Origin of the sequence: Paenibacillus tarimensis, from assembly GCF_021532315.1 — a bacterium.
GTDB lineage: Bacteria > Bacillota > Bacilli > Paenibacillales > Paenibacillaceae > Paenibacillus_I > Paenibacillus_I tarimensis.
This window is the reverse complement of the sequence record NZ_JAKGAO010000013.1, coordinates 230,687-281,504: the sequence shown is the minus strand read 5'-3', so window position 1 is coordinate 281,504 and position 50,818 is coordinate 230,687. Positions and strand designations below refer to the sequence as shown.

Genomic DNA, 50,818 nt, shown 5'->3' with positions numbered 1-50,818 from the left:
AAGGCGGTCTACAAGGGTAAAATCTCCCTGCGGGACATTGCCCGACAAGCGGCAGGATCGGAGCTGCAGCCGTTCAACTACCTGATCCGGAACACGAATCATGTCTGGAAGGGAAAGCCATCTGACAAAGAGGTGAAGCAGTACGGCAAGGAGCTTGGCAACGTGCTGCAGATGGTGGCAGGCAGCGGCGGAGCGCTGAAGATCATGAGCAAGGTCATCCCGGGCCTGCAGAAGCTTGCAGCCAAGCTGCCGAAGAAGAAGGTCCGTCAGGAGCCGAAGAAGACGCCTCGCCAGGAACCGAGGAAGACGCAGAATAAGAATTCCGTTACGTGCAACTGCTTCACAGCCGGGACGAAGGTTCTCGGGCTGATAAATTCGCTCCATCCAAACCGGTGGATATTGTATTTTATCATTAATTTTCAGTATACTTATCTACACACTTGGAACCAGATATAATGGGTACGTAAGGCTAGGACGAACTGCGTTGACGGTATGACTATAGAGGGGGATATTAGTGAAACAAATTAAAATTTTCTCTGGAACTTCGAATCGTATACTGACCAATCAAATCTGCCAGTTTCTTAACATGGAGCCTGGCCAAGTCGATATATCCCGGTTTAAGAGCGGTGAGATTTATGTGAGATATCAGGAGCCGCTTCGCACGTGTGATATTTTTATTGTTCATTCCCTGTCCCATCCGATCAATGAAAATATTGTTGAGCTGCTGGTCATGATTGATGCAGCAAAACGCGCTTCAGCGCAAACCATTAACCTTATTATCCCTTACTTCGGGTATGCGAGACACGCAAGGAAAAAGGCGCCTCGTGAGCCCATTACAGCAAAAATGATAGCGGATATCCTTACAAAAGTAGGGGCTGACCGCGTCATCACGGTCGATCTGAACTCCGATGCGATTCAGGGCTTCTTCAAAATTCCTGTCGACCACCTTACTGTACTTGATCTCATGACACAGAAGCTGAAAAGCCTTAACATTCCAAACCCTGTCGTGGTCTCACCCGATGCAGCACGGGCAAAAATGACCGAAATCCTGGCGAGCCGGTTAGACGTGCCTTTTGCTATTATGATCAACAACAAACGTCAGGGATCAACGAGTCAAGTCCAGGTCATTGGCGAAGTAGAGGGCCGAACGCCAATTATTGTGGATGACATTATTGATACCGGCCGAACTGTTCTTGACGTAGTAGACGAGCTGACTGCAAGAGGCGCAAACAAAGCATATGTTATCGCCTCCCACGGACTGTTATCAGACGACTGTGCAACCAAGCTAACGAACAGTCCCAATATTGAACGCGTCATTATTTCCGATACGATTCAGCACGATTTAGAGGGCTACCCCAAGTTCTCCATACTCGGCATGGCTGAGATTTTCGGTACGGCCGTTCAGATTATTGCCGAGGGAGGATCCATTGACAAGTTAGTGAACCGCAAGAAGTGATGGAACTATCCCTACCTTGATACGGCTTTGGGCGGGTTATAAGGTAGTGCTGCATCAAGATCGGCCGCTACGTGGCTATTGAGTCTAAGACACCCAAGTGTAACGAACCTAAGGAGCACGATGCGGCTAACGAATCTGACCAACTCTAGTTCGTGCAAATTTGCAGCCTTCCCAAGCGTAACGAAAATCAGCCACCTTAAGGGTGAGTTTTCGTTAGAATTAATTGATTTTTGGAAAAATAACGCTGCTCAGATTCGTTACAGGTTGGAAATGGTCATTTTCCGGCTAATAAGGTGTGTCAGATTCATTAAAAATTGCCCGGGCTGCCTAGAGAGTGACCAGAGCTGACTAGAGCAAGACCCTCGTTGCTGTAGGAAGCATGTGGGTACGACTGTGACAGATTCGTTAGCGCATGACCCTGGCTGCTTCTGGGAGCATGTAAGTCCGATACCGCTGCTGGCCGCTCGTGACAACTAGCCGCTGACTGCTGACTAAGCGGCGAAGAATTAGTCTCGTATACTGTTCGGTGAGCCGCAGATGAGCTGCAAGCTCTCCTGGCGTAAAAGGGCGAAGCAGCCGACGGGCCCAGCGCAGCGTTTCAGCCTCAGACCAGTCCAGCCTGGGCGGTATAGCGGAGGAGAGGAATTTTCCAACAAACGATAGCGTAAGCTGCTGGCAGACCCCTGCGTCCTCACGAATGGATAAGTAGGCAATCGGGAGGAAAAGCCAGTCATCCAGGACGAGCAATGATTGCTTCATGCACAAATCCTTGAACCGGCTGGCCTCAATATCCCGGGCATGGCTGCGATAATCTTGAATCTCTATACATCCCTTCACATGGCCTGGCATATATGCTAGATCCAGGTACCGATAACCGTTGTTGAAATCCCGCACCTCGTATTCCGGATACAGATGATCCAGACTGCCGATGGCAGGGTACCAAATCAAGCGCAAGTAATCCATCGTTCCCCGGCTCAGTCCTCTCTGGAGAAACTCCCGTCTTCGCGGGCTGCTCTCCCCGGCTATCTGCAGAGCCATCCAATGTTCATAAACCGTATCAAAGCTGCTCATGCTCATCTGCTTATGCCACACTCCCTTCGATTGAGTAAACACTATAATCCGCTTAGAAAAATAAAAAACCGCTCCGACACGCCGAATGCCCAAGTGGCAGGCTGCGTATCAAAGCGGGTTGTGCTTCAAACCGGTTGATATTAATTTCTTCAATAGTACCTAATTTGAACCCTATCATCAAGCCTATATTAATCTATGCACCCTTGATCTATAGTGATGCGGACAAGCCAACCGCTTCCTCATGCCGCTTACCACCGGTACTGCCCGCATACCTTGCCTTTGGCGGAAGCTTCGGCCTTGAGAGTCAGATCACTCATACTGTCTTTGACAATATCCGGTAAGCTCTTATTGAGATCTTTCCAATCGCCGCCGGCGTTCGAGTTGCCCGGGTCGGTGAGATCGATTGTTACAGGTCCAATTCCTAGTTCTGCGATACCGCCCGCACTCACACAGTCCGTATCGAAGTTGCGTTCTATCTTTCCGCCGATCTTGCCGGACACCGGACCGACTCCGCCTTTGACCGAAGCTTCAACCGAAGCAGAGTTGGGAGCGAGGTCTCCCGCCGGGCTGACCTCCAGCCCGCCTCCCATACCGAAGCCCAGCTCGCCGCATACCGACATGCCTTCTTCCGTAAAGCATGCCTGGGCACCGCCGCCAGCACCCGCGTAAGCACTGCCTCCGACGCAGAACATGCCGCAAGGGTCGCGCAATTGTACCGGGTTGTTATTGACGTAGACGTACAGATTGGCCTGGTTGCTGTCGAAGAGAATCGGGTCGCGAGCCGTCCATCTGCCGGAGGCAGGATCGTAGTCACGGCTGCCGAAGCGGACCAGCTTCGTCGCTTCATCCGTCAAGCCGCCGGCGAATCCAAGTGCCAGCCCAAATGCCGGATTAGAGTCAGACAGCAGTACGCCGAAGCTGTCATAACGCAGCTCCTTCACCGTATCGCCTTCCTTATTAAATATAACCATCGGTGTCCCTACCGCGTCAGTAATGACCACATACCGCTCGCCTCCGCGGTCGAAGGCGGCAAGGAACCCGTCTTCGTTATAGTAGTACACCGTTATCACACCCTGCGGATCAACCGAAGCGGTCAACTGAAGCGCAGCATGCGGGTTGCCGTACAAATACGTGGTCGTTCCCTGACTGTCAATTCGGGATGTCCTTCTGCCGGCTGCGTCATACGTATACTGGATCATATCACCGTCTACTGCCGCTTCAAGCAGCTCCCCATGGATGCCATATTGGAAGCGGTCTGTACCCCTTTGGGTCAAGTATCCGTCTTCGTTATACTGGTAGGCGTCCGACCCTACTTGCATCAACTGATCGTACGGCCCGTAGACGGCCGTTTCCTCAGGCGATCCGCTCACCTGCCGGCTGACCCGGTTGCGGTTCTGATCGTACGTGTACGATTCCGTGAATGTTTCTCCCGACGGGCTTACCCGGATGGCATGGATGAGCTGTCCGTTGGCATCGTATTCGTAGGTATAGGTCTCCGTTCCGTCAGGGGTTTCGACTGTTTTCCCCGTCATCCATCCCCGGAGATCGTACTGGTACTTAACGGAATACAGGTTCGGTATAATTTCGCCGCAGTATTCATCATCCGGGAGGCTGTACACCGTGAATTCTCCGCTCTCCGGATATACGCAGCCGCCTTCCTTGGAATACTGCAGCTCGGAGATTCGGCCCATTTCGTCCTTCGCTAGATTTGCACGGTAATACTCACCTGTACAATCGGCGGTTCCATCCCCGCTTCCACATAACTCGGAGATGTCTAACGTTGAATTCCGGTCGCTTGCCCCATAATAATAGAGCGGTCCAAACCCCGTCATGACACCGTCCACATCCCATGACAACGGGATATTGTAAACGGCATTAGTAACATTACCGTAAACAACGGTTGGTACGGTCATCTTAATATTGCTCAAATTTGAGAGCCAATCATAGCTGTACTGGAATTGTCCGCTTGCTTCACCCGCCCAGCTCATGCTGACAACCTCTGAATCATCGTACTGATATGCAACGGATTGCACTCTTCCGTTCGAGACGCTCTCCATCCCGATGATCCGGTTGGTCTGACCTGCATAACTGAACGCCCGCTGCACATCCGGATCATTCATGCCGGTCATCCGGCCGCCATCATCATATTGGTATTCCAATTGGCGTCCGCTTGGCATGGTCACCTTCGACAGCTCGCCGCCAGGCGTAAACTCCCGCTGAACGACCATATCCGGATTGCCGCCCGGCATGAAGCTTTCCAGCTTGTCGAGGCCGGTATAGCCCATCTGGTAAAGCGTCTCATCCGGCATGGTGATACCCGTCAAGTTGCTGTTCGCATCGTACTGCTTGCCGTAGGTATTGCCTCCCGGCTGACGGACGCTGACCAGGCGATTGGCGTTGTCATACTCGAAATGCTTGCGGTTGCCCGAGGCATCCTCGGCTTCCACCATGCGATTCAGGCTGTCGTACGTGTACCGGACGAACTGGCTTCCCTTCTGCATAGTCAAGAGGCGGCCTTTATCGTCGTACTCATAGGTGGTTGGTGCATAGCCCTGGTTCGTCTCAACGCGGACAACCTCAAATTTCTCATTATAATGCGTTTTTACCTGCCTGCCGGCAAGACTCGTTTCCGTATACATCCTCTGTTCCGCGTCATAATGGACCGAAGTCGTAACTCCGTTAATCTTATTGAGAACGGTGTATTCCTTCAGGCTGAACGGGTCGGATGTATTCTTCAGCAAAGCGCGACGTTCTTCCTGGTAATAATACGGCTTGCCGCTTGGGGAAGTAGTCTTCAGCTCGGCCAATACGGGAACCATCATCCCCCAGCGTGGATCAGGTTTAAGCCGCTTAATTACTTTTGTACCATCCGGGTAGGCGATCTCCTGCCGTCCATCCGGATAAGCGAGTGACACTGTCGAAGCCCCATTCGAATCGACCGTTTCCCGGCGAATGGTACCGTGCATATTCTGGATGCTAAATGTCGTTGCACGGCCGGCAGGGGAGGTCAGTGTGACCTTATATCCATCGGTAATGGGCTGGCGCGACAATGTCTTGAGGCCTCCTTCAGGATCCTCAGCCGTGACCAGCAACCCTGCTTCCTCATAGCCGTACTTGCGCACATTGCCATTCGGGTCTACAAACTGCGTAACCAGTCCGTTCGTATCATATTGCATCTCATAGTCTTCTCCTGCCGGGTTGACTACCTGGATCAATTCACCTTGTCCATCAACCGTCAGCTCCGTGCGCTGACCGCTGGGTGCCACAATAGCAAGAGGGATACCACTGTCATCCCGTTCAATGCTCACCGCGTCACCGTAGCGGTCGGTTATCGACACCAGGCGTCCGGCATCATCATACTGATACGTATAAATAATATGGCCCGTAACAGCATCCAATGTCTGCAGGTGCCGGCCTGTATTAGCCTCAAACTCGAACGCATACCGGCCCTCCTCGTCCACGGCTAAGTTACCGGAAGTAAGCGCCGTTTTTTGCGTAAACCGGCTGTAGCTGTTATTAGGATTATTAAGATCCACGTAATAAATATCGCCGTCAAGGGACACGGCAGCGATACTGGCGTGCATGTAAAAGTTAAGGTAGTTCTCCTTGATGAGCTGAAAATATCCCTGTGGCGTCAGCTTGTACATATCGAATTGGCCGGAGCGGCTCTTAGACGAAACCATATAAAGGTTGCCCTGCAGGTCCACTCTGAACCTTGGCGACATAGTGAACATCATCTCTTCGGAAACATGAGCACCGTTATAGAGTCCCTGGGTCTGCGCTCCATATAGTTCGGATTGAATGATCAACCTGACCATTCCGTCAGGCGTAATCCTCCGTAGGCGGGCGCTGTAATTGCTGTCGTCATCCTGGTCATACAAGTAAATGCTGCCGTCCTGGCCAAGCTGAAAGTAACCAATATACCCGATCCGCTGGGGGGTGGCGGGTCCCTCCACCGGCTGTGATCTGTTTTCTGGGCCAGTCATCACTTCCACATTACCGTCTATGCCAACCCTGAACAGCCGACTGTCCAACAGCAGGTACAGCCTTCCCTCACGGTCGACTTCAAAATTTATCATGCGGTACAGGCGCATCTCAGAGACATGCTGGTCCTGCCGGACATCTTGGGGGTGTGTCGAGCCGCCGCCGGCTACTCTTACCCACTCCGAGCTCCCTTGCGCTCTCCTCCATATCACGTCAGGTACATTCTGCACAGACCTGTCCATACCAGATACATACAAGTCCCCCGCCGGAGAGCTCCTCAGGAATTGTACGCCGCCGGTAGGAAGTTCCGATTCAATCCGTTCTCCGTTCTCGCGGACAGAGACAAGCCGGTTTCGGGATCCGGCAGGCGTTTTCTCTTCGAGCACCATATGGACCGTTCCGTCTGGTGTGATGGTGATATGTTCATGCTTGCTCTGAATAACCTCATCGAGCGGCTGTACCACTTCCGAACGATACTGGCTTCCGAGGCTCAGCTGCCCACCGCTGCCCAGATACACGCGAGAACCGTCAGACATATGATGATTATTAAGACTCCAGCCGGCTAGTCCAGACTCCTCGAACGGATTCAGGGTACTGCGCAGCTGGCCTTTCCATTCCCTGTCCACACTGACTGTTGCGCTGGTTCTGTTCCCGATTACCCTCCCGTTCTGTCCGCTCAGCCTGCCGAAGCTGCGGACAAAATCCGTCGATGAAGAGTAGTAGGCGAGAGGGTACTCATACAAAATTTTGACACGATAAGACGTCTGCCCAAACATCTTGCGTCCGTACGCATCTTTACCATCCCACTCGTACGTATAGGTGAGGTTCGGAGAAGGGGTGAACGTCTTCACGATGCGTTGCCCGGCCACCAGCAGCTCCATCCGGATTTCCTTCAGAGAGGAGGGGACGTCGTCTCCCACTAACTGGATATCGAGCACATTTGATTTATAGCCCTCCGTCCGTTTGCTGCTGTATACCAGGCTCATACCCGTTCCCGTAACCGGGATAATTTCCTGCAGGCTCTGGTCCTGGCAGCCGATAACCGATCCTGACGTCTGGCATGGATCTTCCTCATCGGGTTTGTCGTCATTCGGCGCCTCATCAGGAGGCGGCACTGCATCCTCCGGAGGGCCGTACGGCCAGTTGCAATCCCACGGTGTAAAATGCTCAATTGGCGAGCGCCACAGCGTATGCCCCGGCTTGTACAAGGCGGCGAGCTGGCGGCGTTCGTCGATGGTCATGCCGATTGCATTAAGCTTCGTCTCGTCGTCAGGCAGTCCGTCTCCGTCCGAATCGATTGCTGCGACACGGCCGTCCGTGTTCAGCACCTGGATTACCTTACCGTTGTCTGACGGAACCCAGGCGCCTAATTGGCGGTCATAGTAACCGATCGGCACAATCTCGCCAACCGGGAATTCAAGAAAGTTATCTACGTACAGATACAGCGGCTGGTTGAAGCGGACCTCAGAGGCTCCGGCTTCTACCGCTTCATCCGCGGACAGCTCCACGGCATACGTGTAGCCGACATACGCAGGCAGATTTCCCGGCATGGAGGCAGGTCCGTCTTCGCCGACCGTGTATTCCGTTGCCCGCACATGAAGGGTATCCAGCGACTGCTTCGTGCCGTCGGGCATGATGAGCTCGGCGGTGGTATTCTTGGGGACGATCATTGTAGCCTGCCGTGTGCCGTCCTCATCGGTTACGGGGCTGCCTTGCGCAACCTGGACAGTGTCCTTGTCGTTCAACCGGATTTCCGTTACACGGCTGTCATATGACAATAGTACGACATCCGGAAGGGAGGCAAAATCGTTAGCCGGAACCGTTAGTTTGCGCTGAACTGGCATGTAACCGTCTTTGCTGTAGTCCACGATCAGTGTGCTGCCGCCATTCACGGCAAGATCAAACATGCCGTCGGTGCGGGTATGCGTATGCCCGTATTCCGGATGATCCAGGATGGACACGGCCACGCCTTCCAGAGGCAATCCCGACGCATCGAGGACTTTGCCCCGAAGGACCGTAACGCGGTCTTCTTGTATCGTTCCTGGCTGCAGACCCTTCTGAATCGGGTTATCACCGGTGTAGAGGAACGACGTCGAGTCCACGAATCGCGTGTTTCCCGTCACCTGCAGCGCGGGAGCGACAATGGCCGGATCGGAAGGCACATTCGGATCGACCGGAGCAGCTGGTGCCGCTGGTACGGATGCCGACTTGGCGGATTCGTTGCCGCTGCGGTCATAGGCGGTGACGGCGAACCGGTATGCTGTACCGTTGCTAAGGCCCGAGATGGTATATGACGTTTCCGTCTTCACGTCAAGGGCTTCATTCCATGTCGTCCCATCGTCAGCGGATACATAGACTTTATATCCACCCAGGTCGCTGTCATGGACGGCCAACCAGCTGAGTTTGACCATGCCGCTGCCGGCGAGTGCCGTCAGCCCGGCAGGCACAGCCGGGGGTGTGCGGTCTTCGGCGGGTGGAGGATTGGTCCCGCCGCCCGGATTGCCTGGTGTTTCTCCTGGCGTGCCGCCGGGATTGCCACCTGGCGTGCCACCTGGCGTACCGCCTGGCGTACCACCTGGGCTGCCGCCCGGGCTTCCTGCGCCTGAATCAACGGACTTGCCGGGTTGTGGCGCAGATGCTTCCGTATCACCGACTTCAGGGTCCGCCGGCTTTTCTTCAGGACGGCTTCCGGCTTCGCTGAGCTTTGTCTGGGCGCGGTACAGCAGGACAGCGGTTTCCGCACGAGTCAGCTTGCGTTCTCCTCCGAACGTGCCGTCCGGATAGCCTTGCAGCAGGTTAACATGAGTCAAAGCAGTTACGGCCGGGACTGCCCAAGAGGGAATGCGGTCACTATCGGTAAAGCTAATCATTCCCGGCTGCTCGATATGTAGAACCCGGTTCAGCATAACGGCCGCTTCCAGGCGATTCACTGCTTCATCCGGGCGGAAGGTTCCATCCGGGTAGCCCTTCGCAATGCCTCTTCGAACGGCTTGCCGGACTTCTGCGGCGTACCATTGGTCCGTGACATCACTGAACGTAAGGGTAGGGGCTGCATCGTTTAACTCTGTGGCTCCCTCCGGGCTCAGCCGGTTTAGGAAAGCCGCCATTTCGGCTCTGGTGACTGGCTTTCCGGGCTTAAAGCTGCCATCCGAATAGCCTTGGATAATACCTGCATCTCTCAGAGAGGTAATCTCTCGTTCCGCCCACGGGGGCAGCGCTTCAGATGATGCTGCCGCCCCTGCCCGGGTCATGGAGACTCCAGGAGGCAGCAAGCTGCTGCTAATCATGGAAAATAGTAAAACTGCAATTAAGATTCGGTAACAAGCTGGATGAAACCTCATTTATTCCCCGCCCTCCAATTTTTTGACACTTGCATATTATTCGTCACATTACGACCATATCCTTCCATTCCTTTTGGCGCCGTTGTTTAAAGATGGTAAAGGTTTGAGGACATGACTGCCTCATGGTGTCCTGCTGCTTGCGTTCGAGCTGCAAAAATGAGATTCTATCTAACTGAAGCGAGCTGTAATTTGCAGCAATATTTCTCGCTGGGAGGCTGTAAGCTTATGGAACGGTTGAAGCAGATCCTTGAGCGTCTTAACGGTAAAAGCTATAAAGCATACAAGGATATTCAAGGCACATATGAAATAGAAGGAATGAAGCTGCACATCGATTATGTCCAGGGCGATCCCTTCGCCTCGCCTTCCCGTATACGGGCGGAGTTCCCGGCCAAGCGGGTTGGCGTGCAGGAGGACTGGCTGAAGCCGGCCTGGCGGCGCACGGCTGCTGAGGACTATTTGGCACGCTGCGTCGCGGGGGCGATCGGGAAGCAGGAGAGCTGGAGCAGAGGTACCGGCAAGAGCGGCCTGATAGCGATCGACAGACCGGGGCAGGAGGTGCTGCCGCGGACGGCTGTACGGGTGGACCGGGACAAGGTGGAGGTCCGGCTGTCCGTCGGGCTGCCTGCGGCGGGGCGCAGCATTCTCGCACGGGAGGCGGTTCATCTGCTGTGCGAGTTGGTGCCAGCGGCGGCCCGCGAAGGACTGCTAAATGCGGATCGAAGCAAGCTGCAGCAGCATCTTCAGCTCGCGGACCAGCAGTCGGCGATAAGGGCTTTCCTGAAGGAGCACGGGTACATCGCGTTCGTCGCGAACGGGTCCATTCTGCCGCGGGAGAGCGGAGTCAGCAGCCGCCCGCTGAAGGGAAGCGGCGTGGTGCCCTTCGAATCCCCTCCTTCACTGGAAGTGGAGATTGAGCTGCCGCATCGTGGTCCTGTACGCGGCATGGCGCTGCGGAAGGGTGTCTCGCTGATTGTGGGCGGGGGCTACCACGGCAAGAGCACACTGCTTAAGGCAATCGAGAGCGGCGTTTATAACCATGTCGCAGGTGACGGCCGGGAGTATGTCATCACGGATGAGACGGCGTTCAAGATCCGGGCGGAGGACGGCCGGCGGGTCGAGAAGGTCAATATATCCCCATTCATCTCCAACCTGCCATTCGGCAAGGATACCGCCCGTTTCTCAACCGAGGATGCAAGCGGCAGCACCTCCCAGGCAGCCAATATAATGGAGGCGCTGGAGATTGGCTCGAAGGTGCTGCTCATGGATGAGGACACCAGTGCGACCAACTTCATGATCCGGGACGCCCGGATGCAGCGGCTTGTCGCCAAGAGCAAGGAGCCGATCACGCCGTTCGTCGACAAGGTACGGCAGCTGTACAATGAGCATGGCGTATCGACGATTCTGGTGCTTGGCGGCTCGGGGGATTATTTTCAGGCGGCTGATACGGTCATTATGATGGATGAATACCGGGCGCTTGAGGTCACAGAAGAAGCCAGGCGGATTGCAGGAGAGTCTGATAACGGCAGGAGATCTGAGGGCGGGGACCGGTTCGGTGCCATTACAGCGCGAATTGTGAAGCCGGAAAGCCTGGATGCATCCCGCGGCCATAAGGATAAGGCCGATGCCAAGGGGCTGTCGCATATCCTGTACGGCCCGCATACCATCGACCTGTCGCTGGTCGAGCAGCTGGTTGACCCCAGCCAGACGCGTGCGATTGTCCGCTTGATGCAGGCCTATGCGAAGGAAAAACAGTCTGCGTCTGTCTCTCTATCCGGGATGCTGGACAAGCTGTATGCGAGGATCGAGGAGCAGGGGCTGGAATGCATCTCGCCATACACAGGCAAGCATCCCGGCGACCTTGCGCTGCCGCGCAAGCTGGAGACGGCGGCTGCCATTAACCGGCTGAGAGGCTTGCGCGTTCAAAGTTAAGCTGGGCAGGTAAAGCAGTAGTATAGAATGGAATGGTGACAAGACTGCGGCTTTGCCCCTTCGTCTGAGGGGGGCAAAGCCGCTGCTGCCTGCCGGTTGACTCCTGACCAGGATATGCGCTATTATCATACGGAAAACAAGTAAAACATAATGTTTTCCTTATCTTTATTCGCCACTTATCAAGAAGGGGAGTCTGATGTCAATGCCAAAATCACTCAAAGGGCTTATGATCGCTACGGATGTGGGCTTTCTGATCTACTGGACGATAACGTTCCTGCACCTGATCCCGCCTGAGTACTTGTATCAGGATTATCACAACGAGCTGCTGGTGGCGTGGAACCTGTCGTTTGTCCCGCTGGATTTGTTCATTTCGATAACCGGGCTGTGGAGCATCAGCTGCTATAACAGGGGACATGCCTTATGGAAGCCGCTTGCCATCGTCTCGCTTGTGATGACGTCCTGCTCCGGGCTGCAGGCGATTGCCTTCTGGAGCTTCCGTCTGGATCTGGACCCTATGTGGTGGACGCCAAACCTGTTCCTGCTGATTTATCCGCTGTTCTATCTGCCGCGTCTGATTAAGGCCGGCCAGCAGAAGAGGATCGGCGCTCTGACCGGTTCATCCGAAGTCTCGGATGAGGTGTAAGGCATGAAGGAGCGGATTATGCAGGCAGCCGTTCAGGAGATGAATTACCGCGGGCTCCGGTTCTCCATCCGGGATGTGGCCGGGAGGCTGGGAATCAGCACGAAGACGCTGTACCAGCATTTTGGTTCGAAGGAGGAGATCATTGCGGCTGTCGTCGAACGTGCGGTGACCGAGATGACCGAGGCGGAGGAGAAACTTATGGAGGAGCCTTCCCTTACACTCATGGATAAGCTGCATCAAGCCCTGATTGTGCTGCCAAGGGGAGTAGCCTTCCACGATATTCAGATCTTAAGCGAGCTTAAGATGCGGTATCCGGACCAGTGGGAGGTTGTGCAGACCCATATCGACAAGGGATGGGACAACATCCGGGTGCTGTTTCGTGAAGGCGTGGACAGCGGCCTGCTGCGTGACTTCGATGTGGAGCTGTTCATCCAGATATACGTTGGTGCCTGGTATCGGCTGATGGACCCCGAGCTTGCGGGGCAGAGCGGGCAGCCGGCCAAGCCCATGGAGCAAGCGCTGACCGGTATGGTCGATATCCTGCTGACAGGCATCCGCCGCATCTGATAAAGAAGACAGCCCCGGCGTGGACCATAAGTCCATGCTGAGGCTGTCTATTCTTCTTAACACTGCTAAATCACGACGGCTGTCAGCCGCGGGTCAAATATTTTTCCGTCAGGGTGGTCAGCAGCTCAACGCCGACTTCGTTATGACCGCCTTCGGGTATAATGAGGTTCGCATATTTCTTGGAAGGCTCGATGAACGCTTCGTGCATCGGCTTGACCGTGCCCAGATACTGATCATGAATGGACTGGATCGACCGGCCGCGCTCCTCAATGTCGCGAAGCACCCTCCGCAGAATGCGCACATCCGGGTCTGTATCGACGAACACCTTGATGTCCAGCAGCGCGCGCAGCTTCTCGTCGGAGAGCACGTGCAGCCCTTCGATGATGACAATTTTGTTCGGGCGAAGCTCAACGCTCTCGGTTGTGGAACGCGCATGAATGGTAAAATCATACACAGGCGCCTGCGCGGCTTGTCCCGCCTTCAGCAGACTGAGATGCTGGATAAGCAGCTCGTTATCGAAGGCAAACGGATGGTCATAGTTGTTGAGTTCCCGTTCAGCCAGGCTGAGATGCGGGTGATCCTTGTAATAGTTATCCTGCGAAATGAACGTGACTTTGTCCGGTCCGAGACGATGGATAACAGAGCGGGCGACGGTTGTTTTGCCGGAGCCTGTGCCGCCCGCGATGCCGATAATTAACATGGTGAATCATAAACCTCCCTCGCATGGTACCAAGAAGCAATTTCAGTATTGTAGCACAACTTGGGTGCAGGAGGAAACTGGCGCTGCTGCGGCAGCTTCAAGACCTGCGGGGGAGGTGGGGGGGATCAGGCAATATCAGCGGCCAGCGTGTCCAGCGGTCCCTGTTCAGCAGCGATCGGCAGCAGGACATAGACGGATATGGGGAACATCGGGAAGCCTGCGGCGTAAGGTGTGATTTCGTACAGCGGAAAATAAATAACCAGTGCTTTATCCGCCAAGTAATAATCCTGATCCGGACGGATGGATGTGAACTCTTGGAGCACCGGGATGTCCCGCTGCTTAATCTGGGCAGCGACCTCAGCCGATAGGACGCGCACATAATCGGACTCCGGCTTGAACAAGTCCTGCAGCGTATACAGCCGGCCGGTCTGCGTGTCAAAGGTCAGGGACCTGGCAATCGTATAGCCGTGAGCCGCCGGGGGAGAGAAGGTGTAGTTGGTCAGCATCAGGCTAAGTATTCCCCGCTCATTGGTTTTGATTTCAAAGTGGCCGGTTACCTCTGTTCCCATGCCGTGGCCCGGCTGATTGACTGCCTGCTCCTGTTGGATAAGGGCGAGCGTATGCAGAATCGTGCGGTTGATTTGCTGCTCCGCATAGCGGTTAGTCAGACCGTATACATGCGGATAATAGATGGTAACGCCTGGCGCAGACCAGAGCTGCGGATGAATGCCTGCCGGAAGCTGGAAGGTTGCCATTTGAGGGTTCTCCTTTTTGCATGAAGTTTACTACAGGGTATGAATGCCTAAGCCTATTGTTACCGAATGCCGGGCTTCTGTGTTTAATGCGGCGTATGGTTAGCTGGGTTAACGATAATGCGGATTAATGAGACAGGGGGGGCTTGAGCCTATGCAGGTTGGAAATACGAACGAGGGGCATTGGTGCGGGACGGAAAATAAGGCCGCTCTTACGCTTGGCATGGGCTGCTTCTGGGGACCGGAAGCGCTCTTTGGCAGCCTGCCGGGTGTGCTGCGGACGAGCACTGGCTATGCCGGAGGCTCAGCGCCTGCACCGACTTATAAGCAGATGGGTGATCATTCCGAGATGGTCGAGGTGGAATATGACCCGGCTGTCATTGCGCTCGATGAGCTGCTGAATGTCTTCTGGTCGCATCATAAGCCGGTGAATATTAACGGGTATAAGGGGCTGCAGTACCGCTCGCTCCTGCTGTACCGGGATGAGGAGCAGCGGAGGGCGATGCTGAAGATCAAGGCGCTGAGAGAGCGCGAGATCGGGGAGCTAGCGACGGATATTCAGCCGTATGAGCATTTCTACAGGGCTGAAGATAAACATCAGAAATATTATCTGAAGCGCTACCCGGATGCGGTCGCAAAGCTTGAGCAGCTGTATCCTTCACCTGGTAAAATGATAGATTCCACCCTGGCTGCCAGGCTGAACGGGATCGCTAAGGGGTACAGCGGTATGGAGCGGCTCCGCAGTGAAATTTCAGGATGGCCGCTTGAACCGGCTGTGCGCAATATGGTCCTGCGGCAGCTTGGACAGATTCGCTGGTAGCGGCAGGAACATCGCCTCCGTCCGTGATTTCCCGCTGGTTAGATAACCTGGCTGTCCGTGCCTTCTTCCTGTCACCCTCTTATTCCCTGAATTAGAAATCGTATAGTGAACTGGGATATAATAGAGATGCTTTTAGGATGAGGAGGGATAGGATGAGTGAGCAGAATCAGCGTCAGACACAGCGGGCCTTCATTACGCCCCGGGCATTGTCGGAAGCGGCTTCACCTTTTGAATGGTATGCAGAGATGCGGTCGCGCGGCGGGATTCACTATGATGAGGAGCGGGGAGCCTGGGACTTATTCAGCTATGAGCTTGTCCATGGCGTGCTGAGTGATTATAAGCGTTTTTCATCTCAGACATCTGGGGATGGCGAAGCGTTCAGCTTAATCGGGATGGATCCTCCAAGGCATAAGCAGTATCGCGGTCTGGTGAGTCAGGCCTTCACCCAGAAGTCAATTGATATGCAGGCCGACCGGATAGAAGCGATCGCGGATGAGCTGCTGGACGCAGTTGACGGCCAAGGCAGCATGGACATTATCCGGGATTTCTCTTATCCGCTCCCAGTCATTGTAATTGCCGAGATGCTAGGCGTGCCAGCGCAGGACCGCGGGCTGTTTAAGGATTGGTCCGACCGTCTGGTCGCATCCGCTGATCCTGCTTCAGGGCAGACCGCTGAAGAGCTGACAATGGCCAAGCATCAGGCGGCAGGCGAGCTGTACCGGTATTTCGGAGAAGTAATTGAGAAGCGGCGGAGAAATCCTGGCGATGATCTGGTCTCCGAGCTGCTGCGGGCGAAGATTGGCGATGAGCATCTGGACATGCCGTCACTGCTCAGCTTCTGTCTGCTGCTGCTGGTTGCCGGGAATGAGACGACGACGAATCTAATCGGCAACGCGGCTGTGACCTTCCTGGAAAATCCCGAAGCATTGGCGCGGCTGTATGCAGAGCCCGAGCTGATCCCTGCGGCGCTGGAGGAATCGCTGCGCTACCGCTCCCCGATCCAGAGCCTCAGCAGGCGGGCCATTGAGGATGTGGAGCTGGGCGGCAAGCTGATCCGGGCCAATGAAGAGATCGTTGTCTGGATGGGCTCCGCCAACCGGGATGAGTCCAAGTTTCCGCAAGCGGACCGCTTCATACCGGACCGGAAGCCGAATCAGCATCTGGCCTTCGGACAGGGCATTCACTTCTGCCTTGGCGCGCCGCTGGCCCGGCTGGAGGCAAGGATTGCCGCGACGGCCCTGCTGAAGCGCTGCCGGAATCTGCAGCTGGCAGATGGTGCAAGGCTGGAGCGTACGCCGGGCTCCTTCGTGTTCGGTTACGAGTCGATTCCGGTTACGTTTACATAAGAATAAGGAAAATGCCAGGTTACACGGCAAAGGCCGCTGGAGGCGAGGTCTAATCGCTCCTGCGGCCTTTGCTTCGTTATTCCATCGCCATATAGCTTGCAGGTGTGACGCCGACAGCCGCCTTGAAGTCCCGGATAAAGTGCGGCTGATCATGGTAGCCGAGCTCATGCGCCAGCTGCAGCAGGTCGAGACTGCCGCCTTGGTCCATCACTTCGGCGGCATGCTGGAGGCGGCACAGCTTGATCACCCACTTAGGAGTGAGGCCGACATATTGGCTGAAGAGCCGCTGCAGGGTCCGCTTGTTTACGTCAAACTTAATACAGATATCTTCGACGCGCGTTAATGACTTGTCAGCTTGAATATGGTCTATCACTTGATTCAGCCAGGCTACTGTTCCGTCCTCTTCCGGCAGCATGGGCCGGATCAGCTTGTCTGCCTCGGCTGCCATGTCTTCCAAGTTGTTGTGGCCGAGAATGAGGGCTTCGGCCGCTGCCCCGCCTGTTCCAAGCACGGCTCCCACCTCCAGCGGACGGCCGTAGAGGGCGGTAACAGGCTGCCTGATGAAGGGATACAGGCCGCCTGGCCGGAATTTAATGCCGAATACGCTCCCGCTGCCCTGGAGCCGCTTCTCATACACATGCTTGGCCGCTCCGTAGATGAATGAACCGCCCTTCTCAACGACCAGGTTGGCGCAAGGATTCGGGATCACGGACTGTGAATAAGGCTCCTCTCCGGTCAAATCCCAGCTGACAATCCAATAATGTTTAACGAAGAAGCCAATATCCGCAGCGGGCTGAATACGGGACAGATGGAATTTGGGCTCCCGCCGGTTTAGATGCATCACGCCCATGCTGGGACGCTTGTGTTCGGTCACAGCCATCACTCCAGTTCGCTGTAAGGGTGGGGTTGGCGCAGGTGTCGCGTTTTTACAATACAGGCAGCGGACAGGATGCTATGATAATCTTACGTGAGCAGGCAGCTAAACTTTTCCTAGAAAATATCACAACTCGGGAGTGTGGACAATGGAGCTGAAGTACGAGTTTTACATTGGGGCTAATCCGGACAAGGTATGGGAAATCCTCACCTCGAAGGAAGGGACGCGCAGCATCTTCTACGGCTGTGAACTGCGCTCGACCTTACGGGAGGGCGATCCGTTCGAATACAGGGGTCCGGGCAGTGACGGGGATGAGACGGTTCATGTGTACGGAACCATTCTGGCCTGCGAGCCAGGCAAGCGGCTCAGCCTAACAGAGCATCCGGGTCCTTCGTATTATCCGAATCATGCGGAGCTGGAATCGCGGATGACCTATACGCTGGAGAAGATCGGGGAGTGCACGAAGCTGACGCTGATTAACGATCAGTGGACGGAGAACCATCCCGGGGTGGAGAATGCGCGGGCGAGCTGGTGGATGATTCTGAGCAATATCAAGACGCTGGCAGAGACGGGACATACGCTTCAGCTGGGAGAATAATATCGGTAGGGCGGCTGCAGCGGATGCAGGCCGTCCTTTCTTTTGCCGCCGGACAGACGGTATGCATGCCATACTGAATATCACAGCGGACTGGTCAGGGACCGGATATGGTGGTAAAGAATAAAGACAGATAGCGGGATGAACGGCTTGCCACGGCCGTGCCGTCCCGGACCTATAGAAACAACAGACGGGGTGACGACGAGGATGGAACATTTCAGGGCGTTGGTGATCGAACGGACAGAGGGCGGAGTGACCGCAGGCATCAAGAATATGCGGGAGGAGCAGCTTCCGGAGGGCGGCGTGCTAGTACGTGTCATGTATTCCAGCGTGAATTACAAGGATGCGCTTGCCTGCTCGCCAGGCGGCAGGATCGTCAAGGAGTATCCGTTCATACCGGGTATTGATGCGGCGGGTATAGTCGTGGAGAGTGCATCACCCAAGTTTCAGCCGGGGGATGAAGTGTTCGCGACCGGCTATGAGCTTGGCGTCAGCCATTATGGCGGCTACAGCGAATATGCGCGGATGCCAGCGGAATGGCTGCTTCATCGGCTTGAGGGACTGACACTTCAGGAGACCATGCTGCTTGGGACAGCCGGATTCACGGCGGCCATGTCCGTGGCAGCGCTGCAGGACAGCGGCATACAACCGGACAGCGGCCCTGTGCTTGTCACGGGTGCGTCAGGAGGCGTTGGCAGCATAGCGGTCGCCATTCTGGCAAAGCTGGGCTATGAAGTGACAGCTGCGACAGGCAAGGCGGATATGCATGAGCTGCTGAGCCAGCTTGGTGCGGCGCGAATTGCTTCGCGGGAGGAGCTGCTCGAAGGCGCCGGAAAACCGCTGAATCGGCAGGTATGGGCGGGCGCTGTCGACTGCGTCGGCGGTCCGGTGCTGGCGAATGTGCTCAGCCGCATGCAGTATGGCGGAGCGGTGGCAGCCAGCGGCCTGACGGCAGGCACCGAGCTTCCGGCAACCGTGCTGCCATTCATCCTGCGCGGTGTCCGGCTGCTCGGCATTGATTCGGTTTATGCCCCGGCTGAGCTGCGTGAGCGGCTGTGGACTTGGCTCGGCAGCACTTACAAGCCGGACGGCCTAGCGCTGATGAGCAGCCGTATTAAGCTGGAGCAGATACCGGACATTACAGCCGCCATGCTGCGAGGGGAGTCCAGGGGACGGGTCGTGGTTGAGATCGGCGGCAGCGGGCAATAAGAAGAATGCACAGGAGCAGGGGGTCACCCCTGCTCCTGTTATTTTTCCACCAGCTTCGCGAGCGGATAGATGATCACGCTCTGCAGAATTAGAGATAGAAGGACGACGCCGAAGGATATGGACAGAATGAAATTCAGATTCTCCGGCATCTGCTTCGATACCAGCGTCAGCAGCAGCACAACAGACATCGTGCCCCGGACGTCGGCCGCAGTCAGAATGATGAATCCCCTCCAGCCAAGCTCCTGTCGCCAAGGCTTCACCGGACCGGCAAGCGCCAGCAGCATGACATATCGGACCACCAGTGAAATCAGGAAGATCACAATCATCAGCGGCCAGTGCTCCCATGTAATATGCTTCACGGATACAATGCCGATGATCAGGAAGATTATCGACGAAATGCTGGGCTCCACTACGCCCCAGAAGCCCTCCAGGCTATCCCGGAAATGCTCTTCCTTCTGTGATTTCTGAAACTCGTAAGACATCATAAGGCCGGACATGACAGCAGCGAGCACCCCGGACACATGAATATGCTCGGCGATATGGAAGCTCCCATAACAGACTACAATACTGAGCATGACCTGATATTCCTTATGGTGGGTAAAATAAATGCTCTTCGCAAGCAGCCAGCCGACCACGAGTCCGATTGCTGCTCCCCCCAGAGATACCGTCAGGAATTCCTGCAGAAAGTTCACCATGGAAAAGGGGTGCTTAGACAGCAGTATATTGGACGCAATAGTGAAGGCTACGATACTTGTGCCGTCATTAATCATGGATTCCCCTTCTATTACCGATACAAGCATCGGCTTGACATCCGATTCCTTCAGAACGGAAACAACCGACACCGGGTCGGTTGGCGTCAGAACCGTAGCAATGACAAGTGCTGCTATGAAGCTCATCGACAGCATCAGCGGACCGACAAGCCAAATCAGACTTCCGAGCAGAAGGGCGGTTAGCAGCAGCCCCACTGTACTCAGCAGGGTCATCATCAGGCCATGCTTGCGGAAGGAGGAGTAGGAGAAACGGTATGCCGAGATGAACAGAAGCGGAGGCAGCAGCAGCTCGTACAGCATTTTACGCGTAATCTCCACGGAGGAGAAATAAGGGATCAAGGATAACCCCATCCCAATCAGGACGAGCAGCAGGGGCACCGGGATACTTTTTCTCTTCTTATCGAGCGCGAACAATGTGTATCCGATTGCAAGCAGAATCAAGAGATGAGTGACGGTCATAGGCGTCTCCTTTTCGTTGTGACCCTTGAGAAGGTGTTGTTAATAGGAAATTATCCCCCGCGACGGGGATTCAAACCAAACGGCTGCTGTTTTTTTTGGGAGAGAGGGTGTACCATTTGCCCGAAGATTGGGTAAGTTACGGTAGGACTTGTTATCCCAGCTGGAGAGGGAGGTGAAATCAGATGCAGGAGATGGTGAAGGAAGGAAATGGGTTTGTTATCCGACAGGATGGGGAGGTAGTCGCGGAAGTTACCTATGTCCCTAGCGGCACCAATGCGCTGATTATTGACCATACCTATGTGACAGAGTCTATGCGGGGCCAGAAGCTTGCCGAGAATCTGGTGAAGAAGGTAGTGGAATATGCGCGCGAGAATGACCGTAAGGTCGTGCCGGCATGCTCCTATGCCTATGCCCAGTTCAGAAGGCACAAGGAGTACCAGGATGTCTGGCAGCAATAAATTTGGGTGACTAAACCGGCGCAAGTCCTGGTCCATGAGCATATGACAGGTATACAGAGCATCCGGCAGGATGTTTTCGAACCGGTATGGCCAGCAGTGGCTGAGCACTTGTTAGCCGTTCTGACAGGTGCTCAGCAAGTAAGCAGAAGTTTTCCAAACCTCACATAATGCGTTACACTTTAATGGTACCAATGAACAAAACAAAATCTGGAGGATTGCTAACATGAGCTATGAAGAAATGTTGGACCGTCGAAGCGAGATTTTGAAGCGCAACATTGGCACGATGATTCTAAAGGAAAACCAGCAGGGCCTAAGCGGCCAGGAAAGCCACCTGTATCAGAACATGATCAAGGAGCTACATCAGACGGAGAATGAACTGAACACCAAGCGCAACGAATCCTAAAGCTGCATATATGAGCTCAATATTGCCGGGAATGATATTAGGGAATCATAATTTATTGAAGAAGGAGCAGGCCGGACGATGTGTCGGAGACTGCTCCTTTTTTTTGTGCCTTCAGACTCACCAGCAGCCCCGGCCCAAGCGGCCGGGGCTTCTTGCGCTGCGGCAGCTCGCCTGTCGGACAGCAGAAGGGCTTATCTCGTGCTGCATCGGGTTAAATATTTCTAACGATCCAGACGGGAGGCGAAGCGGCTGTGAGTACATACAAGTTTGAACATAACTGGCTGATCGGCCGGAAGGTCGGCGAGATATGGGACTTCATCAGCCACTTCCATTATGACGGCTGGTGGCCGGGCGTCTGCTTTAACACGGTTCGGGAAGCAGAAGAAAATGGGGTAGGGGCTGAATACGAAACAGAGTTCAGGACCAAGCTACCCTATAAGCTCCGTTTCCGGGTAAAAGTGGTCAGCAGCTCGCCGCCTCATTCCCTGGTTATGCGCGTAACGGGCCAGCTCGAGGGACAAGCGGTATGGACACTGATTGCCCTTGGAGACCGTACGCATGTGCGCTGCAGATGGGAAGTCCGGACGGCTGTCAGATGGATGTCGGCACTGGGCCCGCTGCTGAAGCCCCTGTTTGTCTGGAATCATAACCGGGTTGTCGCGGAGGGAGTAGAGGGACTATCCCGCCACTTGGGAACCCGGGTTCATCCATGCAGTGACCGGTGCTTATGGAACGCCCCGGCACCCGCTGCAAGCTTTCGACATAATTAATACAGTTGTTAACAAATTCACAATAATACTATTGACATTTACTTGTTATTTATATGATGATGGTAGCAGACGACTAGGGGGGTTACAGATGAAGAAACTAGCAATAACAGCTGTAGCGCTAAGCCTTTTGTTAAGCGCTTGCAGCAGTAACAACAGCAGCGAGGTTCCACCGACGATAACGCAGGAGCCGTCCTATACGAATGTATCGGTTCACGATCCGTCCGTCATTAAGGTGGACGATACGTTTTATGTCTTTGGCTCTCACTTAGCATCTGCTAAGAGTGAAGATTTAATCGAATGGACGCAGGTATCGGATATCGTTCGGACAGGCAATCCGCTGATTCCGAATGTGCACGACGAGCTGAGCGAGGCTCTGTCTTGGGCAGAGACCCAGACGCTCTGGGCGGCTGATGTCATTCAGCTTGCTGACGGCAGATACTATATGTATTACAATGCCTGCCGCGGCGACGCGCCTCTGTCTGCGATGGGTGTGGCCATTGCCGACAATATTGAAGGGCCGTACAAGGATGCCGGTATCTTCCTCAAGTCAGGCATGACCGAAGAGATGAGCCATGACGGTACGCCATACGACGCAACGAAGCATCCGAATGCAGTAGACCCCGACACCTTCTTTGATAAGGACGGCAAGCTGTGGATGGTATACGGTTCTTATTCCGGCGGCATATTTATCCTGGAGATGGATCCGGAAACCGGCTTCCCGCTCCCGGATCAGGGATACGGCAAGAAGCTTGTTGGAGGCAATCACAGCCGGATTGAAGCGCCTTACATGCAGTACAGTCCGGAGACAGGATACTATTACCTGTTCCTCTCTTATGGAGGTCTGGACAGCTTCGGCGGTTACAACATCCGCGTAGCGCGCTCCAAGACGCCGGATGGTCCGTTCCTGGATCCGCAAGGCCAGGATATGCTTGATTCCAAAGGTGCGGAAGGCAGCGTCTTTGATGACTTGTCCATCGAGCCGTACGGCGCGAAGCTGATGGGCGGCTATCAGTTTGAAGCAAGCGACGGAACCACGGCAGGGTATGTTGCACCGGGTCACAACTCCACCTACTATGATGAAGAGGACGGAGAGTACTTCATATTCTTCCATACCCGGTTCCCGGATGGCGGCGAGTTCCATGAAGTACGGGTGCATCAGTTCTTCATGAATGCGGATGGCTGGCCGGTTGTTGCTCCTTACCGCTATTCCGGAGAGAAGCTGGGAAGCTATAAGGAGAACCAGGTGAGAGGCGAGTACCAGCTCATTAATCACGGCAAGGATATCACGGCCGATGTGAAAGAGCCAGACACCATCACGCTTGCCAAGAACGGCAAGATTACAGGTGATGTGGAAGGCACGTGGAAGCTGGATGGCGAGAACAACGCAGAGCTGACAATCGATGGTGTTACCTACAAGGGCAAGTTCGTTCAGGGCTGGAGCGAGGCTGAGGAGAAAGAACTCACGACCTTTACAGCGCTGTCGGATGAGGGCGTCAGCATCTGGGGCAGCCGGATTGTAACAGCGTCGGAATAATAAAAATAGAACTGGCAAACAGGCAGATTCCATTTTTGGAACTGCCTGTTTGTTTTTTATTGATATAGCACGGGTAACCGGTGAAAGAGCTTGGAATCTGGTGAAATGATTGCCTCGAAACCTATGCGGGATCAACTTGTACCTCATACAATATAGCATTTGGAGGAGAGGGGATACGCTGGTGCAGAGGAGCAAATCAATCTTTTGGCATGCGGGCAAAGTGACAAGGGCGGACCGCAGCCGGCTGAATGGGCATGGCAGCTGTGCGCTTTGGTTCACCGGCTTGTCCGGTTCTGGCAAGTCTACGCTCGCTGTTGAGGTGGAGCGCAGGCTCCACAGCCGCAGGGTGCACACGTATATCCTGGATGGGGATAACCTGCGGCACGGGCTCAGCCGGGGACTTGGATTTACGCCGGAGGACCGTAAGGAAAATATGCGGCGGACCGGAGAAGCTGCGAAGCTGTTTGTGGATGCAGGCATTATGACGCTGGTGACGCTGATATCCCCCTACCGGAGTGAACGGGAGATGGTCCGCTCGCTGGTGGGAACAGACAGCTTTGTTGAGATCTATGTCCGGTGCCCGCTTGAGGAGTGCGAGAGACGGGACCCCAAGGGACTGTATAAACGGGCACGGAGCAACGAGATCAGCGAATTTACCGGTATCTCGGCGCCCTATGAGGAGCCGGAGAAGCCGGAGCTTGAGATCGACACCAGCAGGCTGGACCTGCGGCAATCAGCTGACCGGGTGCTGGACTATCTGGCGGGAAAGGGCTGGCTTGGGGTATAATTTATCGGGTGGATAAAGCGGTTGGAATCAGGGAATGCCAGCCGCTTCTGCCAGCTTTAACACGCTAAACAGAAAAGTTGAAATAATGGTTTGCATTTTCTAAAAGGATGTGTTAGTATTAGGTATATCGAAATTTTGACCTGAATTCACATATTGTAGAGGGTTATTATTTTTGAGTGAAATAACCTTGTCCAATATGTGAATTTTTTATTTTTAGCGAAATAAAAGGTCATGTAAAATAACTTTTTGGAGGAATTCCACATGCAACAAGGTACAGTGAAATGGTTTAACGCAGAGAAAGGCTTTGGTTTCATCGAGGTTGAAGGCGGCAACGATGTATTCGTTCACTTCAGCGCAATCGTAGGCGACGGCTTCAAGTCCCTGGACGAAGGCCAGCGCGTAGAATTCAACGTGGTTCAAGGCAACCGCGGACCACAAGCTGAGAACGTTGTAAAGCTGTAAGCTTTAAACAACTTCTTACTCGGGTTTAACTGCTTGTACGACCTGCAAGCAGGGGAGAGAGGCTGACCGCATCGAGCGGGCAGCCTCTTTTTTTGTGCCTGGCCTCCGCTTACCTGGCGGATGAATTCGTTGTTCTCAGCTTCCAAGCGGGGATCAGCGAGTGAAACCGGAAGGAATAGCTCATAAGAATATGGATGATTGTATAAATCAGCAAGGTCGTGAGATAAGCACTGAACCACATGATTAGAGTCGTATTTAGGAAATAGTACAGCAGCAGCATCCCCACGGGGAACGGCACCAGAATGATCAGCCAGATCGGTGCGTTCAGACCTTCAGTAATGGCCCCAAGTGAGACGACGGAGATTCCGATTAACAAGGCTTCCCACCAGTCGATTCCACCGCTGACAAGCAGGGTACCCATATAATAAGATGCAGCTGTCAGCGTGAAAGCCAAAATAAAATCTCTTATGTATGACATGTCTTTCACCTCCCTCAGATGTTATCCTCAAGAGGATTTAATAATCCTAATTTTACCACAACAAAATGGTGAACACATCATTATGCTTTCATTAGCAAAATCTTAAAATTCCCATAACATGTGAAATGTGCGATTGACTCACCGGGCCAAAGACCGATATACTTCCCTTATTCAAGTGAATTATGGTTTACGAAGGGAAGTATCCAATTATGGCAACAGAAGCACAGCCCGTCAAGAAGGACAAGATCCCCGAGCTGCAGCTCGTCCGGGCGATGGCGATTATCGGGGTGCTGTCGGTACACTCGACATCTTATGCAACTCTGTATATGAAAGAGTCTGCGTATTACTTTTTGTACAACTTCGCGAATATCTTTATGAAGTTCGGTACGCCAACCTTTATTCTGCTCAGCAGTTTTGTTCTATTCTACAACTATTACAGCCGGCCGCTTAATAAATCACTGCTCGTATCTTTTTACTCTAGGCGGCTGCTCTATATCATTATTCCGTACGTGCTGTTTTCATTATTTTATTTCGCTATATTACATGTTACACATTATCCGAATCGCCCCTTAGGGGAGACGCTGGAATCGTTCTTTAATAAGCTGATTACGGGTAAAGCATATACGCATCTTTATTTCGTATTCATCAGCATCCAGTTCTATATCTTATTTCCACTGGTCTTGTGGCTGTTCAAGCGTTCCGAAGCGCTGGCTAAGTGGGCAATACCAATCGGATTAGCGATTCAATGGGGCTTTGTCCTGCTGAACAAATATGTTATTCCGGCTCCAGGTGTCCCGAATAAAGGCAGCTGGGCGTTCTCTTACATGGCATATTTTATGCTCGGTGCATTCCTTGGGATATTTTATCCCAAGATTAAGAAGTGGGTTATCATGAGCCGGGAGAATGCGAGCGCGGGGAGAATTGCATTCTGGATTGGCCTCTGGGCTTTCTGGCTGGCGGCTGGAATCGGACATGTGCTGGTTTATTATTATAACCGTCTGCATGGTGATAATTTCAATACATTGCTCTATGAATTTTTCTGGAATGCACACACGTATGCATGCGCGCTTGTGCTGCTGCAAATCGCTCACCTCTTGTACAAGAACAGCTCCAGGCTGTTGGTGCGGCCCATGGAACGGCTGGGTGAGATTTCATTCGGGGTGTATCTGATCCATCCGTTCTTCCTGCTTGTATACCGGGAGAAGCTGGTCTACACGGGCGGCTCCTCTATGCTGCTGCACGCTTGGTACGCAGGAGGCTTCCTGCTGGCTCTGATCGGTTCATGGATCGTCGTGTCATTAGTTACTCGTTACCTGCCGTTCTCGTGGCTGATCTTCGGACAGGTGCCGAAGCCGAAACGGGACCGCCAGGCGCCGGCACAACCGGTGGTTCCGGGCGGAGTTGGCCGATAATTATGTGCGTTCCCAGACTAAAACTAAACTTAAATATCTGTATAGGATAAAGATACCCATACGCTAAACACTTAGTTAAAGTGTTCAGTGTATGGGTATTTGTTTGTTCTCTAAGATTAGCTCAATACAGATAAGACGCCATTCTTTCGTCAATCAGCATAATGCTTTCGGCATTTTCTTCGTCATCAAACATGATGGAAACCATATAAATATTGATTAATTCGTCTGTTTCTATACCCTTTGGTATGTCGGATAGAAAAGCTTTCTCTTTCACATCATAAGCGTAAGTAAGGCTTTTGGGGGTATCGAACTGCGCGTTATCTGAGCCATATACTTCCTTAATATCGCTTCTGGCCATGCCCACTTTAATAGCTTTGGTTGTTTGAAAGACATCCGCAGAGTTCCGGCCCAAGTTGATTCCCGCAACTTTATCGTCCCGATAGAACACCGCTACATCAGAGCCATAAGAAATACTCGCCGGCGAGATTTGTTCGCCTGTCCCTAAAATCTTTTCGACATCAGAGCGATTCATCCCGTACTCAATTTGTGCCTTACTGTCATCGATTTTGCTGATTGAAAGATCCTCTTTTGTCAGGCCTGATGACGAAGAACCGCACCCTCCAAGCACCGATACGACAACCAGCAGAAGTACAAGTAAACCTGTTAATCTCATATCTCTCTATTTCTCTCCTCTCTTCCAGCGACCTAAATATTAACAAAAAACCAGCTTGAAATCTATAACCATAATCTATTGTGGCACCAACCGGTTCTACATAGTAGAGCGGAAAATAGGTCGGTGAATGAAGAGAGCATGCAGATTAGACCCGGTCCGCGTGGGAACCGGGCTATAAGGTATGGATTCAACTCTACTGCAGCTGCGAAGAATACGGAAACTGTGTCGCATATTTCAGGAACTGGTCGTACGTCTGATCCAGCTTGGCCTGCTGCTCGCCCTCCAGCTTATAGTGCCCCTTCTTAAACATCATTTCGTACATATCGTACTGGCAGCGGTGGGTTTCCATCAGAACCGTCAGAATGTCCTCATGCAGGGCAGGGTGGCTCGCTTCACGTGCCGATACATTAAAGCTGTCGGTTAAGTACTTTTCCATCGCCAGTATATCATTGACACGGTCACGGTCATTAAGCTCCGGGCCTTTCTCTTTCGGTTCATAGGATGGCTTCGGATTCTTGATAGTCTGGGAATTCGGATTGCCGCTCATGGAATATCCTCCTCTCTTATTGCAGCTGTTGTACTCGCTTCATCTCAGCATTATTGTCATTCTTCAGGTGCTTCAGCAGCAGCTCGTAATGGCGAAGATGCATCTGGCCGACGCGGTCGATGGCTGCGGCGATCTCGGGGTCGGAGCATTCCTTGGCAAAATGGCTGCATTTCTTCATCGCGAGCAGCTCCCAAGACAGCTGATCCTTTAAATACAGATAATCTTTGGTTGTAATAACCTTCGGACCGTGCGTCATGACTGGCTCGTGCTGGTCGATGGTCTGTCCGTTTGGCATGTGCTTGTCCTCCTTCCGGTCTTTGTTTCTAAAGTTAGACTGTCTACCCGGTGGAGTTTTTATCCCTTCTCGCAAAAACAGAAAAAAACGCGTTCCGGCGGTCTTCATAACACCGTGGACGCGTGATGGGTAGCCTGTTTATCCATTTGTACGATTTTTGTCTATACATGCCCATCTGAACAGTCAGGGAATGCTGCTGGCCTGCATCGTTTTCCGAACGTTCCTTATGCCGGACACGAAGAGGTCTGCGAAGCAATTAAATCCAGCCCCGTTCCTTAGCCTTCTGAACAGCATGATGCCGGGTCTCCACCTCAAGCTTCTGTATGGCAGAAGACAAATAATTACGGACGGTTCCGGTCGTCAGATGCAGGCTGCCGGCAATTTGTCGTGTAGTGGCTCCGCCGGCGGCCATGCGCAGCACATCCTGTTCGCGCTCAGTCAGAGGGTTTGCTTCACGGGTGAACAGTGAGGCGGCCAGATAAGGGCTTACGACACGGCCGCCCTGCATCACCTTGCGGATAGCCTCAATGAGAAATTCAATCGGCTCATCCTTCAGCAGATAGGCGTCGACGGAAGCGTCCATAGCCTGCTGCAGATATCCGGGTCTCGCGAAGGTTGTGACAATCGTGATCTTGCAGGGAAGTCCGCTGCGTCTGACGGCGGCTGCGACCTCCAGACCTGTGAGGCCGGGCATTTCGATATCAAGCAGACAGAGGTCGGGATTGCAGGCTTCAATCATGCGCAAGGCCTCCCCGCCATCTGACACCTGAGCAATTATATCAATATCGTCCTCCAGCTGCAGCAGGGAGGCAAAGGCTCCTCGCAGCATATGCTGGTCTTCGGCGATGACAATACGAATCAAGTTGGCAGCCCTCCTAATAAACTTCTTTTTGAGCCGTCGGCTATTAAACGTGCTTCAGCGGCCGAGCTGGCGTTACAGGGACGGTGAGCGCTACTTCTGTACCTCCCTCCGGGGCCTGTGCTATGCGGGCTTGCCCCTGAATCTGCCGCATTCTCTCTTGGATCGAAGGAAGACCAAAGCCCTCCCTGCCCATACCGGAGGTTAATCCTTTGCCGTTATCGCGGATCGTCATACGATAGACGGCCTCATCGGCATAATTCGTAATCCAGCAGCGGGAAGCGCCGCTGTGCCGGACGACATTCGTGACAGCCTCTCGCAGCGCAAGAGCAAGCATCGTCTGGACCGTATCGGGAAGTGAGGAGTGAAGTTCGTCCTGTAAGGTTATGTCTGCCGTAATGCCTGCAGAATCAAGCACCTTCTGCACGTGATCAAGCTCGTCATTCAGCGGAATATGCCGCATGGAGGCCACCAGCTCACGCACCTGCTGCAGCGCATGGCGGGCGCTGTGCTTGATCTCGTCGATCTCGCTGCGGGCCCGGGCGGAGTCCCGGTCCACAAGCCGTGCGGCAAGCTCGCTCTTCATCTTGATCATGGTTAGTGTCTGGCCGAGTGTGTCATGCAGATCGCGCGCGATCCGGTTTCGCTCCTCTTCCTGGATATACCGCTCCAGCTTGCGGTTAGCGGCATTCAGCTTGGTTGAGAGTCTGCGTGCCTTGTCGATCGTGCGGATGACATAGGGCATGAGCAGCTGAAGAATAAGGAAGGGCAGCATTGGGGTCCAGAAGAAGGACTGAAGCTCCCCGTACAGCACGGCGTAGGAGGTGAAGAACATGCCTGCTATGCCTGCCATCCCCGCGTACATCAGCTTGAGTGTGCGGGCTCGGCTGAGCAGATCGGCATACATGAAGCCATACAGCAGCAGCCACTCCTGATAGAAGACCGCATAGACAGCAATGACGGCAAGCCCGGTCCACGAGGCGATGACAAGCAGCCAGCCGCGCTGCCATAACCCAGTGTAGAAGCATATCGCAGTAATGAGATACAGTGCTATAGAAATGCCAATACCGAGTGGCTGGTACTGCCATATGGTGATATATCCAAGGAATACGAAGCCAATAATATCAATGGCCAAATAGCTTTCAATCTGATCAGCCGGATATAGTTTGCGAAGCATGTTTCCTCTCTCTGGCGGACAACCGCCGTGTCATAGTTTTGCGAGCGGCCTCCAGTGGTCCCTGCTTGAACAGACGGAGCCAGATTCCGGAGAAGAGTACCAGCGTCAAGCAGATGAGCAGCCAGATCACAGCCGTCATTAAGGAGCTGGTCTCGCCGCCTAGACCCAGTCCCCAACCATAGAATATGACGGAGGCGAGCGCATTCTGCAGCACGTAGCAGCTGAGCGCCATCTTTCCGGTGCGCTCCAGCATTGGCCAGATAGGCCAGCGGCTGAACCGTTCTGTCAAGAGCGCAAGCAGCGCGATATACCCCACTGCCATAACGGGAGCGAACAGGTAGCGCAGCGGAAAATCAAACACCCCTCCCGGCACAAACAGCAGCAGGTTCAGCGGAATGCCCGCGCCAAGCCCCAGCTTCAGCATCCGGCGGCGGATTTCCCTGCCCCTCTCATCAGGGTGAAAGGCGCCAGCCCGCATCAAGCGGACTCCCGTGAGGAACAGGAAGATGTTAAGCGGCAGTACGAAGACTGCCTCCGTGCGGAAAAATCCGAAGTTGGCAAGCCTGAACGCCATCTGTTCCAGCCATGTACCGCTGCCGTACAGAGCTTCGGTACCCAGGGCGTGATTCATGGGCATGCTCTCCCCGGACAGATAGAGTCCGAGACTGGAAGCAAACAGCAGCAGGATGAGCATACCATGAAAAATACCAGTGATCCACATCGTTCGCTTCACCGCGCGATCGCCCCGTTTTACCACCCAGGCCACTATAACCGCAGTCAACGCATAGCTCATTAGAATGTCATATTCAAGAACCAGGGTGTAATGCAACAGCCCCTCCAGCAGGAGGAACAGGGCAGTCAGCAGATAGGGGCCGGGCCATCTCTTCTTCCTGGCCAGCGACCGGCTGTACTGCAGCTCAAGGCCGGCTCCGAACAGGATGGTCAGCAGGCCGAGGAGCTTGCCGTTGACCAGGAACAATACCAAATAACGGATGAACACATCGGCGGACGCCCACCAGTGATTGTGCGCGTAGGTGAAGAGATAGTCCACATTCCCCAGGTGGGCAAACAGCCAGATGTTGGTCCCGAGTGTACCCATTATCGCAAATCCTCTGAGGATATCGAGTAGACGGATGCGCTCGTTTGATGCTTCTTTCATCATGATTTCAGCCTCCATAACGCTGGCCTTGGCAAAGGCCTGTGTAGTAAATACAGCATACAACCGGTCGCTATCCGGCGGTAGGCACTGCCGTCATGATGAACGGTATGACAGGTGTCATAAGAAATGTTTTCATCTATCCCGGTTTCTTGCCGATTAAGCACCGTTTGACGCAGCCTTCATAAAATATATAGGGGGTGATCGCATGCCGATCAAGAACGGAGAGGAATATGTGAGGCGGATTAACGCCCAGCAGGCGAATGTACAAATTAACGGTGCTCCCGTAAAAGGGCCGGTAGCGGAGCACCCCGCTTTCAAGGGTGTGGTGCGGACTCAAGCTGCACTGTACGATTATCAGTGCCACCCGGATAACAAGGAGCGCATGACCTTCCGCTCTCCAGCTGGTGAGCCGGTAGGAATGTCGTTCCTCACGCCGCGGACGAAGGGTGACCTGGTGAAGCGCCGGACGATGTTTCAGGAGTGGGCCTCCATTCATCACGGGTTTATGGGCAGGTCCCCTGACTATATGAATACTGTTGTGATGGTCATGAACGCAGCTGCAGACCGGTTGGGAGAATCCAAGCCGCTGTATGCGGAGAACATCAGGCGTTATTACACATACTGCATGGACCGCGATATCACGCTTACCCATACCTTTATAAGACCCCAGACAAATAGGGCGAGCTCCTCTGCGGAATCGGCGGAGTTTGGGGATCTGGCCCGGATTGTACGCTGGACGGAGGAAGGTATTGTCGTGAGCGGAGGTATGATTGTCGCCACGCAGGGAGGGATAACGGATGAAATTCTGGTCTTCCCGGGGCCATGCCCGAAGCATACATCTCCGGACCGCAATCCCTATGCTTTCGCTTTCGCTATACCGGCTGACACGAAGGGCCTGTCATTCCACTGCCGGGAATCATATGTCAAGGACAGGATGACTGCCGCTGATTATCCGCTTACGACACAGTTTGAGGAGCCTGATGCCATCGCCGTCATGGAAGAGGTGCTGGTTCCCTGGGAGAGGGTTTTCCTGGCTGGTGATACCAGTCTCGCGAACTCCTTCTTCTATGAGAGTAACTTTTACACGCACCTCGGCCATCAGGTTGTCACTAGGCAGCTCATAAAAACCGAATTTATTCTCGGCACCATTCAGCTCCTGGTTGATACGCTTAATATAGGAGAATATCTGCACATTCAGGATAAGCTGTCCGAGGTGATTGTGGCAGCGGAGGTCATGAACGCGCTGCTTACGGCAGCCGAGGAGCGGGCGGAGCTGGATGAATGGGGCACGATGATGCCGGATCAGACGGCCATCCATACGGCTATGACTTATTTTCCGAGAGTCTATCCTCGATTCGCGGAGATTATCCAGCTAATTGGTGCGAGCGGGCTTGTCATGATGCCAACTGAAAAGGATTTGGCGGGGCCTTCCCGCGGCCAACTGGATGCTTATCTCGGTACGGACCTTCATGGGGGTATGGAGCGGGTGAAGCTGTTCCGGTTGGCATGGGATATGTCGATGAGCAGCTTTGGCACGCGGCAGGTCTTATATGAACGGTTTTTCTTCGGGGATCCGGCTCGGGCGGGCAAGCGTCTCTCAGCTGATTATGACAGGCTTCATGCCATATCAACAGTGAACAGGTTTCTGGAGCGGATTCCGGGTCAAGGCTCGCCTTAATGAAGGGCGGGTCTTTCTTTGGTTACTAGGAAGACAGTCGCCTAAATGGACAAATTGTGCCATAAAAGTTGATAGGAAGCTGCAAAACAAAGAGGATTCAGGTGGAATATGTGGAATTGGTGAGAAGGATTAAATATAAGTGATCGAGGTTTCTATGACGAGCAGAGCAAGGTCAATATCGCTAACGGATCATATGGATGTGTCGGAAGGGGCGCATATCTTATACTTCTATAGTTCGGATGAGGGTTATATGGATAACGCGCTTGCGTTTGTCCGCTCCGGGTTGGAGCAGAATCAGCAGATTTTACTTTTTGACAGCCAACAGAATTACGAGCAAATCTGCCGCGTGCTTGCTGGTGACGGCTTGGAGCAGGCGATTAGCGAGGTTCACTTCATTGATCATGGATGGTTCTACGGGGCTGACAGCCTGGAAGAAGGATTCTACAAGGATGAGCTTGGCAAGCTGGCGCAGGCTATGAAGTCCGGCGGAACGTCGGTCCGGTCGTGGGGGCATGTTTGTTGGAGGGAGGAGAGCGAAGCCTTCTTTCCTGTACTGCAGGAATATGAGCGCTATTGCGACGAGCTGTTCGGCGGTACCGGACTATTCGGCGTGTGTGTTTACGATGCCCGCAAGGTACCCGCTGCTGTGCAGAACGAGCTGCTGAAGTCACATGAGTACTTCATGACAGATACATCGCTTATGCCTTCCATGCTGTACGAGAAGAAGGACCGCAGTGTGCTGTTTCCATCACTGGCCGTGCAGGCACAGATGCAGTCCGAGGTGAATCTGTACAAGCAGAAGCTGGACTTCGTGCATGTAGTTTCCCATGAGGTGCGCAATCCGCTAACTGTAATCAAGGCCTATGCGAGGATGCTGATGGAGCAGGAGAAGGACGGGGCCAGCCGGCATAAGCTGCAGTCGATTACAGATTATGCAGACGTTATAGATAACGAAATGGCTCATATCATCAATACGGAGCAGATGCTGTCTACGGAATCGCTGTGGGAAAAAACATGGATCAAGGTCCTTCCGGTGCTGGAGGAAGTAAATGCGATAATGGAGACAAAAGCGCGGACGCAGGCGATAGGCTTCGACAGCTGTCTTCAGCTGATGGGAGAGCAGATTTACGGCAACGTGATCGGGCTTAAGCTGATTGTCTCCAACCTGCTGAGCAATGCAATTAAATACAGCCATGAGGGCGGACGCATCCGAATCGAGGCGTTTGCAGAAGATGGCGAATTGGTAGTAGCGATCCGCGACGAGGGGATCGGGATGAGTGATGAGCAGATCAGGAAGCTGTTTCGCAAATACGAAAAGATGAATGTTGAGCGCAGCGGACAAGGGATCGGCCTGTTCATGGTCAAGAAGCTGGTCGATCATTTCGGCGGCCGGATTGAGGTTAACAGCAGATTACATACAGGCACGCTGATGAAGGTATCCCTGCCTTTGTCTGGGAGAGCCCTTACTTAGTATAGCGGCGCACGCACTGCGGTTTGCCCTTAGGAAGCTGGAGGTTGAATATCCCTAATGTAAGCAGCCACCCCGGATCAGGACCCCGGGGTGGCTGCTGTGCGTCCGGCATCCGCTGCCGGCAGTGCGTGTATTAACGTCCATTCAGACCGAAGATGCTGCTGATAATGATCTCGGGCAGCTCAGCTTTCTGAGCTTGGTATTCCTCTAATGTGAGGCTTCCGGAAGCAAGGCGCTCATCCAGTTGAGCTGTGAGCTCAGCGATTTGCAGGCGGATCAGCTCCTTAATGTCAGAATTATTAGTCTCCGCCAGTTCAGCGAGCGACATGCCGCTGTACAGCGCCTGGTATACTTCCTCCTCATCCTCTGCACCAAGTGCCCGGAGGAAGATGTCGTCGGTATCCTGACTCATACTCTGCGGGGCAACGGCCGATTGGGCGTTTGCGTTGTCCGTGCCGATCATGGAGCTAATGGTGATGGCAAATGCTAACGTACCGACGACAATAATGCGTTTGGGATTCATATGTTGAACTCCTCTTTTCCTAAATCAATTTAAAAAACCTGCAGTATCGGAAGCTCGCGTATGTACTTCTGTCTGTGCTTCTCGTGGAGCAGGAACTGGGATTGGTTATGCCTGCGTTCATACGGTTGTTTGGCAGGTGCTGTCAGACAAAGTGCTGCACCGCGATATTCACTACTACGTTTATTTAGATACCCCGTTCCGGAATCTTTGTAACGGCAGTTATTCGGGAAAGTCTGATCCGGATGTCACCGTCTTATGTATTATCGCATGGGAACATTAAGAAAGCCTTAAAAGATTCCAAGGGTTTCCTGAAGGGGCTGGTTCGGTTCAAACAAATCGCATATTTATACAATGGCGAATGCGCGAAGTGATGAGGGATTCCACTATAGATCATGCGGCTTGTCTAGAAAAATGCAGGAATTCTGACGATTGGTAAAAAACAGTGTCATAAAAATGCTGCTAATATATATGCATATTATACAGTGCAGTGTTATAATGATATAGCATCTTTGAGTAAGGAAGTTTGTGTCATATATATGTCAGGTTTGGTGATAAAAACACCTATTTTCATGCCAAAAGACTACCATGCCTGAACAGATTTTTGGCTGATGCCGCCAGCATTCTTGCTGTTCCCGACAAATGATGTTATAATACGTGACATACATAAAATATGTGATGTCATGTATATTGTATACAAATTTTGGGAATGGTTCGAAATCAGGGTGCCGGAAACCTCCTGCATCAAAGAAATTAACATTAAAGTCTTGGGAGAGATGACAGATGAAGAAATTTTTACTGCTGGTTACGATGGTGACAACGCTGGCGCTGACGGCCTGCGGACAAGGAAGTAAAGGTACTAACGAGCCTGCGCCGGCTAACAACAGCCAGGCAGGAGGAAGCACGGAGCCGACAGAGCAGCAGACGAAGCTGGTTCTTGGCACAAGTGCTGATTACGCTCCATACGAGTTTCATAAGACGATTGACGGTAAAGATACCATCGTTGGTTTCGATATTGAAATTGCCAAGGAAATTGCCAAGGACATGAACGCTGAGCTGGTCATTCAGGACATGGATTTTGACGGCCTTCTGATGGCGCTGAATGCTGGCAAGGTAGACCTCGTTATCTCGGGGATGACGCCAACGGAAGATCGCAAGAAGAATGTAGACTTCTCGAAAATATACTATTTTGCCGAGCAGAGCATCCTGGTGAAGAAGGACCGCCTGGGCGAGTTCCCGACGCTTGAATCGCTGTCAGGCAAGAAGGTTGGTGTCCAGAAGGGTTCTATCCAGGAAGGCATCGCCCAGGAGATCGAAGGTGCACAGCTGACATCTCTTGGCAAAATTCCTGAGCTGATCATGGAGCTGCAGACAGGCCGTGTTGATGCGCTGATTCTGGAGAAGCCGGTGGCAGACCAGTATGTGCTGAAGCAGGATGACATAGCTATTTCAGATGCTAAGATTGAACAGTCGGAAGAAGAAGCTGGTTCGGCAATTGCTGTGAAGAAGGGGAATGCGGAGCTGCTGGAGAAGGTTAACAGCACGCTTGACAGGCTGATGGCAGCAGGCGATATTGACCGCTTCGTGGTAGAAGCAAACGAACTGGTTGGCGAATAGTCTTAAGTAAGAGATAGATCAGCCAAGGCGAATACAAACGGACGGAGTAGTTAGCGATGAATCTGGATTTTTCGTTTCTGGCGGACCACTGGCAGAGCTATGCCAGTGCCGCCTGGATTACCCTGAAGCTGTCGTTCTTCGGGGTGCTCCTGGGAACCCTTCTCGGTATTGGATTCGCACTCATGCGCCTCTCCGGCGTATGGGTGGTCAGGTTCCTCTCGACAGCTTACATCGAGCTGGTCAGAGGAACGCCGATGCTGGTGCAAATCTTTATTATTCACTACGGATTAACCCAGTTTGGGGTGGACTTTGCGCCCTTCCAATCGGGGATAATCGCCCTCACAATCAACAGTGCCGCGTATATGGCCGAGGTGTTCCGTGCCGGGATTATGGCAATTGACAAGGGACAGACTGAGGCGGCGCGTTCACTGGGGTTATCCAAGGGCATGGCCATGCGGTATATTGTGCTGCCGCAGGCATTCCGCAACATGCTGCCTGCAATTGGTAACGAGTTCATTATCATCATAAAGGACTCCTCGCTGGTTTCGGTAATAGGCATAGCGGAGATTATGAACACGGCGAGAACGCTGCAGGGCAATCTGTTCCTGCCGCTTGAGCCGCTGCTCGTTGCAGCAGGTGTCTACTTCGTTCTAACATTTACGCTGTCGAAGCTGCTCGGCGCCTTGGAAAGGAAGTTGAGAAACCAATGATTAAAGTCCAGGGACTGCGTAAATCGTTTGGTAAGCTGGATATTCTGAAGGGAATCGATACGGAAATTCGTCAAGGCGAGGTTGTCGTGGTCATCGGACCAAGCGGCTCCGGCAAGAGCACGTTTCTGCGCTGTCTCAATTTTCTGGAGGTGCCGACAGCCGGTGAGATCATTTTCGCGGGCCAGAAGATTGTGAACAAACAGTCAGAGCTTAATGCGATCCGCCAGAAGATGGGGATGGTATTCCAGCATTTCAATCTGTTCCCTCATATGAGTGTGATGGAGAACCTGACGCTGGGACCCCGGAAGTTGAAGAACATGAGCAAGGAAAAGGCGGAAGCTATCGCCCTCGATCTGCTTCGTTCTGTAGGGCTTGAGGATAAGCGGGATGCTTATCCCGACTCGCTGTCCGGCGGGCAGAAGCAGCGGATAGCTATTGCCCGCGCGCTCGCGATGCAGCCGGATGTCATGCTGTTCGACGAGCCGACATCTGCGCTTGATCCTGAGATGGTCGGCGAGGTGCTGGACGTGATGAAGAAGCTTGCGCAAAATGGCATGACAATGGTAATCGTCACGCATGAGATGGGCTTTGCCCGTGAGGTTGGCGACCGGTTGCTCTTCATGGACGGGGGCAGCATCGTGGAAGAGGGAGTGCCGCGTGAGGTGCTCCAGAATCCGCAGCATCCGCGTACGCAAGATTTCTTATCCAAGGTTTTGTAGGGCTAATTTTGTGGAATTCGTCTTGCTTGCCTGGGAGGCTTGACCGCCTCCCGGGATTTCTTAACAAGTCATATGTATATTGTGCATTGTATATTGTATACAAAATACAAGTTATGTTTTTTAATCTTAATGGAACAGGTGGGCTGATTCATGAAATCAACAACGTTTATGGAGCTTTCGAATACATACAGTGCGCACAACTACCATCCGCTGCCGATTGTCATCTCCAAGGCGGAGGGCATTTGGGTCGAAGACCCGGAGGGCAACCGCTACATGGATATGCTCAGTGCTTATTCAGCACTCAACCAGGGGCATCGGCATCCGAAGATTATTCAAGCATTGAAGGATCAGGCGGATATGGTCACGCTGACATCCAGGGCTTTTCACAGCAGCACGGCGGGACTCTTTTATCATAAATTGTCGAAATATACTGGCAAGTCAAAAATCTTAGCCATGAATACAGGTGCCGAGGCGGTGGAAACAGCGGTCAAGGCAGTCCGCAGATGGGCTTACCGGGTGAAGGGCGTGCCTGAAAATCAGGCAGAAATTATTGTCTGTGACGGCAATTTCCATGGCCGGACGATTACGGTCACCTCGTTCTCCTCGTCACCGGAGTACAAGAAGGACTTTGGCCCATTCACACCGGGCTTCAAAATCATTCCTTACGGCGACCTGGAGGCGCTGGAGCAGGCGATTACACCGCACACAGCGGCCTTCCTCGTCGAGCCGATTCAAGGGGAATCCGGCATTATTATTCCGCCCAAGGGCTTCCTGAAGGCAGCTGAGGCCCTCTGCCGCAAGCATCATGTGCTGCTCGTCGCTGACGAGATTCAGACCGGGTTTGGCCGGACGGGACGGCGTTTTGCAAGCGACTGGGATGATGTGACACCGGATGTGTATGTGATGGGCAAAGCTCTTGGCGGCGGCGTCATGCCGATCTCGGCGATCGCCGCGAATGATGAGATTCTGGATGTATTCGAGCCCGGATCTCACGGCTCTACCTTCGGGGGCAATCCGCTTGCCTGCGCTGTGGCGATCGCAGCTCTAGAGGTGCTGGAGGAGGAAGGGCTTGCGGAACGTTCAGACCGGCTGGGTACGTATTTTGCGGAGAAGCTATCGGCGATCAGAAGTCCGCTGGTGAAGGAAGTTCGTGCGCGCGGCCTGTTCATTGGGGTGGAATTGAGCACGGCGGCAAGGCCGTACTGTGAGCAGCTGATGGCAGAGGGTCTCCTGTGCAAGGAAACGCATGAGACCACGATCCGTTTTGCTCCGCCGCTCATTATTGAGGAAGCTGACATCGATTGGGCGTTGAAGCGCATTGAGGCCGTGCTAACGAGTGTTTAGAGTGAATAGCCGAATCGGGGACAGTGGAGAGGAACCGAACGAATGGAGGCAAGGACGATGAGTATGATGGAACCGGAAACGAAGACGGTTGTAGGAAAGAAGACGAAGAGGCTGCAGCTGATCCATGTGCCGTTCGGGCTGGGTGCGGGACGTGCAGGAACAGAGCTTGGGCCCGGGGATATCCTGCATGCCGGGCTTGTGCGGCAAATCCGCAGTCTGGGACATGAATTAGCGGATGATGTGTGGGTCAGCTGTGCGGATAAGCCTGCGGCAGCGCCGGCCCCTGGCGAGAAGCTGAAGCATTTTGCCGAGGTAGTGGAGATGAGCCGCAATGTATGTACAGAAGTATCTGCAGCCGTAGAAGCGGGTGCTTTCCCGCTGGTCTTGGGCGGGGATCACAGCATTGCAATCGGAACATTGGCAGGACTGACCGCTCATTATCCCAGCCTCGGAGTCATCTGGATTGATGCCCATACAGACATGAACACGGAGGCCACAACCCATTCAGGCAACATGCACGGTATGTCGCTGGCGATTGCACTCGGGAAACTGCGCAGCGTCTCCTTTGCTGATATTCTGGGGGCCGGACCATCTATTAAGAAGGAGAACATCGTCATTGTTGCCGCACGGGATATCGATCCAGGGGAACGTGAGCTGATCCGCAAGGAAGGTATCGCCTGCTTCACCATGCATGACATCGACCGGCTGGGCATTCATGCTGTCATGGAAAAGGCGCTGGCGATTGCGGGCAGCGGCACGGACGGTGTTCATCTAAGCTTCGATATCGATTCGGTTGATCCTATTGAGGCTCCGGGCGTAGGCACTCCGGTGAGAGGCGGTCTGAGCTACCGGGAAGCGCATTTTGCCCTGGAGCTGCTGGCTGAATCCGGCCTGGTTACCTCTATGGAAGTTGTGGAAGTCAATTCACTGCTTGATCAGAGCGGCCGGACAGCAAGGCTCGCAGTCGAACTGATTGCTTCCATGCTTGGCAAGCGAATTATATAAATAAGAACCGGCATAAGCTTTAAGTACTGATAGATTTATTTTATAAAGAAGGCAGGGATTAACGATGACAGAGCAGCTATTTCCACCGTTTGCGAATGAACCATTCACGGATTTCAGCAAGGAAGATAATAAGAAAGCGATGAAGTCGGCACTAGCGGCAGTGCGAGCTTCACTCGGCCAGCACTACCCGCTGCGTATTGACGGGAAGGCGGTTGAAACAGCCGGCAGCATTACGTCAATTAATCCCGCGAGGATAGATGAAGTTATTGGCACGGTCGGAAAGGCAAGCCGGGAGCTTGCAGAGGAGGCCATGCAGTCGGCATTAGCCGCCTTCGAGCTGTGGAAGAAAGTGCCGGCAGAGGAGCGGGCGGGCTATCTTGTGAAGGCTGCAGAGCTGATGCGCGGCCGCAAGCATGAGTTCTCGGCCTGGATGGTGCTGGAGGCGGGCAAGAACTGGGGGGAAGCGGATGCAGATACGGCGGAAGCGATCGATTTTCTGGAGTATTACGCCAGAGAGATGATCAAGCTGTCCGAGACAAATGAACGCCAGCCGCTCGTGAAGCTTGCAGGAGAAGACAATAAACTGACCTACATACCGCTGGGCGTTGGTGTTGTGATTCCGCCGTGGAATTTTCCGCTGGCGATCTGTGCCGGCATGACCTCGGCCGCGCTCGTATCCGGCAACACCGTTGTTCTGAAGCCGGCTTCAACGACGCCGGTCATCGCCTATAAGTTCTACGAACTGATGGTGGAAGCCGGCGTCCCGGCTAATGTGATCCAGTATCTGCCGGGCAGCGGAAGTGAGATTGGCGACTACCTGACAGGGCATCCGAAGACGAGATTCATCAGCTTCACGGGCTCGAAGGAGGTTGGTTTGCATATCAACAAGCTTGCTGCCGAGCAGGCGGAGGGCCAAATCTGGATGAAGCGGGTCATAGCAGAGATGGGCGGCAAGGACGGGATTGTTGTCGATGAGACCGCTGATCTTGAGGCAGCAGCAGATGCCATCGTCGCTTCGGCATTCGGATTTCAGGGGCAGAAGTGCTCCGCCGGCTCCCGCGCGGTAATCGTGGAGTCTGTATATGACAAGGTGGTCTCGATGGTCGAGGAGCGGACGAAGAAGCTGGTCATGGGCTTACCGGAGGATAATGCGCCTGTAGGACCTGTAATTGACGAGACGTCCTACAACCGCATATTAGGTTATATCGAGAAGGGGCGTAAGGAAGGACGGCTGCTCGCCGGCGGCGGCAAAGGCCTTGATGGAGGTTATTTTATTGAGCCGACGGTGTTCGCCGATGCAGCTCCAGATGCGGTTATCATGCAGGAGGAGATCTTCGGCCCGGTGCTTGCGCTTGCCAAGGCAGCGGATTGGCAGGAAGCGATCGCCATTTATAATAATACGGAGTTTGGTCTAACGGGCGCCTTCTTCTCCGGGAATGAGCAGCGGATTCAGACGGCGCTTGAAACGATGCATTGCGGGAATCTCTACATCAACCGCAAATGCACCGGAGCACTCGTAGGCGTGCATCCGTTCGGCGGTTTTAATATGTCGGGTACGGATTCCAAGGCGGGCGGCCATGACTACCTGCTGCTGTTTACCCAAGCCAAGCTGACCTCGCGAAGAATCGGGTAGGCAGCTGGTGAGGGAAGGTTTGTGCCCACACGAAGCAAGCCTTCCTCGAATAAAGAATTCATACATTAACCGGCGGAGACCTCCGCCGGTTAATTGCGTTTTCCTTTGGCGAATGGAGGTCGGGGGAAGGGGGTAAAGTAGGGTAAGGCAAAACATGACAATGGAACAGCCGAATGGAGGAGGAGAAGGATGAAGGATCTGGTACAGCACATCAGTGCGGATGCAGTCCGGATCAGCGGTCCGGATGATCTGAATGAGCTTGTGGAACAGGCAGGCGATGCTTCGGTCGTGCTGCTCGGGGAGGCTTCACACGGCACTTCCGAGTTCTATACGATGAGGGCAGAGCTTACCAAGAGGCTGATTGAGCGTAAGGGCTTCCGGATAGTCGCAGTGGAAGGCGACTGGCCTGCCTGTTATGAGGTCAACCGCTATATTAAGGGATACGGGCAGGCGGCAGAGAGTGCTGAACAGGCGCTGCGCGCCTTTACCCGCTGGCCGACCTGGATGTGGGCAAACCGGGAGATTGCTGAACTTACCCGGTGGCTGCATTCCTTTAATGAGAGCCGGGCCGGCATGGATAAGGCCGGGTTTTACGGTCTTGATGTCTACAGTCTGTGGGAGTCGCTGGATGAAATCCTGGGCTATCTGAAACGGACCGGCTCACCGGACCTGGAACAGGCACGGCGTGCTTTCGACTGTTTTGAGCCGTATCGCCGGGATGAACAGACCTATGGGGTCTCGGCATCATTCTTTCGTGAGGACAGCTGCGAGCAGGAGGTAGTGGACCTGCTTAACCGAATGCGGGCAGAGCGCCATCAGCAGGAGGAGCAGGGTGACGAGCAGGCTCTAAGTGCGGAAATTAACGCGCTTGTGGCTGTGAATGCGGAGCAGTATTACAAGGCTATGGTAAAGGGCGGCCCGGAATCGTGGAATATACGCGACCAGCATATGACAGAGACGCTGGATATTCTGCTCCGTCAATATGGCGGCGGGGCCAAGGCGATTGTGTGGGAGCATAACACGCATATCGGGGATGCCCGGGCTACGGATATGGCGGCGGAGGGAATGGTTAATGTCGGCCAGCTCGCACGCGAGGCATACGGAATGGATGACGTGTTTGCGATCGGCTTCGGCACCTATGAAGGCACGGTTATCGCTGGCAAGCAGTGGGGAAGCCCGATGGAGCGTGTTACGGTTCCTGCAGCGTTGAAGGGCAGCTGGGAGGAAGCCATGCATAACGCTGGCGCTTTTGACAAGTGGCTGATGCTGCGCGGACGGGATGATGTGTATGGGACGGTTATCCCGCATCGTGCGATCGGCGTTGTTTATGATCCTCGCTATGAGCGTTACGGCAATTACGTACCGTCCGTCATGTCGGAGCGCTACGATGCCTTCATCCATGTGGAACGCTCCAAGGCGCTCGAGCCTCTTGCCGGCATACCGGTTGAGGCGTACTGAAGTATCGAGAAAACTGAATAGGGCAGCACACAAAAAGACAACCTGGCATCCTAAGCGTGCCGGGTTGTCTGCGCTGTACCTATTTATAAGAACAGTTTGCGTAATATGAAGTAACCGACGGTACAAGGACAGCCGCAACAAGCTACTTAAAAGCATAAGCAAGCCCTTGTAGCACCTGGCTTACAACGTCATTGTTCTGGTCGGTATGCTGCAGGAACAAGCCTCCTTCAATTGTGGCAATAATCATGGCTGCGGCTTCTTTGACCGGCAGCTGGGGATCCAACTCGTTATTGTTCACTCCTTCTTGCAACAGGTTCTCGACTAAAGTCATCTGGGAATGAAAAAACTCTCCGATCTTCTCACGGATCATAACCGCTTCTTGCGCAGCCTGTGTGTATAAAGTCACAAACGGGCTTCCTCCAAGTCCGGTTACAGACTGATCCACCAAGCCCTTGACCAGCTTGATTAGCCGTTCAGTTGCGGGCAGATCACTTCTGCCTGCCGTATCGGCCATGGCTTGATTGTACTTGGCAATCAGATCGTCCACGATAGCAGCGAGCAAATCCTCCTTACCTTTAAAATGATAGTAGATATTCGTCTTGGACACTTTACTGGCGGCGACAATATCATCCATGCTCGTTAAGTGATAGCCCCGCTCCAGAAACAGGGAGGCGGCTATGCGGAGCACGGTTTCCCGGTTAGTGGTTTTTTTGTTTTTGATCATGAAAGTACTTTACAGGACACGGCTTGTTTTGTCAAAAGATCCCTGTAAAACTTTAGGATTATTATCTTGTTTTGCTGGGGAGCCCCAAGGCGGTTTATGCTCCGGCATAAACATAAGGGAAGCCAGATATATTCAAGTAGACAATATCAAACAATTTTCGCATTACAGGCTGCGGATAGATCGGTTTTTTGGGCAAAGAAGACGGCAATTTGAATAGTGAAGACAGCAGGCAATCCGTATGATTGGAAAAAGAAAGCACTTACATGGCTGGACACCGCTGTTCCATTACCTTGAGTAAAGGAGGGGTGCTGCAGTCAAAACAGCCGGGAGTAAGGATAAAGGCAGGGTTGGCCTAATACCCGGACGACGGGCGCTAGGACACCGTGTGCCGTGCATTGAGCTCCGGGTCGCTTCACCAATCACAGATCAGGGAAGTGAGGGATTATGGTTTTGAATCGTACCTGTAAAAAGGGATGGACGCTGCTGCTTGCAATTGTCATGCTGGTCTCTACTGTTGCACCAGGACTCGGAAGGGGGATGCTAACCGCTCACGCGGAGCAGAACGTATGGAAATTTGACTTTGGCACGAAGACAAGTCCGGTGCTTGAAGGCTACATCGGCGTTCATGAGGAGCAGCTGTTTTCAGAGGATGCGGGTTATGGGCTGTCAGCGGCAGTCGCCTCAAGGCACAGGGGCGGAACAGATACGGACGATATGGCCGCTGACTTCGTTCTTGGAAGCGCATTCTCCTTTATCGTTAATATTCCGGACGGGAATTATCATGTAACCGTCTATTCCGGCGACCTGCTGCCGGGAACGTCGACGACGAATACCCGTACAACGATTGGCGGAGAGCTGATGGGGACGATCAGTACCCGGCAGGCGGTATCGCAAGCGACCTACCCGGCGACTGTCACGGGCGGAAAGCTGGAGCTGGCGTTCAGCGGGAACGGGGTTGGCGCTTATGTGAACGGGGTGGTGATCGAGAGGGCGCAGGCTGAACCTCCGGCAGCTCCCGCCACTCCAACAGGGCTCACGGTCCTGGGATCGAGTGTTGCAGGGGTAGGCCTGAAGTGGATAGAATCTCCTGCTGCTTCAGGATACAGCGTGTACCGTTCGGTTTACGAAGGGGATAGCTATCAGAAGCTCGGGAGCACGGATACTCCAAGCTATACGGATACGGGGGTCGAAGCGGGCATGAGCTATATGTACCGGGTGACGGCAATCGGCCTGGATGGCCAGGAATCAGAACCAAGCCTGCCGGTTACCGCAGAAGTCAGCGGGGAACTGAATCCGCCGCAACCGCTCCCGGAAGCGCTGCCGTACCAGTTTGACTTTGGGCCTGGTGAGCAGGCGGAGGGTTATCTGAAGGTGGAATCCTCGGCTGCTTATGCCGCGGAGTGGAAGTATGGCTTTGCCGATCCACAGAAGGTAGGGGCGGGAAGCCTCGATACAGGCGATGCGCTGAAATCGGATTTCAGTGTGCCGGCGGGTACGGCCTTTCTGCTGGATCTGCCTAATGGTGACTACAGCGTGACGGTAATCGCTGGCGATTCTGCGGAAGCGTCCGAGATAGCAGTCAAAGCGGAGTTAATCGAGAAAATCCAGCTCACGTCTGTAGCGGCAGGTGAGCATATGGAGCGTACCTTCGAGATTGCTCTGACAGATGGTCAGCTGAATCTGGAATTCAGCGGCTCGGCACCGAAGCTGAATGGACTGATCGTGAATAAGCTCCCGGAGCGGGAGGCTGGCAGTCTGCCGGAGGTCTATATCGCTGGCGACTCCACCGTTCAGACCTATGATGAATATTGGAAGCCGGAGGCAGGCTGGGGCCAGATGATCGGCCGGTTCTTCGACGATTCCATCGTCTTCCACAACCATGCCATCGGAGGACGCAGTACGAAGTCGTTCCTTGAGCAGGGAAGACTGGACGCTATTTTCCGTGTCATCAAGCCAAATGACTATTTCCTCATCCAGTTTGGTCATAACGATGCGACGATCAGCAGGCCGGAGCGTTATGCATCCGTGCCGGATTACAAGAATTATCTCAAAACCTACGTGAACGGTGCGCGTCAGCGGGGAGCCATTCCTATTCTGGTGACACCCGTAGGACGCAGAGACTTCAATCCGGAGACCGGCAAGTTCAATGTCAGCTTTCCGGAATACGTAAAGGGCATGAAGGAGGTTGCGGCGGAGCTGGAGGTGCCGCTCGTCGATCTCAGCGCTCTGAGTGTGGCTTATTATGATTCCATTGGTCCTGCAGCTACGCTGTCGGTGTTCCTCCATGTGGAGCCGGGCATCTATCCGGCATTTATGAATGGTGTGCAGGACAACACCCACTTCCAGGAGTACGGAGCCATTCAGCTTGCGCGGCTGGTTTCCGGGGCGATCAAGGAGATTAACCTCCCGCTGTCCGATTATGTGACGGGGATCGAGCCGCCGGATGCTCTGCCCGAGAAGCCGCAGGGCCTTAAGGCCGGCAGCATCAGCAATGCTACGGCGACCCTGAGCTGGAACGCTTCCGAAGGAGCAGATATTTACCGGGTCTACAGGAAGCTGAAGGATGGCACGGATTATACGCTGATCGGAACGGCAGCCGTCCCGCAAATCACGATTGGGGGCATGGAGGATGGCAAGGAATATCAGGTGCGTGTGTCAGCCGTCAATGGGCTGGGTGAGTCGGAGCTTTCAGACGTACTGACCATTCGCATGAAGAAGGCGCAGTTCAAGTATGATTTCGGTCTGACAACCAGCCCGGTTGCAGAAGGCTATGCGGCTGTCACGCCACAGACGCAGTATACAGAGGAGCGCGGCTATGGCCTTCTGACCACGGAGGGAATGGCTGGCCGGGACCGCGGGGCTGGCGACGACCTGCAGCGGGATTTCATTATGCGCGGCGGCGGTTTCGAGTTCCAGGTGGATCTCCCTAACGGAATTTATTCCGTTAAAGTTCTGATCGGGGATATGCTGGCAGGCGCGTCCGCGCGTACCAGCGTCACGATAGAAGGCAAGAATCTGGGTACTTACTCATCCGGCAAGGCCAGCACAACTGAGCAGGTCTTCAACAATATTGAAGTGAAGGACGGCAGGATGAACTTCTTGTTTGCCGACCAAAGCTCTATTGTCAACGCCGTTGAGATTACACCGGTTATTCAGGCGCCGGGTGATCTTAAGGCAGACTCCAAATCGCTGGACCCGGATAGTCCTTCTGTGACTCTGTCTTGGACGGCGGTTGAAGGCGCAGCCGGTTATGGGGTTTACCGTAAGGACGTAGAAGCTTCGGCTCCGGTACTGCTGGCGAAGGTTGCAGAGGCTGCCTATACGGATCATGAAGCGGTCATCGGCTCCGAATACGAGTATACAGTAACAACGCTGGAGTCGATGGAAGGCTCCGGGCTGGAATCAGTTCCGTCCGATCCGGTCCTGGTCTCCATGACCGATCCCGATGCGGCCAAGCCGCCGGCACCAGTGAACCTGTCGGTGGTGTCCATTGCGAAGAATGAAATTACAATCGCATGGCGTGAGGTGCCGGAAGCATTGTCTTATCAGGTCTTCCGTGCCGATAAGAACGGCAGCTATGTGCTGATCGGCAAGACAGCAGAGCTGACATTTAAGGATACCGGTGTGCTGACCACGATTCCTTATTCTTATAAGGTAGCGGCCGTTAACGCGGGAGGCGTATCCCCGCTGTCAGAAGCTCTGGTGACAGAAGTGGGGACTGTTCTCAGCAGGCAGATGGAGTATTTAACAAGGGCGCTTGTTGCCGTGAAGACGGATGAGGGCGTCTACGTCGGCTGGCGGATGCTGGGCACGGACCCTGAGAATATTGCCTTCAATCTGTACAGCAATGGCAAGAAGCTTACCAGCAAGCCGCTGACAGACAGCACGAACTATCTCGACCGCAAAGGCAGGACGGATGCTGTGTACGAGGTAAGAGCCGTTGTAGACGGTAAGGAAGAGCCAGTGGGGGAGACGGCACAGGTCTGGGGAGGAAGCAGCCTGGACATTCCGCTGAATAAGCCGGAAGACGGCGTAACGCCGCTTGGTGATCCCTATACCTACCGGGCTAACGATGCCAGTGTAGGTGATCTGGACGGTGACGGGGAGTATGAGTTTATCGTAAAGTGGGACCCGAGCAATTCCCAGGACAACTCGAAAGCGGGTTATACCGGAAATGTGTACATGGACGCCTATAAGCTCGATGGTACGCAGCTGTGGCGGATTGACCTCGGCCGCAACATTAGGGCAGGAGCGCACTATACCCAGTTCATGGTCTATGACCTGGATGGTGACGGCAGGGCAGAGGTGGCCATGAAAACTGCGGATGGAACCGTAGATGGGGAAGGCAATGCGCTGGGAGACCCGTCTAAGGACTTCCGCAACTCCTCCGGTTATGTGCTGAGCGGGCCGGAGTATCTGACAATCTTTGACGGCCTTACAGGCAAGGCGCTGGCTACTACCGATTATGAGCCGCCGCGCGGAACAGTTGATTCGTGGGGAGACGGCTATGGCAACCGGGTCGACCGCCTGATGGCTGCTGTTGCTTACCTGGACGGTGAGCGTCCTAGTCTTGTTATAACCAGGGGCATCTACACCAGATCGGTTCTGGCAGCTTATAACTGGCGGGACGGGGAACTGACGAAGCTATGGACCTTCGATACGAAGAATGACGGCTATGGCTCCTTTGCGGGGCAGGGCTACCACAGCCTGAGTGTTGCGGATGTGGATCGCGACGGCAAGGATGAGATTGTCTACGGCAACATGGTGGTGGACGACGACGGAACAGGCGTTTACTCCACCGGACTTGGGCATGGCGATGCGCTGCATGTCAGCGACCTTAATCCGGCAAGACCTGGACTTGAGGTATTCTCCACACAGGAAAACAAGGGATCGCCATACGGCTATTCGATGCGCGACGTAGCGACCGGCGAGGTTCTCTGGGGCGTGCATACCGGTGAAGATACCGGCCGGGGCGCAGCTGCAGATATTGATCCCCGGCATATTGGCGCAGAGGCTTGGGCGGTTTCCGGTGCCTGGAACAGCCGCACAGGCGGACTGTATTCTGCACAGGGAGAGCGGATTTCCGACTCCATTCCATCTGCTAACTTTGCGATCTGGTGGGATGGCGATCTTCTGAGAGAGCTGTTGGATCATAACTTCGATGCAGAGGCAGGCGTTGGCGTCGGTACGATTGATAAATGGGACTACGAGCAGAGCAAGCTTGTTAACCTGCTCACAGCATCAGGGACGTTCTCGAACAATCACACGAAGGGCACACCGGCCCTTCAGGCCGACCTGTTCGGCGACTGGCGTGAAGAGGCGGTGTGGCGGACTGAGGACAGCAGTGCGCTTCGCATTTACACCACCACTGACGAGACCGACCACCGGATTTTTACACTGATGCATGATTCCCAGTATCGTCTGTCCATTGCGTGGCAGAATGTTGGTTACAATCAGCCGCCGCACACCAGCTTCTTCCTCGGCCATGGCATGGAGAAACCTGCTATGCCGTCTATCTACACGGCGGGAGCGGGAGCGCCGGTTAATGGTATAGCCGTAGAGCCGGGAAAAGCGCATATCAAGGTGGGTGAACAGCTTCAACTGAAGGCAGTGATCTCTCCGGCAGGTGCGTCTAACATACACGTATCCTGGATATCTGCAGATCGCAGCATTGCAGAAGTCAGCGAGGATGGGGTAGTGACAGGCGTGAAGAAGGGACAGACCACAATTACTGCGGTAACAAGAGACGGCGGCTTAACGGCGGAAGCACGCATTATCGTCCAGCCAAATAACAAAAGCTCTCAGCCTTCCCTGAACGGGCCGGAGCGCAGCGCTACTGGCCAGCCGTTTGATTTGATTTACGGACTTCATGAAGGGAAGGAAGAGGCAGCTGCTCAGGATATTACGATAAACTATGATGCCGAACGGCTCCGGTTCGTCTCCGTAATGCCTGTCGATGACAGCCAATTCGTCGTAGCCGATTATGATGCTGAGCAGCCGGGGGTTGTTCGTATCTTGGGGGCTTATATCGGCGAAGAGCCGGTAAATGCGGCAGACGGGCTGCTGAAGCTTGCTTTCCAGGTGAAGCCGGAAGCAAGCAGCGGCGCTGCCGGCATTTCGGTTGCCAAGCTTATTGCGGCCAGCGGGACGGGCAAGGAAAGAGAACTCGAGGGAACCACGCATATCCTTCAAGTTAATCACCCTGGCAGGTCTGATCTGGCAGAGCTGATTAAGCAAGCCCAGAAGCTGTATGATGAGGCGGTAGAAGGAAAACAATCAGGCCAATACCCTGCAGGGGCCAGGGCCGCTCTGCTGGCTGCTGTTGATGCCGCGGCTGCAGCTGCTGCCAAGGAAGATGCGTCGCAGCAGGAAATCGAGAAAGCTCTTAAGGCGCTCAGTGAGGCCATGG

Annotated in this window: 41 protein-coding genes (1 of these 41 only partly in view); 26 read left to right on the top strand and 15 right to left on the bottom strand. The window is 53.8% G+C overall.

The window, feature by feature from the left end; genetic code table 11:
* A partial coding sequence (locus tag L1N82_RS16070; protein WP_235288463.1) for a hypothetical protein occupies positions 1-456 on the top strand: 456 nt, incomplete at its 5' end.
* 58 nt (positions 457-514) lie between these two features.
* A complete protein-coding gene (locus L1N82_RS16065; RefSeq protein ID WP_328284491.1) occupies positions 515-1,456 on the top strand; it encodes a ribose-phosphate diphosphokinase in 942 nt (313 codons plus the stop codon).
* A gap of 405 nt (positions 1,457-1,861) precedes the next feature.
* Here the strand turns inward: L1N82_RS16065 and L1N82_RS16060 are convergent, their stop codons facing one another.
* Complete coding sequence (locus tag L1N82_RS16060; RefSeq protein ID WP_235288462.1) at positions 1,862-2,527, bottom strand: transcriptional regulator; 666 nt, start codon at positions 2,525-2,527, stop codon at positions 1,862-1,864.
* 248 nt (positions 2,528-2,775) lie between these two features.
* Positions 2,776-9,798: an S-layer homology domain-containing protein gene (locus L1N82_RS16055; protein WP_235288461.1), complete on the bottom strand. Its 7,023-nt coding sequence runs from the start codon at positions 9,796-9,798 to the stop codon at positions 2,776-2,778.
* Positions 9,799-10,077: 279 nt separating this feature from the next.
* On the opposite strand from L1N82_RS16055, the gene L1N82_RS16050 reads away from it, so the two are divergent.
* The 3 genes from L1N82_RS16050 to L1N82_RS16040 all read left to right on the top strand — a co-directional run bounded on the left by L1N82_RS16050 (position 10,078) and on the right by L1N82_RS16040 (position 12,991).
* Entirely contained in the window at positions 10,078-11,781 is a 1,704-nt protein-coding gene (locus tag L1N82_RS16050; protein ID WP_235288460.1) for an ABC-ATPase domain-containing protein, read from the top strand.
* A gap of 202 nt (positions 11,782-11,983) precedes the next feature.
* Positions 11,984-12,424 (top strand): YvaD family protein, encoded by a 441-nt coding sequence (locus L1N82_RS16045; protein WP_235288459.1) that lies wholly within the window; start codon positions 11,984-11,986, stop codon positions 12,422-12,424.
* A 3-nt stretch (positions 12,425-12,427) separates the two neighbouring features.
* Entirely contained in the window at positions 12,428-12,991 is a 564-nt protein-coding gene (locus L1N82_RS16040; protein ID WP_235288458.1) for a TetR/AcrR family transcriptional regulator, read from the top strand.
* Positions 12,992-13,073: 82 nt separating this feature from the next.
* On the opposite strand, the gene udk is transcribed toward L1N82_RS16040, so the two are convergent.
* Together udk and L1N82_RS16030 are read right to left on the bottom strand one after the other, a co-directional pair.
* Positions 13,074-13,691 carry a uridine kinase gene (udk, locus tag L1N82_RS16035; RefSeq protein ID WP_235288457.1) on the bottom strand — a complete coding sequence of 206 codons (618 nt, stop codon included), beginning with the start codon at positions 13,689-13,691 and terminating at the stop codon, positions 13,074-13,076.
* Between the two features lie 125 nt (positions 13,692-13,816).
* On the bottom strand, positions 13,817-14,446 hold the full coding sequence (locus L1N82_RS16030; protein WP_235288456.1) for a DUF3298 and DUF4163 domain-containing protein: 630 nt from the start codon (positions 14,444-14,446) through the stop codon (positions 13,817-13,819).
* 151 nt (positions 14,447-14,597) lie between these two features.
* On the opposite strand from L1N82_RS16030, the gene msrA reads away from it, so the two are divergent.
* Positions 14,598-15,263 (top strand): peptide-methionine (S)-S-oxide reductase MsrA, encoded by a 666-nt coding sequence (gene msrA / locus L1N82_RS16025; RefSeq protein WP_235288455.1) that lies wholly within the window; start codon positions 14,598-14,600, stop codon positions 15,261-15,263.
* Positions 15,264-15,415: 152 nt separating this feature from the next.
* A complete protein-coding gene (locus L1N82_RS16020) occupies positions 15,416-16,609 on the top strand; it encodes a cytochrome P450 (protein WP_235288454.1) in 1,194 nt (397 codons plus the stop codon).
* A 76-nt stretch (positions 16,610-16,685) separates the two neighbouring features.
* On the opposite strand, the gene L1N82_RS23500 is transcribed toward L1N82_RS16020, so the two are convergent.
* Positions 16,686-17,483, bottom strand: a complete 798-nt coding sequence (locus L1N82_RS23500; protein ID WP_235288453.1) for an AraC family transcriptional regulator — start codon at positions 17,481-17,483, stop codon at positions 16,686-16,688.
* A 148-nt stretch (positions 17,484-17,631) separates the two neighbouring features.
* Between L1N82_RS23500 and L1N82_RS16010 the strand changes: the two genes are divergently transcribed.
* Together L1N82_RS16010 and L1N82_RS16005 are read left to right on the top strand one after the other, a co-directional pair.
* A complete protein-coding gene (locus L1N82_RS16010) occupies positions 17,632-18,081 on the top strand; it encodes an SRPBCC family protein (protein ID WP_235288452.1) in 450 nt (149 codons plus the stop codon).
* A gap of 204 nt (positions 18,082-18,285) precedes the next feature.
* Complete coding sequence (locus L1N82_RS16005) at positions 18,286-19,287, top strand: oxidoreductase (RefSeq protein WP_235288451.1); 1,002 nt, start codon at positions 18,286-18,288, stop codon at positions 19,285-19,287.
* Between the two features lie 38 nt (positions 19,288-19,325).
* Here L1N82_RS16005 and L1N82_RS16000 read toward each other — a convergent pair whose 3' ends face one another.
* Positions 19,326-20,516 (bottom strand): cation:proton antiporter, encoded by a 1,191-nt coding sequence (locus L1N82_RS16000; protein WP_235288450.1) that lies wholly within the window; start codon positions 20,514-20,516, stop codon positions 19,326-19,328.
* 182 nt (positions 20,517-20,698) lie between these two features.
* Between L1N82_RS16000 and L1N82_RS15995 the strand changes: the two genes are divergently transcribed.
* From L1N82_RS15995 to L1N82_RS15970, 6 genes are all read left to right on the top strand, one after another.
* A complete protein-coding gene (locus tag L1N82_RS15995) occupies positions 20,699-20,974 on the top strand; it encodes a GNAT family N-acetyltransferase (protein WP_235288449.1) in 276 nt (91 codons plus the stop codon).
* Positions 20,975-21,197: 223 nt separating this feature from the next.
* A complete protein-coding gene (locus L1N82_RS15990) occupies positions 21,198-21,377 on the top strand; it encodes a hypothetical protein (RefSeq protein WP_235288448.1) in 180 nt (59 codons plus the stop codon).
* 251 nt (positions 21,378-21,628) lie between these two features.
* Complete coding sequence (locus L1N82_RS15985; RefSeq protein ID WP_235288447.1) at positions 21,629-22,147, top strand: SRPBCC family protein; 519 nt, start codon at positions 21,629-21,631, stop codon at positions 22,145-22,147.
* A gap of 88 nt (positions 22,148-22,235) precedes the next feature.
* Positions 22,236-23,681: a glycoside hydrolase family 43 protein gene (locus L1N82_RS15980; RefSeq protein ID WP_235288446.1), complete on the top strand. Its 1,446-nt coding sequence runs from the start codon at positions 22,236-22,238 to the stop codon at positions 23,679-23,681.
* A gap of 181 nt (positions 23,682-23,862) precedes the next feature.
* Positions 23,863-24,468, top strand: a complete 606-nt coding sequence (gene cysC, locus L1N82_RS15975; RefSeq protein ID WP_235288445.1) for an adenylyl-sulfate kinase — start codon at positions 23,863-23,865, stop codon at positions 24,466-24,468.
* A gap of 261 nt (positions 24,469-24,729) precedes the next feature.
* On the top strand, positions 24,730-24,930 hold the full coding sequence (locus L1N82_RS15970) for a cold-shock protein (protein WP_111146997.1): 201 nt from the start codon (positions 24,730-24,732) through the stop codon (positions 24,928-24,930).
* A gap of 109 nt (positions 24,931-25,039) precedes the next feature.
* Here L1N82_RS15970 and L1N82_RS15965 read toward each other — a convergent pair whose 3' ends face one another.
* Positions 25,040-25,408, bottom strand: coding sequence for a hypothetical protein (locus tag L1N82_RS15965; protein ID WP_235288444.1), 369 nt, complete (start codon positions 25,406-25,408; stop codon positions 25,040-25,042).
* A gap of 209 nt (positions 25,409-25,617) precedes the next feature.
* Between L1N82_RS15965 and L1N82_RS15960 the strand changes: the two genes are divergently transcribed.
* A complete protein-coding gene (locus L1N82_RS15960) occupies positions 25,618-26,820 on the top strand; it encodes an acyltransferase (protein ID WP_235288443.1) in 1,203 nt (400 codons plus the stop codon).
* Between the two features lie 121 nt (positions 26,821-26,941).
* Here the strand turns inward: L1N82_RS15960 and L1N82_RS15955 are convergent, their stop codons facing one another.
* The 6 genes from L1N82_RS15955 to L1N82_RS15930 form a co-directional block, all read right to left on the bottom strand.
* A complete protein-coding gene (locus L1N82_RS15955) occupies positions 26,942-27,493 on the bottom strand; it encodes a hypothetical protein (RefSeq protein ID WP_235288442.1) in 552 nt (183 codons plus the stop codon).
* Between the two features lie 193 nt (positions 27,494-27,686).
* Positions 27,687-28,040, bottom strand: coding sequence for a spore coat protein (locus L1N82_RS15950; RefSeq protein WP_235288441.1), 354 nt, complete (start codon positions 28,038-28,040; stop codon positions 27,687-27,689).
* Between the two features lie 16 nt (positions 28,041-28,056).
* Complete coding sequence (locus L1N82_RS15945) at positions 28,057-28,335, bottom strand: ferritin family protein (protein WP_235288440.1); 279 nt, start codon at positions 28,333-28,335, stop codon at positions 28,057-28,059.
* A 256-nt stretch (positions 28,336-28,591) separates the two neighbouring features.
* Positions 28,592-29,197, bottom strand: coding sequence for a response regulator transcription factor (locus L1N82_RS15940; RefSeq protein WP_235288439.1), 606 nt, complete (start codon positions 29,195-29,197; stop codon positions 28,592-28,594).
* A gap of 43 nt (positions 29,198-29,240) precedes the next feature.
* The gene (locus L1N82_RS15935) at positions 29,241-30,371 is read right to left on the bottom strand and encodes a sensor histidine kinase (protein WP_235288438.1); all 1,131 of its coding nucleotides are present in this window, start codon (positions 30,369-30,371) and stop codon (positions 29,241-29,243) included.
* The gene (locus tag L1N82_RS15930) at positions 30,346-31,533 is read right to left on the bottom strand and encodes a DUF418 domain-containing protein (protein WP_235288437.1); all 1,188 of its coding nucleotides are present in this window, start codon (positions 31,531-31,533) and stop codon (positions 30,346-30,348) included. The genes L1N82_RS15935 and L1N82_RS15930 overlap by 26 nt, the downstream gene beginning before the upstream one ends.
* A 202-nt stretch (positions 31,534-31,735) precedes the next feature.
* On the opposite strand from L1N82_RS15930, the gene hpaB reads away from it, so the two are divergent.
* Both hpaB and L1N82_RS15920 read left to right on the top strand, forming a co-directional pair.
* Positions 31,736-33,208: a 4-hydroxyphenylacetate 3-monooxygenase, oxygenase component gene (gene hpaB / locus L1N82_RS15925; RefSeq protein WP_235288436.1), complete on the top strand. Its 1,473-nt coding sequence runs from the start codon at positions 31,736-31,738 to the stop codon at positions 33,206-33,208.
* Positions 33,209-33,362: 154 nt separating this feature from the next.
* Complete coding sequence (locus L1N82_RS15920; RefSeq protein WP_235288435.1) at positions 33,363-34,679, top strand: MEDS domain-containing protein; 1,317 nt, start codon at positions 33,363-33,365, stop codon at positions 34,677-34,679.
* Positions 34,680-34,812: 133 nt separating this feature from the next.
* On the opposite strand, the gene L1N82_RS15915 is transcribed toward L1N82_RS15920, so the two are convergent.
* Complete coding sequence (locus L1N82_RS15915; RefSeq protein WP_235288434.1) at positions 34,813-35,202, bottom strand: hypothetical protein; 390 nt, start codon at positions 35,200-35,202, stop codon at positions 34,813-34,815.
* A gap of 780 nt (positions 35,203-35,982) precedes the next feature.
* Here L1N82_RS15915 and L1N82_RS15910 point away from each other — a divergent pair.
* From L1N82_RS15910 to L1N82_RS15880, 7 genes are all read left to right on the top strand, one after another.
* Entirely contained in the window at positions 35,983-36,816 is an 834-nt protein-coding gene (locus L1N82_RS15910; protein WP_235288433.1) for an ABC transporter substrate-binding protein, read from the top strand.
* A 56-nt stretch (positions 36,817-36,872) separates the two neighbouring features.
* On the top strand, positions 36,873-37,526 hold the full coding sequence (locus tag L1N82_RS15905; protein WP_235288432.1) for an amino acid ABC transporter permease: 654 nt from the start codon (positions 36,873-36,875) through the stop codon (positions 37,524-37,526).
* Positions 37,523-38,245 (top strand): amino acid ABC transporter ATP-binding protein, encoded by a 723-nt coding sequence (locus L1N82_RS15900; protein WP_235288431.1) that lies wholly within the window; start codon positions 37,523-37,525, stop codon positions 38,243-38,245. The genes L1N82_RS15905 and L1N82_RS15900 overlap by 4 nt, the downstream gene beginning before the upstream one ends.
* Positions 38,246-38,395: 150 nt before the next feature.
* Entirely contained in the window at positions 38,396-39,589 is a 1,194-nt protein-coding gene (locus L1N82_RS15895) for an ornithine--oxo-acid transaminase (protein WP_235288430.1), read from the top strand.
* Positions 39,590-39,646: 57 nt separating this feature from the next.
* Positions 39,647-40,594: an arginase gene (gene rocF / locus L1N82_RS15890; RefSeq protein ID WP_235288429.1), complete on the top strand. Its 948-nt coding sequence runs from the start codon at positions 39,647-39,649 to the stop codon at positions 40,592-40,594.
* A 64-nt stretch (positions 40,595-40,658) separates the two neighbouring features.
* On the top strand, positions 40,659-42,227 hold the full coding sequence (gene pruA / locus L1N82_RS15885) for an L-glutamate gamma-semialdehyde dehydrogenase (protein WP_235288428.1): 1,569 nt from the start codon (positions 40,659-40,661) through the stop codon (positions 42,225-42,227).
* A gap of 189 nt (positions 42,228-42,416) precedes the next feature.
* Entirely contained in the window at positions 42,417-43,685 is a 1,269-nt protein-coding gene (locus L1N82_RS15880; RefSeq protein ID WP_235288427.1) for an erythromycin esterase family protein, read from the top strand.
* 142 nt (positions 43,686-43,827) lie between these two features.
* Here L1N82_RS15880 and L1N82_RS15875 read toward each other — a convergent pair whose 3' ends face one another.
* Complete coding sequence (locus L1N82_RS15875) at positions 43,828-44,409, bottom strand: TetR/AcrR family transcriptional regulator (RefSeq protein WP_235288426.1); 582 nt, start codon at positions 44,407-44,409, stop codon at positions 43,828-43,830.
* A 444-nt stretch (positions 44,410-44,853) separates the two neighbouring features.
* Between L1N82_RS15875 and L1N82_RS23495 the strand changes: the two genes are divergently transcribed.
* Positions 44,854-50,818: the 5' portion of a rhamnogalacturonan lyase family protein gene (locus L1N82_RS23495; protein WP_328284490.1), read on the top strand. It continues 212 nt past the right edge of the window; 5,965 of the gene's 6,177 nt are visible here — the first part of the coding sequence; its start codon is at positions 44,854-44,856; the stop codon falls past the right edge of the window.

Coding starts and splice junctions, on each gene's coding strand:
- L1N82_RS16005 (WP_235288451.1), top strand. CDS start 18,286: ATGGAACATTTCAGGGCGTTGGTGATCGAACGGACAGAGGGCGGAGTG.
- msrA (WP_235288455.1), top strand. CDS start 14,598: ATGCAGGTTGGAAATACGAACGAGGGGCATTGGTGCGGGACGGAAAAT.
- L1N82_RS15905 (WP_235288432.1), top strand. CDS start 36,873: ATGAATCTGGATTTTTCGTTTCTGGCGGACCACTGGCAGAGCTATGCC.
- L1N82_RS15995 (WP_235288449.1), top strand. CDS start 20,699: ATGCAGGAGATGGTGAAGGAAGGAAATGGGTTTGTTATCCGACAGGAT.
- L1N82_RS15960 (WP_235288443.1), top strand. CDS start 25,618: ATGGCAACAGAAGCACAGCCCGTCAAGAAGGACAAGATCCCCGAGCTG.
- L1N82_RS15900 (WP_235288431.1), top strand. CDS start 37,523: ATGATTAAAGTCCAGGGACTGCGTAAATCGTTTGGTAAGCTGGATATT.
- L1N82_RS15930 (WP_235288437.1), bottom strand. CDS start 31,533: ATGATGAAAGAAGCATCAAACGAGCGCATCCGTCTACTCGATATCCTC.
- L1N82_RS16010 (WP_235288452.1), top strand. CDS start 17,632: ATGGAGCTGAAGTACGAGTTTTACATTGGGGCTAATCCGGACAAGGTA.
- pruA (WP_235288428.1), top strand. CDS start 40,659: ATGACAGAGCAGCTATTTCCACCGTTTGCGAATGAACCATTCACGGAT.
- L1N82_RS15945 (WP_235288440.1), bottom strand. CDS start 28,335: ATGCCAAACGGACAGACCATCGACCAGCACGAGCCAGTCATGACGCAC.
- L1N82_RS15935 (WP_235288438.1), bottom strand. CDS start 30,371: ATGCTTCGCAAACTATATCCGGCTGATCAGATTGAAAGCTATTTGGCC.
- L1N82_RS16050 (WP_235288460.1), top strand. CDS start 10,078: ATGGAACGGTTGAAGCAGATCCTTGAGCGTCTTAACGGTAAAAGCTAT.
- L1N82_RS16060 (WP_235288462.1), bottom strand. CDS start 2,527: ATGAGCAGCTTTGATACGGTTTATGAACATTGGATGGCTCTGCAGATA.
- L1N82_RS16040 (WP_235288458.1), top strand. CDS start 12,428: ATGAAGGAGCGGATTATGCAGGCAGCCGTTCAGGAGATGAATTACCGC.
- L1N82_RS15880 (WP_235288427.1), top strand. CDS start 42,417: ATGAAGGATCTGGTACAGCACATCAGTGCGGATGCAGTCCGGATCAGC.
- L1N82_RS16000 (WP_235288450.1), bottom strand. CDS start 20,516: ATGACCGTCACTCATCTCTTGATTCTGCTTGCAATCGGATACACATTG.
- L1N82_RS15965 (WP_235288444.1), bottom strand. CDS start 25,408: ATGTCATACATAAGAGATTTTATTTTGGCTTTCACGCTGACAGCTGCA.
- L1N82_RS15875 (WP_235288426.1), bottom strand. CDS start 44,409: ATGATCAAAAACAAAAAAACCACTAACCGGGAAACCGTGCTCCGCATA.
- rocF (WP_235288429.1), top strand. CDS start 39,647: ATGAGTATGATGGAACCGGAAACGAAGACGGTTGTAGGAAAGAAGACG.
- L1N82_RS16045 (WP_235288459.1), top strand. CDS start 11,984: ATGCCAAAATCACTCAAAGGGCTTATGATCGCTACGGATGTGGGCTTT.
- L1N82_RS15915 (WP_235288434.1), bottom strand. CDS start 35,202: ATGAATCCCAAACGCATTATTGTCGTCGGTACGTTAGCATTTGCCATC.
- L1N82_RS15910 (WP_235288433.1), top strand. CDS start 35,983: ATGAAGAAATTTTTACTGCTGGTTACGATGGTGACAACGCTGGCGCTG.
- udk (WP_235288457.1), bottom strand. CDS start 13,691: ATGTTAATTATCGGCATCGCGGGCGGCACAGGCTCCGGCAAAACAACC.
- L1N82_RS16020 (WP_235288454.1), top strand. CDS start 15,416: ATGAGTGAGCAGAATCAGCGTCAGACACAGCGGGCCTTCATTACGCCC.
- L1N82_RS15895 (WP_235288430.1), top strand. CDS start 38,396: ATGAAATCAACAACGTTTATGGAGCTTTCGAATACATACAGTGCGCAC.
- L1N82_RS16030 (WP_235288456.1), bottom strand. CDS start 14,446: ATGGCAACCTTCCAGCTTCCGGCAGGCATTCATCCGCAGCTCTGGTCT.
- L1N82_RS15980 (WP_235288446.1), top strand. CDS start 22,236: ATGAAGAAACTAGCAATAACAGCTGTAGCGCTAAGCCTTTTGTTAAGC.
- L1N82_RS15950 (WP_235288441.1), bottom strand. CDS start 28,040: ATGAGCGGCAATCCGAATTCCCAGACTATCAAGAATCCGAAGCCATCC.
- L1N82_RS15920 (WP_235288435.1), top strand. CDS start 33,363: ATGACGAGCAGAGCAAGGTCAATATCGCTAACGGATCATATGGATGTG.
- hpaB (WP_235288436.1), top strand. CDS start 31,736: ATGCCGATCAAGAACGGAGAGGAATATGTGAGGCGGATTAACGCCCAG.
- L1N82_RS15970 (WP_111146997.1), top strand. CDS start 24,730: ATGCAACAAGGTACAGTGAAATGGTTTAACGCAGAGAAAGGCTTTGGT.
- L1N82_RS16055 (WP_235288461.1), bottom strand. CDS start 9,798: ATGATTAGCAGCAGCTTGCTGCCTCCTGGAGTCTCCATGACCCGGGCA.
- L1N82_RS15955 (WP_235288442.1), bottom strand. CDS start 27,493: ATGAGATTAACAGGTTTACTTGTACTTCTGCTGGTTGTCGTATCGGTG.
- L1N82_RS15990 (WP_235288448.1), top strand. CDS start 21,198: ATGAGCTATGAAGAAATGTTGGACCGTCGAAGCGAGATTTTGAAGCGC.